52 protein-coding genes (2 of these 52 cut by a window edge) are annotated in these 57347 nt (G+C 68.3%); 24 read left to right on the forward strand and 28 right to left on the reverse strand.

Annotation, left to right across the window (positions count from 1 at the left end):
• The 6 genes from U9J23_RS00270 to U9J23_RS00295 all read right to left on the reverse strand — a co-directional run.
• A protein-coding gene (locus U9J23_RS00270) for a glycosyltransferase 87 family protein (RefSeq protein WP_059382004.1) crosses the window boundary here: on the reverse strand, window positions 1–623 show its 5' portion. The gene continues 637 nt to the left of window position 1, outside the view; 623 of the gene's 1260 nt are visible here — the first part of the coding sequence; the start codon lies at window positions 621–623; its stop codon lies beyond the left edge, outside the window.
• Window positions 624–690: 67 nt separating this feature from the next.
• Entirely contained in the window at window positions 691–1407 is a 717-nt protein-coding gene (locus U9J23_RS00275) for an SOS response-associated peptidase (RefSeq protein WP_272266314.1), read from the reverse strand.
• Between the two features lie 72 nt (window positions 1408–1479).
• On the reverse strand, window positions 1480–2202 hold the full coding sequence (locus U9J23_RS00280) for an ABC transporter ATP-binding protein (RefSeq protein ID WP_326600850.1): 723 nt from the start codon (window positions 2200–2202) through the stop codon (window positions 1480–1482).
• Window positions 2178–3065 carry an ABC transporter permease gene (locus U9J23_RS00285; protein ID WP_326600851.1) on the reverse strand — a complete coding sequence of 296 codons (888 nt, stop codon included), beginning with the start codon at window positions 3063–3065 and terminating at the stop codon, window positions 2178–2180. Before U9J23_RS00285 ends, U9J23_RS00280 begins: the two co-directional genes overlap by 25 nt.
• 25 nt (window positions 3066–3090) lie before the next feature.
• A complete protein-coding gene (locus tag U9J23_RS00290; protein ID WP_326600852.1) occupies window positions 3091–4440 on the reverse strand; it encodes an LLM class flavin-dependent oxidoreductase in 1350 nt (449 codons plus the stop codon).
• A gap of 21 nt (window positions 4441–4461) precedes the next feature.
• Complete coding sequence (locus U9J23_RS00295; RefSeq protein ID WP_059382182.1) at window positions 4462–5517, reverse strand: ABC transporter substrate-binding protein; 1056 nt, start codon at window positions 5515–5517, stop codon at window positions 4462–4464.
• Between the two features lie 221 nt (window positions 5518–5738).
• Between U9J23_RS00295 and U9J23_RS00300 the strand changes: the two genes are divergently transcribed.
• The 5 genes from U9J23_RS00300 to U9J23_RS00320 all read left to right on the forward strand — a co-directional run bounded on the left by U9J23_RS00300 (window position 5739) and on the right by U9J23_RS00320 (window position 12546).
• On the forward strand, window positions 5739–7160 hold the full coding sequence (locus tag U9J23_RS00300) for a wax ester/triacylglycerol synthase domain-containing protein (protein WP_229579950.1): 1422 nt from the start codon (window positions 5739–5741) through the stop codon (window positions 7158–7160).
• A 49-nt stretch (window positions 7161–7209) separates the two neighbouring features.
• Entirely contained in the window at window positions 7210–7956 is a 747-nt protein-coding gene (locus U9J23_RS00305) for a Clp protease N-terminal domain-containing protein (protein ID WP_229579949.1), read from the forward strand.
• 86 nt (window positions 7957–8042) lie between these two features.
• Window positions 8043–8699 (forward strand): superoxide dismutase family protein, encoded by a 657-nt coding sequence (locus U9J23_RS00310; protein ID WP_085468696.1) that lies wholly within the window; start codon window positions 8043–8045, stop codon window positions 8697–8699.
• Between the two features lie 136 nt (window positions 8700–8835).
• Window positions 8836–10317 (forward strand): carboxylesterase/lipase family protein, encoded by a 1482-nt coding sequence (locus U9J23_RS00315; RefSeq protein ID WP_326600853.1) that lies wholly within the window; start codon window positions 8836–8838, stop codon window positions 10315–10317.
• A gap of 111 nt (window positions 10318–10428) precedes the next feature.
• Window positions 10429–12546 (forward strand): catalase, encoded by a 2118-nt coding sequence (locus U9J23_RS00320; protein WP_326600854.1) that lies wholly within the window; start codon window positions 10429–10431, stop codon window positions 12544–12546.
• A 129-nt stretch (window positions 12547–12675) separates the two neighbouring features.
• Here the strand turns inward: U9J23_RS00320 and U9J23_RS00325 are convergent, their stop codons facing one another.
• On the reverse strand, window positions 12676–13719 hold the full coding sequence (locus U9J23_RS00325; RefSeq protein WP_326600855.1) for an FAD-dependent monooxygenase: 1044 nt from the start codon (window positions 13717–13719) through the stop codon (window positions 12676–12678).
• A 67-nt stretch (window positions 13720–13786) separates the two neighbouring features.
• On the opposite strand from U9J23_RS00325, the gene U9J23_RS00330 reads away from it, so the two are divergent.
• The 3 genes from U9J23_RS00330 (at window position 13787) to U9J23_RS00340 (ending at window position 20727) form a co-directional block, all read left to right on the forward strand.
• Window positions 13787–14386 carry a TetR/AcrR family transcriptional regulator gene (locus tag U9J23_RS00330; protein WP_326600856.1) on the forward strand — a complete coding sequence of 200 codons (600 nt, stop codon included), beginning with the start codon at window positions 13787–13789 and terminating at the stop codon, window positions 14384–14386.
• 301 nt (window positions 14387–14687) lie between these two features.
• The gene (gene gltB / locus U9J23_RS00335) at window positions 14688–19283 is read left to right on the forward strand and encodes a glutamate synthase large subunit (RefSeq protein WP_085468701.1); all 4596 of its coding nucleotides are present in this window, start codon (window positions 14688–14690) and stop codon (window positions 19281–19283) included.
• Window positions 19276–20727 carry a glutamate synthase subunit beta gene (locus tag U9J23_RS00340; RefSeq protein WP_059382016.1) on the forward strand — a complete coding sequence of 484 codons (1452 nt, stop codon included), beginning with the start codon at window positions 19276–19278 and terminating at the stop codon, window positions 20725–20727. Before gltB ends, U9J23_RS00340 begins: the two co-directional genes overlap by 8 nt.
• A 142-nt stretch (window positions 20728–20869) precedes the next feature.
• Here U9J23_RS00340 and U9J23_RS00345 read toward each other — a convergent pair whose 3' ends face one another.
• Window positions 20870–21367 carry a DoxX family protein gene (locus U9J23_RS00345; protein ID WP_095091997.1) on the reverse strand — a complete coding sequence of 166 codons (498 nt, stop codon included), beginning with the start codon at window positions 21365–21367 and terminating at the stop codon, window positions 20870–20872.
• A gap of 189 nt (window positions 21368–21556) precedes the next feature.
• On the opposite strand from U9J23_RS00345, the gene U9J23_RS00350 reads away from it, so the two are divergent.
• Together U9J23_RS00350 and U9J23_RS00355 are read left to right on the forward strand one after the other, a co-directional pair.
• A complete protein-coding gene (locus U9J23_RS00350) occupies window positions 21557–22327 on the forward strand; it encodes a hypothetical protein (protein ID WP_272266328.1) in 771 nt (256 codons plus the stop codon).
• Between the two features lie 199 nt (window positions 22328–22526).
• The gene (locus U9J23_RS00355; protein ID WP_080968217.1) at window positions 22527–23369 is read left to right on the forward strand and encodes a cutinase family protein; all 843 of its coding nucleotides are present in this window, start codon (window positions 22527–22529) and stop codon (window positions 23367–23369) included.
• Window positions 23370–23392: 23 nt separating this feature from the next.
• On the opposite strand, the gene U9J23_RS00360 is transcribed toward U9J23_RS00355, so the two are convergent.
• Entirely contained in the window at window positions 23393–24304 is a 912-nt protein-coding gene (locus U9J23_RS00360; RefSeq protein WP_272266331.1) for an SDR family NAD(P)-dependent oxidoreductase, read from the reverse strand.
• 36 nt (window positions 24305–24340) lie between these two features.
• On the reverse strand, window positions 24341–24982 hold the full coding sequence (locus U9J23_RS00365) for an MSMEG_1061 family FMN-dependent PPOX-type flavoprotein (RefSeq protein WP_059382021.1): 642 nt from the start codon (window positions 24980–24982) through the stop codon (window positions 24341–24343).
• Window positions 24983–25150: 168 nt separating this feature from the next.
• On the opposite strand from U9J23_RS00365, the gene U9J23_RS00370 reads away from it, so the two are divergent.
• On the forward strand, window positions 25151–25633 hold the full coding sequence (locus tag U9J23_RS00370; RefSeq protein ID WP_024102596.1) for a nuclear transport factor 2 family protein: 483 nt from the start codon (window positions 25151–25153) through the stop codon (window positions 25631–25633).
• 33 nt (window positions 25634–25666) lie between these two features.
• Here the strand turns inward: U9J23_RS00370 and U9J23_RS00375 are convergent, their stop codons facing one another.
• The 3 genes from U9J23_RS00375 to U9J23_RS00385 form a co-directional block, all read right to left on the reverse strand.
• Window positions 25667–26266, reverse strand: coding sequence for a histidine phosphatase family protein (locus U9J23_RS00375; protein ID WP_059382022.1), 600 nt, complete (start codon window positions 26264–26266; stop codon window positions 25667–25669).
• Window positions 26267–26310: 44 nt separating this feature from the next.
• Window positions 26311–29643 (reverse strand): bifunctional lysylphosphatidylglycerol synthetase/lysine--tRNA ligase LysX, encoded by a 3333-nt coding sequence (gene lysX, locus U9J23_RS00380; RefSeq protein WP_228525982.1) that lies wholly within the window; start codon window positions 29641–29643, stop codon window positions 26311–26313.
• Window positions 29644–29747: 104 nt separating this feature from the next.
• On the reverse strand, window positions 29748–31862 hold the full coding sequence (locus U9J23_RS00385; protein ID WP_174479607.1) for an MMPL family transporter: 2115 nt from the start codon (window positions 31860–31862) through the stop codon (window positions 29748–29750).
• Between the two features lie 46 nt (window positions 31863–31908).
• Between U9J23_RS00385 and U9J23_RS00390 the strand changes: the two genes are divergently transcribed.
• Together U9J23_RS00390 and U9J23_RS00395 are read left to right on the forward strand one after the other, a co-directional pair.
• Complete coding sequence (locus tag U9J23_RS00390) at window positions 31909–32409, forward strand: MarR family winged helix-turn-helix transcriptional regulator (protein WP_230824173.1); 501 nt, start codon at window positions 31909–31911, stop codon at window positions 32407–32409.
• 60 nt (window positions 32410–32469) lie between these two features.
• The gene (locus U9J23_RS00395; protein ID WP_272266336.1) at window positions 32470–33246 is read left to right on the forward strand and encodes a putative protein N(5)-glutamine methyltransferase; all 777 of its coding nucleotides are present in this window, start codon (window positions 32470–32472) and stop codon (window positions 33244–33246) included.
• A 22-nt stretch (window positions 33247–33268) separates the two neighbouring features.
• Here U9J23_RS00395 and U9J23_RS00400 read toward each other — a convergent pair whose 3' ends face one another.
• From U9J23_RS00400 to U9J23_RS00415, 4 genes are all read right to left on the reverse strand, one after another.
• Entirely contained in the window at window positions 33269–34087 is an 819-nt protein-coding gene (locus U9J23_RS00400; RefSeq protein WP_272266338.1) for an anti-sigma factor, read from the reverse strand.
• Window positions 34080–34652: a sigma-70 family RNA polymerase sigma factor gene (locus U9J23_RS00405; RefSeq protein ID WP_272266340.1), complete on the reverse strand. Its 573-nt coding sequence runs from the start codon at window positions 34650–34652 to the stop codon at window positions 34080–34082. The genes U9J23_RS00400 and U9J23_RS00405 overlap by 8 nt, the downstream gene beginning before the upstream one ends.
• Window positions 34653–34729: 77 nt before the next feature.
• On the reverse strand, window positions 34730–35353 hold the full coding sequence (locus tag U9J23_RS00410) for a DUF1365 family protein (RefSeq protein ID WP_272266342.1): 624 nt from the start codon (window positions 35351–35353) through the stop codon (window positions 34730–34732).
• On the reverse strand, window positions 35343–35978 hold the full coding sequence (locus U9J23_RS00415; protein ID WP_272266344.1) for an alpha/beta hydrolase family protein: 636 nt from the start codon (window positions 35976–35978) through the stop codon (window positions 35343–35345). The genes U9J23_RS00410 and U9J23_RS00415 overlap by 11 nt, the downstream gene beginning before the upstream one ends.
• A gap of 172 nt (window positions 35979–36150) precedes the next feature.
• On the opposite strand from U9J23_RS00415, the gene U9J23_RS00420 reads away from it, so the two are divergent.
• Both U9J23_RS00420 and U9J23_RS00425 read left to right on the forward strand, forming a co-directional pair.
• A complete protein-coding gene (locus tag U9J23_RS00420) occupies window positions 36151–36822 on the forward strand; it encodes a fasciclin domain-containing protein (protein WP_272266346.1) in 672 nt (223 codons plus the stop codon).
• Window positions 36823–36853: 31 nt separating this feature from the next.
• Window positions 36854–37444, forward strand: coding sequence for a lipocalin family protein (locus tag U9J23_RS00425; protein WP_272266348.1), 591 nt, complete (start codon window positions 36854–36856; stop codon window positions 37442–37444).
• A 145-nt stretch (window positions 37445–37589) separates the two neighbouring features.
• On the opposite strand, the gene U9J23_RS00430 is transcribed toward U9J23_RS00425, so the two are convergent.
• From U9J23_RS00430 to U9J23_RS00440, 3 genes are all read right to left on the reverse strand, one after another.
• Window positions 37590–39056, reverse strand: a complete 1467-nt coding sequence (locus tag U9J23_RS00430) for an SDR family oxidoreductase (RefSeq protein WP_230824169.1) — start codon at window positions 39054–39056, stop codon at window positions 37590–37592.
• Window positions 39053–40417 carry a TIGR01777 family oxidoreductase gene (locus U9J23_RS00435; RefSeq protein WP_085468708.1) on the reverse strand — a complete coding sequence of 455 codons (1365 nt, stop codon included), beginning with the start codon at window positions 40415–40417 and terminating at the stop codon, window positions 39053–39055. Before U9J23_RS00435 ends, U9J23_RS00430 begins: the two co-directional genes overlap by 4 nt.
• Window positions 40418–40701: 284 nt before the next feature.
• Window positions 40702–42057: a cryptochrome/photolyase family protein gene (locus tag U9J23_RS00440; RefSeq protein WP_272266364.1), complete on the reverse strand. Its 1356-nt coding sequence runs from the start codon at window positions 42055–42057 to the stop codon at window positions 40702–40704.
• Window positions 42058–42085: 28 nt separating this feature from the next.
• On the opposite strand from U9J23_RS00440, the gene U9J23_RS00445 reads away from it, so the two are divergent.
• The gene (locus tag U9J23_RS00445; RefSeq protein ID WP_006553353.1) at window positions 42086–42307 is read left to right on the forward strand and encodes an RNA-binding S4 domain-containing protein; all 222 of its coding nucleotides are present in this window, start codon (window positions 42086–42088) and stop codon (window positions 42305–42307) included.
• 25 nt (window positions 42308–42332) lie between these two features.
• On the opposite strand, the gene rraA is transcribed toward U9J23_RS00445, so the two are convergent.
• The 3 genes from rraA to U9J23_RS00460 are packed head-to-tail and all read right to left on the reverse strand — an operon-like array spanning window position 42333 to window position 45116.
• Window positions 42333–42821: a ribonuclease E activity regulator RraA gene (rraA, locus tag U9J23_RS00450; protein WP_085468710.1), complete on the reverse strand. Its 489-nt coding sequence runs from the start codon at window positions 42819–42821 to the stop codon at window positions 42333–42335.
• Between the two features lie 48 nt (window positions 42822–42869).
• Window positions 42870–43253: a DUF5313 family protein gene (locus U9J23_RS00455; RefSeq protein ID WP_059382037.1), complete on the reverse strand. Its 384-nt coding sequence runs from the start codon at window positions 43251–43253 to the stop codon at window positions 42870–42872.
• Window positions 43254–43271: 18 nt separating this feature from the next.
• On the reverse strand, window positions 43272–45116 hold the full coding sequence (locus U9J23_RS00460; protein ID WP_272266367.1) for an AMP-dependent synthetase/ligase: 1845 nt from the start codon (window positions 45114–45116) through the stop codon (window positions 43272–43274).
• A gap of 67 nt (window positions 45117–45183) precedes the next feature.
• Here U9J23_RS00460 and U9J23_RS00465 point away from each other — a divergent pair, with 67 nt between their 5' ends.
• A complete protein-coding gene (locus U9J23_RS00465; RefSeq protein WP_059382039.1) occupies window positions 45184–45567 on the forward strand; it encodes an ArsR/SmtB family transcription factor in 384 nt (127 codons plus the stop codon).
• Window positions 45564–46190 carry an SRPBCC family protein gene (locus tag U9J23_RS00470; protein WP_085468712.1) on the forward strand — a complete coding sequence of 209 codons (627 nt, stop codon included), beginning with the start codon at window positions 45564–45566 and terminating at the stop codon, window positions 46188–46190. The genes U9J23_RS00465 and U9J23_RS00470 overlap by 4 nt, the downstream gene beginning before the upstream one ends.
• A gap of 9 nt (window positions 46191–46199) precedes the next feature.
• On the opposite strand, the gene U9J23_RS00475 is transcribed toward U9J23_RS00470, so the two are convergent.
• Both U9J23_RS00475 and U9J23_RS00480 read right to left on the reverse strand, forming a co-directional pair.
• Window positions 46200–47345, reverse strand: coding sequence for an MBL fold metallo-hydrolase (locus U9J23_RS00475; protein ID WP_059382041.1), 1146 nt, complete (start codon window positions 47343–47345; stop codon window positions 46200–46202).
• 222 nt (window positions 47346–47567) lie between these two features.
• A complete protein-coding gene (locus U9J23_RS00480) occupies window positions 47568–49052 on the reverse strand; it encodes an adenylate/guanylate cyclase domain-containing protein (RefSeq protein ID WP_085468714.1) in 1485 nt (494 codons plus the stop codon).
• 142 nt (window positions 49053–49194) lie between these two features.
• Between U9J23_RS00480 and U9J23_RS00485 the strand changes: the two genes are divergently transcribed.
• Together U9J23_RS00485 and U9J23_RS00490 are read left to right on the forward strand one after the other, a co-directional pair.
• The gene (locus tag U9J23_RS00485; protein ID WP_059382043.1) at window positions 49195–49935 is read left to right on the forward strand and encodes a GAF and ANTAR domain-containing protein; all 741 of its coding nucleotides are present in this window, start codon (window positions 49195–49197) and stop codon (window positions 49933–49935) included.
• A gap of 66 nt (window positions 49936–50001) precedes the next feature.
• The gene (locus U9J23_RS00490; protein ID WP_326600857.1) at window positions 50002–51555 is read left to right on the forward strand and encodes a succinic semialdehyde dehydrogenase; all 1554 of its coding nucleotides are present in this window, start codon (window positions 50002–50004) and stop codon (window positions 51553–51555) included.
• On the opposite strand, the gene U9J23_RS00495 is transcribed toward U9J23_RS00490, so the two are convergent.
• Genes U9J23_RS00495 through U9J23_RS00505 form a run of 3 tightly spaced genes read right to left on the reverse strand, consistent with a single transcriptional unit; the run spans window position 51524 to window position 53979 of the window.
• Complete coding sequence (locus U9J23_RS00495; RefSeq protein WP_059382045.1) at window positions 51524–51769, reverse strand: hypothetical protein; 246 nt, start codon at window positions 51767–51769, stop codon at window positions 51524–51526. The two genes, U9J23_RS00490 and U9J23_RS00495, sit on opposite strands and share 32 nt — an antisense overlap.
• A 12-nt stretch (window positions 51770–51781) precedes the next feature.
• Window positions 51782–53209, reverse strand: a complete 1428-nt coding sequence (locus tag U9J23_RS00500; protein ID WP_059382046.1) for a DHA2 family efflux MFS transporter permease subunit — start codon at window positions 53207–53209, stop codon at window positions 51782–51784.
• Window positions 53206–53979 carry a DUF427 domain-containing protein gene (locus U9J23_RS00505; protein ID WP_059382047.1) on the reverse strand — a complete coding sequence of 258 codons (774 nt, stop codon included), beginning with the start codon at window positions 53977–53979 and terminating at the stop codon, window positions 53206–53208. Before U9J23_RS00505 ends, U9J23_RS00500 begins: the two co-directional genes overlap by 4 nt.
• A 170-nt stretch (window positions 53980–54149) precedes the next feature.
• Here U9J23_RS00505 and U9J23_RS00510 point away from each other — a divergent pair, with 170 nt between their 5' ends.
• The 4 genes in view from U9J23_RS00510 to idi are tightly spaced (at most 52 nt apart) and all read left to right on the forward strand, a layout consistent with a single transcriptional unit that may run on beyond the window.
• On the forward strand, window positions 54150–54281 hold the full coding sequence (locus U9J23_RS00510; protein ID WP_255247728.1) for a hypothetical protein: 132 nt from the start codon (window positions 54150–54152) through the stop codon (window positions 54279–54281).
• Window positions 54278–55897 carry a phytoene desaturase family protein gene (gene crtI / locus U9J23_RS00515; RefSeq protein ID WP_059382048.1) on the forward strand — a complete coding sequence of 540 codons (1620 nt, stop codon included), beginning with the start codon at window positions 54278–54280 and terminating at the stop codon, window positions 55895–55897. Before U9J23_RS00510 ends, crtI begins: the two co-directional genes overlap by 4 nt.
• Complete coding sequence (locus tag U9J23_RS00520; RefSeq protein WP_085468717.1) at window positions 55890–56861, forward strand: phytoene/squalene synthase family protein; 972 nt, start codon at window positions 55890–55892, stop codon at window positions 56859–56861. Before crtI ends, U9J23_RS00520 begins: the two co-directional genes overlap by 8 nt.
• Before the next feature lie 52 nt (window positions 56862–56913).
• Window positions 56914–57347, forward strand: the 5' portion of a protein-coding gene (gene idi / locus U9J23_RS00525; protein ID WP_059382050.1) for an isopentenyl-diphosphate Delta-isomerase. Its footprint extends 166 nt past the window's final position; the window shows 434 of its 600 coding nt (coding positions 1–434); its start codon is at window positions 56914–56916; the stop codon falls past the right edge of the window.

Raw genomic sequence — 57347 nt, forward strand, 5'->3', positions numbered from 1 at the left:
CGCCGGTCGCGTCGCAGCAGGAACAGCAGCAGGAACGCGATGGGAGTGAGCTTGACGGCGGCGGCCAGTCCGATCAGCATTCCGCGCGGCCACTTCGGGGTCTTCACCAGGACGTCGAGGGCGACGAGCGCCATCAGGACGAGGTTGATCTGCCCGAACGAGATCGTCTCGCGCACGGGTTCGAGCAGCAGCGCTCCGGCGACCGCGACGGCCGTGAGGATCCACGCCGTCCGCGCCTCGAAGTCCGGGCGGAGCCGGTTCAGCACGACCCGCAGGGTGACGACGAGCGCAGCGACCGACACGAGGGTGAAGACGATCTTGCCGAACGTCACGGGGATCAGCGCCAGGGGAGCGAAGAGCATCGCCGACAGCGGCGGGTAGGTGAACGGCAACGCGAAGTCGTCGGTCACCGGAGGCATCTGCCCGTAGATGTCGTCGCCGTCGAGCAGGACCCGGGCGCCCATCCGGTAGACCAGGAAGTCGATGAGTTCGCTCCGGACGAGGATCGCGACGAGCACACCCACGGAGACGAGCGACGCGATCACCGCGACGGCGGTACCGCGCTGTCCGGTGAGGAACGGAGGCGTCGTCGAGCCGATCGGATTCTGCCGTGATTGTCGCACCCGGCAACTTTAGTCAATTCCGATAATCGTTCCGGTCCGACGTGGGCAACACCATACGGACGGAATTTCACGAATCGACAGGTCGCAGCAGGTCGGGGTTGTTGTTCCGAGGTGAATTGACCGCGGTGCTCACCTCGTACAGTTCGAGGGTGGGTTCGGGAATCGAATTCAGCAGGGCGTCGACGTCGTCGCGGTCGTTCAGCCCGGGATCGAGCCACGGATCGACGAAGGTGTCGGGCAGGATCACCGGCGACCGTTCGTGGATGTGCCCGGCGGCGTCGGTCGCGGGACGGGTGAGCACGGTGCACGTCCACAACCAGCGGTCGGGATGGTCCTCCGGCAGCTCCGGGTTCGGCCACAGCTCGTAGAGCCCGGCCATGGAGATCGGTCCGTCCGCGTGGAGGAAGAACGGGATCTTCTTCCCGTCCTCGCCCTTCATCCACTCGTAGTACCCGTCGGCCGGCAGCACGCACCGCCGCTTCGCTGCGGCCGCCTTGAAGGCGGGCTTCTGGGTGATGGTCTCGGAGCGGGCGTTGATCATCCGCGACCCGATCTTCGGGTCCTTCGCCCAGAACGGTACGAGCCCCCACCTGATCTGCGAGGACACGATGCGGATCGGCTCGGCGTCCGGTTCCTCGCGCGGCGCCCGCTCGAGGACGACGTTCACGCGCTGGGTGGGGGCGATGTTGTACGACGGGGGCAGTTCCTCACCCACGGCCTCGACGGCGTCGTAGGCCGCGAGCAGATCCCCGCGGGTACTGGTGCTGGCATAACGTCCACACACGATGCATCTCCCGTCGGCGGCTCCGGAGCGACGATTCGATTCTCTCGCATCGGTCGCTCCGGAGCGGGTCGCTCAGACGGCGACTTCGACTCCCAGTGCCTCGAGCAGGGTGCGGCGGTACTCCGCGATCTCGACAACGTGATCGGCCCGCGGATGCGGCAGGTCGATGGTGAGTTCGACGGCGAACGAGCCGTGGTCGAGCACGAGCACGCGGTCGGCGAGAGCGATGGCCTCGTCGACGTCGTGGGTGACGAGCAGGACCGCGGGCCGGTGCTTGGCGCACAGTTCCTGCAGCAGACCGTGCATCCGGATCTTCGTCAGTGCGTCGAGGGCACCGAACGGCTCGTCGGCGAGCAGCAGTTCGGGTTCGCGTACGAGCGACCGCGCCAGCGACACACGCTGCTGCTCACCGCCGGACAGCTCGGTGGGCCAGGCCTTCTCGCGCCCGGCGAGCCCGACCTCCGCCAGGGCGGTGCGGCCGCGCTCGGCGGCGTCGTCGCCGTCGAGACCGAGGATCACGTTGTCGAGAACCCGAGCCCAGGGCAGCAGTCGCGAGTCCTGGAAGACCACGGCCCGCTTCTTCGGCACCTCGAGGGTGCCCGAGCCGGGCACGCCGTGGTCGAGTTCGGCCAGGGCGCGCAGCAGGGTGCTCTTGCCGGAGCCGCTGCGTCCGAGCAGTGCCACGAACTCACCGGGGGCGATCTCGAGGTCGATGTTGTTCAGTACCGCCCGTCCGTCGAAACCGCGGCTCAGGCCCCGGGTGCGTACGGTCAGCTGCCGATCGTCCTGCGCCATGCCAGCGCCTTCCTCTCTGCCGCACGGACCAGCAGGTCGCTGCCGAATCCGAGGATCGCGTAGACCACCAGTCCGACGATGATGATCTCGGTCATGCCGTAGTTGCGGGCCTGGTACATCAGGTAACCGATGCCGCTCGAGGCGTTGACCTGCTCGACGACCACCAGGGCCAGCCACGAGATGGTCACCGCCAGGCGCAGACCCGTGAAGAAACCGGGCAGCGCCCCCGGCAGGGCGATGCGCCGGACGAACTGGGCGCGGGACAGATCCAGCGTCTCGGCCAGTTCGACGTAGCGGGCGTCGATGCCGCGCAGCGCCGAGTAGGTGTTGATGTAGACGGGGACGAACACCGACAGAGCGATGAGGAGGATCTTCATCTCCTCGCCGATGCCGAACCACAGGATGGCCAGCGGCATCAACGCCAGGGTGGGGATGGAACGCTTGATCTGCACCGGGCCGTCGATCAGCGCCTCACCGATGCGCGAGAGGCCGGCGGCCAGTGCGAGCACCAGACCGAGGACGACACCGATGACCCCGCCGATCAGCGCGCGCTGGACGGAGGTCCACAGGTTCGACTGCAGTCGCCCGTCGCCGATCAGATCCCAGGCGGTGGTGACGACCGTCCACGGCGCCGAGAGGGTCTTCGGATCGAGCACCCCGGTGGCCGAGGTGATGATCCACACCACCAGCAGCAGCATCGGACCGATCGCCAGACCGAACTTGATCGGCTTGCCGGGGGCGAGGCGGCTGCGGGTGGTGCGCGGCGACAGGTCGGCCGTCGCGCCGGGATCGGGCTTCTGGTCGGTGTCGGCGTCACCGGCCAGACCACTGCCGAAACGCCGGGGTTCGACGGAGACGCTCATGGCTCCAGTCCTTTCGTCGGTTCGGTCAGACGCCGGCGGCAGCGAGCTCGCGCGCGTACTGGCTCTCCGGACGCGGCAGGCCGTAGTGGTCGCGCAGCGTGGTGCCGGTGTACTCGGTCCGGAACAGGCCGCGCTCCTGCAGGATCGGCACCACCTGGGAGACGAACGCCTCGAGGCCCTGCGGGTACTGCGGCGGCATGATGTTGAAGCCGTCGGCGGCACCGTTGGTGAACCACTCCTCGATGATGTCGGCGATCTGCACCGGCGTGCCTGCGACGACGTTGTGGCCGCGTGCGCCGGCGAGCTTGTGCAGCAGCTGACGCAGGGTCGGCTGTTCGCGCTCGACGATCTTCGCGAAGACCAGGCGGCGGCTGTTGTTGTTGTCGGTGATGTCGCCTGCGCCGGCGAACAACTCGACGGGCACCTTCTCGTCCAGCTCGAGTCGGGACACGTCGATGCGGCCCATCTTCTGGAGCTGCCCGAGGCCGTATTCGACGATGGTGAGCTCGTTGAACTCGCGACGCAGGTCCTTCGCCTCGGCCTCGGTCGCACCGATGAACGGGCTCAGGCCCGGCAGGATCTTCACGTGATCGGGGTTGCGTCCGAATGCCGCTGCGCGGGTCTTGATGTCGGTGTAGAAGGCCTGGGCGTCCTCGATGCGCTGGTGCGCGGTGAAGATCGCCTCGGCGTAGGTCGATGCGAAATCGCGGCCGTCGTTCGAGGATCCGGCCTGCACGAGCACCGGGCGTCCCTGCGGCGAGCGGGCCGAACCGAACGGGCCGCGCACCTTGACGTATTCGCCCTCGACGTCGATGCGGTGGATCTTGTCCGGATCTGCGTAGACGCCGGCGGCCTTGTCGATGACGAGTGCGTCGTCCTCCCACGAATCCCAGAGCTTGATCGCGGCGTCGACGAATTCGCGTGCGCGGGCGTACCGCTCGTGCACGTCGGGATGTTCGGTGTACCCGAAGTTCGCTGCTGCTGCCTCGGTCGCGGTGGTGACGATGTTCCAGGCGGCGCGGCCACCGGAGATGTGGTCGAGCGAGGAGAACAACCGGGCGAGGTTGTAGGGCTCGTAATAGGTGGTCGACGCCGTGGCGATCAGCCCGAGATGCGTGGTGACCGTGGCCATCGCGACCAGCGTGGTGATCGGTTCGAGGCCGTAGTCCGGACGGTACTTCACCTCGGTGCGCAGGGCCGGGCCGTCGGCGAAGAAGACCGCGTCGAGCTTCGCGCTCTCCGCGAGACGGGCGAGTTCCTGGAAGTAGGTGACGTCGTAGAGACGCTCGGGCACGCTGCCGGAGTGGCGCCACGAGGCCTCGTGGTGGCCGGTCGGGTAGATGAAGGCGTTGAGGTTGAGCTGGCGGTTCGTCATGTCGGATTCCCCTCGGAAAGGTCAGCTGCGGGTGTGGGACGCGCCGGTCTCGGCGACCGCTTCGGTGACGACCTCGTCGAAGCGAAGGTCGAAGGCGTCGGCGGCGTCGACGGGCTTGGGCAGTTCACCGGCGGCATCGATCACGTCGATGGTGTGCTGCTGGGTCGCGATGAGCTCCTCGTCGAGGTGCGGGAAAGTGGTGATCCCGGCGGTGTCGAGGATGCGCTCGCCGTCCGCGGCCGTCAGGCCCTGGCTCTTCACGAAGTAGGTGTCGATGTACGCGTCGCGGTTGTTGTCGGCCCAGTCGACGGACGTGATGTAGGCGGAGACGTAGGCACGGATCGCCGCGGCGGTCGCCGGGTCCGACAGGGCCTTCTTGCTCGAGTAGAGGTACGAGATGCCCTCGCTGAGGTCCTCGATCTCGGGGCGCGGCAGCGACGTCGCGCCCGGCGTCTGCATGTACCGGGAGAAGACCGGCTCGCTCATGGGGGCGGCATCGATCTGGTTGGAGCGCAGCGCGTCCGGGAAGTCCGGCAGCGACATCGACACGAGCTCGACGTCGTCGACCGAGAGGCCGGCCTTGTCGAGGCCACGGAGCACGAAGGCCTGTTGCGAGGTGCCCTCGGCGTAGCCGATGCGCTTGCCCTTCAGATCCGCGAGCGTCTCGATATCCGAAGCGTTCGGGGCAATGCCCATGTTGAGGCTGTTGTCCGTCTGCATGGCCGCGACGACCTGCACGTCGTCGCCGGCGACCAGCGACTGGACGGTCATGATCTCGCCGGCCCATGCGACGTCGACCGCGTCGGCGCGGAACGCCTCGAGGATCGAGGGCGCACCCTGGAAGGTCGCGAACTCGTAGGCGAACGGCAGCTCGTCGAGTTGTCCGGAGCCGGTGAGGAGGGCCAGCTGTCGCTCACCCTGGTCGGCGATGACGAGCTTGGTGCCCGCGGGGATCTCGGTGGGCAGCGCGCTGTCGGAACCGAGGCCGTCGCCCGAGGAACCGGAGCTACATGCCGCGACCGCGGTCAGAAGGAGCGCGATGATGGCCGTCGATCCGGCACGACGTAGACGGGGCATGGACTTCCTCACGGTTCTTGCGACGGGGAGCGATCTTCGACGGCGTCGAAGTCGTCACCGATCCTGTGCGATCCGTCGCCGGGGGACCAGGGTTTGCGTCAGCGTGAGCGAAAGGTCCTCTATTTCGCCCATCGGTGCTGTTCGCGGCCGATATCGCCCGTATCCGCGCATCGCGGCGGTTACCGTGCGAGGAAGAACCGGAGGCCGGGGAGGTGGCGCGCATGAGTGCGGACGATCGGCACATGTCGCAGACGGATCTGATGTCCTGGCGGATGGAGGAGGATCCGGTCCTGCGGTCCACGATCGTCGCGGTGGCACTGCTCGACCGCTCACCCGATCACGAGCGCTTCGTCCGGATGATGGAGCGCGGAACACGTGCGGTGCCGAGCTTCCGCCGCAAGCTCGTCGAATCCCCGTTCGGGCGGACCCCACCGCGATGGGTGGACGACCCGGACTTCGACCTGTCCTGGCATCTTCGGCGCATCGCGCTCCCGCATCCCGGGGGACTGGGCGCCGTCCTCCCACTCGTGCGCGCCGCGGCGATGTCGGCCTTCGACAAGGACCGTCCCCTGTGGGAGGCGACGATCGTCGACGGCCTCGACGACGGTCGCGCCACGATCGTCCTCAAGGTGCATCATTCGCTCACCGACGGCATCGGCGGTATCCAGATCGCGAACGAGATGGTCGACTTCGAACGCGACGGTACCGACCGCGGGCCACTGCCCGACGATCCACCGGACCGGACTCCGGCATCGGACATCGCCGACTCCGTGGGCTGGTACTTCTCGGCGGCCGGCGATGTGGTGGGCCGGGGTGTGCCGTGGCTCGTGCGCTCCGGGCTGAGGTCGGTGACGAATCCTGTGGGGGCACTGCGCAGTGTGGTGGACACGGCCGGGTCTGCGGCCCGGTTCGTGCAGCCGGTGTTCACGACACTGTCCCCGGTGATGGTCGGCCGCAGTACGGTTCGGGAGGTCGCGGCGCTCGATCTGCCGCTCGACGCTCTGCGGCGGGCCGGACGGGCAGCGGACTCCTCGCTCAACGACGCCTTCCTGGCCGGAATCCTGCTGGGACTGAGGAACTATCATGCTCGGCACGGTGCGCAGGTCGCTGAACTGAGGACGACTCTGCCGATCAGTCTCCGGCGCGAGGACGATGCGATCGGAGGCAACCGGATCACTCTGGCGCGCTTCGCACTTCCCCTCGACATCGCCGATCCGGTTGCGTTGATGCATCGGGTGGACCGGATCGTCCGGTCGTGGCGGGACGAACCGGCCGTGCCGCTCTCGTCCGCCATTGCGGGTGTGCTGAACGTGCTCCCGGCCGGTGTGCTGGGTGGAATCCTCAAGCACATCGACTTTCTCGCGTCGAACGTCCCGGGCTCGCCGATCCCGCTGTACATGGCCGGGGCGGAGGTGCTGAGGTACTACCCGTTCGCTCCCACCGTCGGCTCGGCCGTCAACATCACCCTGATGTCGCACACGAGCCACTGCTGCATCGGAATCAACGCCGACTCCGCCGCCGTCCCCGAGCTGCCTGTCCTCGTCGAGTCGCTGGTGGAGGGCTTCAGTGAGGTGCTCGCGGTGGGAGGCGAGCGCACGCGCATCGAGGTCACGCTCTCCGCTACGACGACCGCGCAAACCTGATCGTCAACCCAAGGTTGACGGAAACCACGCGTCAACTTAGAGTTGACGCATGGAACCCATTCGTCCTTCCCATCCCATCCGGCTCGACGACCTCATCGATGCGATCAAGAAGGTCCACGACGATCCACTCGAACAGCTCTCCGATGCCGTCATCGCGGCCGACCACCTCGGTGAGGTCGCCGATCACCTGGTCGGACACTTCGTCGACCAGGCCCGACGGTCCGGAAAGTCGTGGTCGGAGATCGGCCAGAGCATGGGCGTGTCCAAGCAGGCAGCCCAGAAACGGTTCGTATCGAAGAACGACAACGACCTCGACCCCGAGCAAGGGTTCTCGCGGTTCACCCCGCGTGCACAGAACACCGTGATGGCGTCGATGAACGAGGCGCGTGCCACGGGAAGCCCCGAAATCACGCCCGTCCACCTGGTCCTCGGTCTGCTCGTCGACACCGACTCGCTCGCCGCCCGTGCCCTCACGGCCCAGGGCGTCGACTTCGCGGCGCTGCGCTCGGCCGCCGTGGCGACGCTCCCCGAACCGTCGAGCGACGTCCCCGAACTCGTCCCGTACGACGCGGGTGCCCGCAAGGCCCTCGAGCTGACCTTCCGCGAAGCCCTGCGACTCGGGCACAACTACATCGGCACCGAGCACATCCTCCTCGCGCTCCTCGAACTCGAGAACGGCGACGGCGTGCTCTCGGCGGCCGGCGTGAACAAGAGCGCCGTGGAGAAGAAGGTCGCGGAGGATCTCGCCGCGATCGTCGAGGACCAGCAGGCCGAGGACGGCAAGACCGGGTCGTAGAGCCGGGCGGGACCTGCGCGCCCGTGGCGCGGGCACGTTCCCTGCGGCCAGGTTCGCCGACGGCCCCCTCGGGGTACGTCGAAGTCATGAACACACGCCACGCATGTCTCGTCGCGGGCTTCTCCGTCGCCACGCTCGTGGCCGCCGGGTGCAGCAGCGACGACTCGTCCACCGACACCGAGACCACCGTCGAGACCCCACCCACTTCGCTCACGACCACCACCACCGATTCCATGCCCACGCCGCTGCCCGGAATGAGTGGCGACGCCTTCGGACTCCCGAACGAGGGAGGCGACGACGACAACGCCTTCACCTACGACGAAGCGGCCGTGCCGGTCGGTGCGACGTTCGACGTCGAATCCGAAGAGGAGAACGGCCGGACCACCGTCACTCTCAGGGTCATGGGTCTGCAACCCGATCGGGACTTCGGGGCGCACGTCCACACGCAGCGGTGCGGGCCGAACCCGCCCGATTCGGGGCCGCACTACCAGAACCAGGTCGACCCGGCGGCGAACCCGGACTCGCCGTCCACCGATCCTGCCTACGCCAATCCGCAGAACGAGATCTGGCTCGACATCACCACCGACGCGCAGGGCAACGCCGAGGCGTCCACGACCGTCGACTGGGAGTTCCGCGACGACGAGGCCAACTCGGTGGTGCTCCACGCCCAGCACACCATGACCGCACCGGGTGAGGCAGGACAGGCCGGCGACCGGCTTGCCTGCATCGACGAGGACTTCTGACCCGGACGACGCAGTGACGACCCGACGGTCCGGTGGGTGAGCGCCACCCGCCGGACCGTTCTCGTGCCGTGAATCGGGCTCGGGCGAACGACTTCCGTGCCATGCTGACGCCGGAACCGGTGAAGGAGGAGCGTGGATGGAACCCGTCGTCGACACCACCGGCGGACGAGTACGCGGTACGACTGTCGGCGGCACGGCCGTCTTCAAGGGCATCCCGTACGCCGCCGCGCCTTTCGGTGAGCTGAGATTCGCAGCGCCCGGACCTGTTCCCCGATGGGACGGCGTGCGCCCCGCGACCGAGTTCGGTCCCACCGCCCCGAAGGCGCCGTACGCCCCACCGATCGATCAGCTCCTGCACGAACCGTCGATCCCGGGTGAGGACGTCCTCGGGCTCAACGTGTGGAGTCCCGACCTCTCCGGCTCGCTGCCCGTGATCGTGTGGATCCACGGTGGCGCGTTCGTGCACGGCAGCAGCGCGGTGGCGCTGTACGACGGCGCGAACTTCGCGCGCGATGGTGTCGTCTTCGTCAGCATCAACTACCGACTCGGCGCAGAGGGATTCGCGCTCCTCGACGACGCGCCGGCGAACCGCGGTCTCCTCGATCAGGTCGCCGCCCTCGCATGGGTCCGCGACAACATCGCGGCCTTCGGCGGTGATCCGGATCGCGTGACGATCGCCGGTGAATCCGCGGGGGCGATGAGTGTGGTCTCGCTGCTGGCGATGCCCGCCGCACGCGGGCTGTTCCGTCGCGCGATCGCCCAGAGCGGCGCCGGCCATTCGGTGATGTCGGCCGGCACCGCGCGGACGGTCGCCGGCGCCCTGAGCGCCATGCTCGGCGTCGCCCCGACCCGCGCGGCCTTCGCCGGGATCGAGCCGAAGGTGCTCGTCGACGCGCAGGAACGTCTCACGGCCCGGATCCGCAGTGAGCGCGACCCGGCGACATGGGGTGAGATCGCCACCGACTCGATGGCCTTCGAACCGTGCGTGGACGGGACCGTGCTCCCGGGCCGGCCGATCGACCTCGTGGGGAAGGGCGCGGGATCCGACGTCGATGTGCTCATCGGCCACAACGACGACGAGATGACGCTGTTCTTCGTGCCTCTCGGGGTCGACGGACTGCTCGACGAGGCCGCTGCGCGCGGACTCGCCGCCGCCTACGGCCTCACCGAGCCGGAGGCGTTCGACGCCTACCGTCGCGCCCGGCCCGATGCTCGTCCCGGTGAGGTGGCCATGCACATCGTGCGCGACTGGATGTACCGCATCCCGGTGCTCCGCGTCGCCGAGGCGCGTACCGTGCACGACGCCGAAACCCATGTCTACCGGTTCGATTGGAAGTCGCCGCTGTTCGACGGCCGGCTCGGTGCGACCCACGCGCTCGACATCGGTTTCGTGTTCGACAATCTCCATCTCCCTCAGGCCGCGGCGCTCGCGGGATCCGCGCCTCCGCAGGAACTGGCGACACGGATGCATCGGGCGTGGGTGGACTTCGCGACCACGGGTTCGCCGGGATGGCCGCCGTACGGCGACGAACGCACCGAGATGCTCTTCGGCGACACGTGCGGGACCGTCGACGACGCCGAAGCCGAACTGCGGACGCTGTGGGACGGAATTCGCTGACCGCGTTTGATCTCCGTTCCCTCGGGTAGCCGTGGGGAAGACGTGTCCGGCCACGGATACCCACTCGACAGACGATATCCACTCGACGACAGCACACGAATCGGAGTCCCTATGTCCGCCGACACCCCGAAGATCCCAGGTGTTCCCTCGTCCACCGTGCCGCCCGTGGAGGAACCCACGACGCCCACGACTCCGCCCGAACCCAAGCCCGATCAGGCGGAGCCCGAGGTCAGGACGGCCACCGGCACTCCCGCGGATCTGCCGCGCGGTCGTGCCCAGCAGGGGGAGTACCTGACGACGGCTCAGGGTGCGCGGCTGACGGATACCGACCACTCCCTCAAGGCGGGCCGGCGTGGTCCGATCCTGTTGCAGGATCATCACTTCCGCGAGAAGATCACCCACTTCGACCACGAACGCATCCCGGAGCGGGTGGTGCACGCCCGCGGCGCCGGCGCCCACGGTGTCTTCCGCGCGACGGGCGCCGCGAGCTCGATCACGCGTGCCCAGTTCCTCCAGAAGGACGTGGAGACACCGGTGTTCGTGCGGTTCTCGACGGTGCTCGGTTCCCGTGGCTCGGCCGACGCGGTGCGCGACACCCGCGGTTTCGCGACGAAGTTCTACACCGAGGAAGGCACGTTCGACCTCGTCGGCAACAACATCCCGGTGTTCTTCATCCAGGACGCCATCAAGTTCCCGGACGTGATCCATGCGGGCAAGCCGCACCCGGATCGTGAGATCCCGCAGGCGCAGAGCGCCCACGACACCTTCTGGGACTTCGTCTCGCTCCACACCGAGGCCACGGCCCACACGATGTGGAACATGTCCGACCGCGGCATCCCGCGCTCCTACCGCATGATGGAGGGCTTCGGCGTCCACACCTTCCGCGTGGTCAACGCCGAGGGCGACACCGCGCTGGTGAAGTTCCACTGGAAGCCGCGCCTCGGCGTGCACTCGCTGGTGTGGGAGGAAGCCCAGCTCATCAACGGTTTCGACCCGGACTTCCACCGCCGCGACCTCGCCGACGCGATCGAGGCCGGTGCCTACCCCGAGTGGGATCTCGGTGTACAGGTCTTCCCGGACACCCCGGAACAGACCTTCGAAGGGATCGATCTGCTCGATCCCACCAAGATCGTCCCCGAGGAACTGGCTCCCGTGCAGATCATCGGCACGATGGTCCTCAACGCCAACCCCACCAACTTCTTCGCCGAGACCGAACAGGTCGCCTTCCACCCGGGCCACCTCGTCCCCGGCATCGACGTCACCGACGATCCGCTGCTGCAGGGCCGCCTGTTCTCGTACCTCGACACCCAGCTGACGCGACTCGGCGGACCGAACTTCGGGCAGATCCCGATCAACCGCCCGCACGCTCCCGTCAACGACATGTTCCGCGACGGCTTCCATCAGCACGCCGTCCACACGGGTGTCGCGCCGTACAAGCCGAACTCGCTCGACGCGGGATGTCCGTTCATGGCCGGCGTCGCCGACGGTGCCTTCGTCGACCTGCCGGTCGAGGTGCCGGCGGCGAAGAAGGAGCGCGAGATCTCCCGGTCGTTCGACGACCACTACACGCAGGCCCGCCAGTTCTACCTGAGCCTGTCGGAGATCGAGCAGGATCACGTGGCGTACGCCTACACCTTCGAGCTGGGCAAGTGCTACGAGCAGACCATCAAGGAACGGCAGCTGCAGATCCTGGCGAACATCGATACCGGGCTGTGCGAGAAGGTGGCGGCCGGTCTCGGTCTGCCGGCGCCGAAGCCGACCGTCGAGGTCTCCGATCTCCCGCAGAGCCCCGCGCTGGCGCAGGTCGGCAAGACGTGGCCCGTCCAGGGTCGTCTGATCGGCATCGTCGCCGACGACACCACCGACGTCGATCAGGTGCTCGCGGCCGTGCAGGCCGTGGACGCGGCAGACTGCGTCCCGCTGGTCGTGGCCCCGCACGGCGGGATGCTCGGTGGAGTCGTGCCGATCTCGCGTACCTTCCTCACGGCCCGCTCGATCGAGTTCGACGCCGTGATCATGGCGACGACCGTCCCCGACACGCGGGTCCGGATCCTCGTCGACGAGATGTTCCGGCACCACAAGGCGCTGGCCGCGTGGGGCGCCGGTGCGGCGGCACTGGAAGAGCTGAAGGCACCGGGTGTCGAGATCGTGGACGGACCGGAGACGGCCGTCGCACAGGTGCTGGAGCTGCTGGGTACCCACCGAGTGTGGGATCGAGACGCCGTGTGACAGACCTCACCTGAGCTCACCTTCCGAAGTTCGGGTGCCCCAAGTTATTCTTTCGTTACCTCTGGCCGCAGCTGATTCTCATCGCTGCGGCCAGTTGTTATTTACGCCCAGGTCAGGGCACGAATCGGGTCATCGGGCGAACTTCGCCGCAGCACCCACCAGGGGATCACGCAGGGTCGTGAACCGGCGTGCGGTCGCCACGCGGGCGAGAGTGCGGGATGCGCGCACGAGTCGCTGGGTGCGGCGCCGCCGGACCCGGTCGTATCGCTCCAGCGCCTCGGCCACCGGATGCTCCGCCAACAGGACCGCGAGCGTCGCGCCGTCGATCATCGCCTCGCACGCACCGCGCCCGAGATTCGGTGCCATCGCGTGGGCGGCGTCACCGAGCAGCGCGACGTTGCCGTGGACGAAGGACGGCAGCGGCGGCGACTCGTACAGATCGTGGTGCAGCACGTCGGCGGGGTCGATCCGGTCGAGCACGTCGCGCACGGCCGGGTGCCAGTCGCGGTAGCGCTCGCGCAGTTCGTCGATGTTCCCCGTTCCGCCGGCCGGGGCGCGCACGGCGGCGAACCAGTTGGTCAGATCCCCGTCGCGTGGAGTGATGCCGAACAGTGCGCCCGGTCCCCACGACTCGCTCGTCGTCGACGCCGTGCCCGGCACCCAGCCGCGCCAGGCCGAGTACCCGGTGTACACGGGACGGAAGGCGGGGCCGAACAGCCGGTCGCGCGTCGCGCTGTTGATGCCGTCCGCTGCGATCACGACGTCGTAGGCGGCGAGATCGGGCAACCCGGGTGCCGGCGCTCCGAACCGGACGGCATCGGACGGAAGCCCCTCGGCCAGGATCGTGAGCAGTTTCGGCCGGGAGAGCAGGACGACCGGTCGCGTCATGCTGCGGATGCGTCCGATCACCCGCCCGTCCCACCGGAGAAAGGCGGCGCCGTCCTGCAGCACCCCGAGCTTCTCCACTTGCCCACCGAGGCCGGAGCCGCAACCGGCGGTCGTCAGGGCATCGAGGGCTTCGGCCCACATGCCGAGCGCGGTGCCGGTGTCCGGGAGAGAGGGTGAGCGTTCGAAGACGTCGACATGCCAGCCGCGCCGGACGAGCGCGTTGGCGACGGTGAGCCCGCCGATCCCTCCGCCGAGGATCGCTGCCTTGCCGTGTCGTGTGGTCATGGCCCGAACGTACTACGAATGTAGTGCCGTGTCACTACTCCTGTAGTGAAGCTCGTAGGATCGAGTCGTGACCGACGAACGACCTCGGCCGGCAACCGACAAACGAACCGCCGACAAACGCACCGCGGCTCTCGACGCCGCGATCCATCTCGTGGGGACCGAAGGGCTGCGCGCCCTCACCCACCGCCGCGTCGATGCCATCGCCGGTGTGCCCGCCGGCTCCACGTCCAACTACTTCCGCACCCGCCAGGCTCTCGTCGAAGGGGTGCTCGACAGGCTTCTCGAGCAGGACCGGGTCCAGCTCGCGGCGATCGGCTCCGCGATGCCGGGCGACGCATGTGAGCTCGAAGAGCTGATGCACGGTTATGTGATGTTCGTGACGGGGGACGACCTCGTGCGAACCCGCGCTCGCTTCGCGATGTTCGTCGAGGCGATGGCGACGCCCGACCTCCGTGCCGGGGTCGAGACCCGCCGCAGCGAACTGCGCGGATGGATCGGGACCGTGCTCGCGGGCCTCGGAGTCGACGATTCCGCCACCGCCGCGCGGGTTCTCATCGACTACCTGGACGGCCTGATCCTGCATCGCTGCACCTCGCACGACGACGGACCGGACCCGCGCGACGGCGTGGCCCGGATGGTGCGGATGCTTCTCCCCACAGCCGGGTGACGCCCGCGATTCCGGTGCGTTACAGCTGCGTTTCCGCAGGTGGGCGGGAGAATAGGGCAGGCTTGCTTGCATTACCCCCCGCCACCTGGCATATCGTTCGTTTCGAAGACGGTGGGACCACGACGTCCCACCGGTCGCCGGGTCCACGCTCGTGCTGCCGAAAAAGGCACCCGCACCGTCGCGGATGAGCGGATACTGGCGATGTCGAAGGTATCGGGCACCCGGCCGATACCCGTCTACGGCAGTAGATGGCCATCAGCGCTGCTGGTCGTCGGTGCTATCGCATCAACGAAGGCTAGGTATGACTCATCTCCCCGGGCCTCGAGGGCTCTACCACCCGGCGAACGAGCACGACTCCTGTGGCGTCGCGTTCGTCGTCGACATGCACGGTCGTCGCAGTCGCGACATCGTGGAGAAGGCGATCACCGCTCTGGTGAATCTCGAACACCGCGGTGCAGCGGGAGCGGAACAGAACACCGGCGACGGCGCCGGCATCCTGATCCAGGTCCCCGACGCCTACTTCCGTGAGGTCGTCGACTTCGATCTTCCCGCCGAAGGTGCATACGCGACCGGTATCGCGTTCCTGCCCAAGGACACGGCCAAGGCCGACGCCGCGGCCGCCGAGGTCGATCGCATCGTCGCCGAAGAGGGCCTCGAGGTCCTCGGCTGGCGCGAGGTCCCGATCGACGACTCCGAGCTGGGCTCCATGGCCAAGGACGCCATGCCCACCTTCCGGCAGATCTTCGTCGCCTCCGGCGCCCGCGCGCTCACCGGCCTCGAGCTCGAGCGCCGCGCGTACGTCGTGCGCAAGCGCACCGAGCACGAGCTCGGCCACCACGGCGCGGGCGAGGACGGTCCCGGCAGCGAGACCGTCTACTTCCCGAGCCTGTCGGCGTCGACCTTCGTCTACAAGGGCATGCTCACCACGCCCCAGATGAAGGGCTTCTACCGCGACCTGCAGGACGAGCGTGTCGTCTCGGCCCTCGGCCTCGTGCACTCGCGGTTCTCCACCAACACGTTCCCGTCGTGGCCGCTCGCGCATCCCTTCCGTCGCGTGGCGCACAACGGCGAGATCAACACCGTCACGGGCAACGCCAACTGGATGCGTGCCCGCGAGGCGCTCATCGACACCGAGGTCTTCGGCGGTCGCGACAAGCTCGAGAAGATCTTCCCGGTCTGCACGCCGGGCGCGTCCGACACCGCGCGTTTCGACGAGGTGCTCGAACTGCTGCACCTCGGCGGCCGCAGCCTGCCGCACGCCGTGCTCATGATGATCCCCGAGGCGTGGGAGCGCCACGACTCGATGGATCCGGCCCGTCGCGCGTTCTACGAGTACCACTCGGCCCTCATGGAGCCGTGGGACGGACCGGCCTCGGTGTGCTTCACCGACGGCACCGTCATCGGCGCCGTGCTCGACCGCAACGGCCTGCGCCCCTCGCGTGCCTGGGTCACCGACGACGGCCTCGTCGTCATGGCCTCCGAGGTGGGTGTGCTCGACATCCCCACCGAGAAGATCGTCAGCAAGCGTCGCCTGCAGCCGGGCCGCATGTTCCTCGTCGACACGGCCAAGGGCCGCATCGTCGAGGACGAGGAGATCAAGCGCGAGCTCGCCTCCGAGCATCCCTACGAGGAGTGGGTCGCCAACGGCGTCACCCGCCTCGAGGACCTGCCCGAGAGCAAGTACACCTACATGTCGCACGAGCGCGTCGTGCTGCGTCAGCAGGTCTTCGGCTACACCCGCGAAGAGGTCGACCTCCTCGTCAAGCCGATGGCGGCCTCCGGCGCCGAGGCGCTCGGCTCGATGGGCACCGACACGCCGATCGCCGTGCTGTCGTCGCGTCCGCGTCAGCTGTTCGACTTCTTCTCGCAGCTGTTCGCGCAGGTCACCAACCCGCCGCTCGACGCGATCCGCGAAGAGATCGTCACCAGCATGGGCGGCATGCTCGGCCCCGAGGGCGACCTGCTGAACCCGACCGAGGCGTCGTGCCGGCAGATCCTCATCGGCGCGCCGGTCATCGACAACGACGACCTGCAGAAGCTCATCCACGTCAACGACGAGAAGCAGTTCCCCGGTTTCAACAGCGTCATCATCCGCGGCCTGTACCCGGTCGCGGAGGGCGGCGAGGGTCTGCGTCGCGCACTCGCCTCGATCCGCGAGCAGGTCTCGCAGGCCATCGAGAAGGGCGCACGTCTGATCGTGCTGTCCGACCGCGAGTCCGACGAGAAGCTGGCGCCGATCCCGTCGCTGCTGCTCACCTCCGCCGTGCACCACCACCTCGTCCGCGAGAAGACCCGCACCAAGGTCGGTCTGCTCGTCGAGGCCGGCGACGCCCGCGAGGTCCACCACATCGCCGCCCTGTGCGGTTTCGGTGCGGCCGTGGTCAACCCGTACATGGCGTTCGAGAGCATCGACGAGCTGCTGCAGAACGGCGACCTGCCCGAGGGCATGACCCTCGAGAAGGCCATCGCCAACTACATCAAGGCGGCCTCGAAGGGCGTGCTCAAGGTGATGTCCAAGATGGGCATCTCCACGCTCGCCTCCTACACCGGTGCGCAGCTGTTCCAGGTCATCGGCCTGTCGCAGGAACTCGTCGACGAGTACTTCACCGGCCTGCAGTCGCAGCTCGGCGGCGTCGGTCTCGACGAGATCGCCGCGGACGTCGCGGCACGTCACCACACGGCCTTCCTCGACCGTCAGTCCGAGCGCGCGCACCGCGAGCTCGAGGTGGGCGGCGAGTACCAGTGGCGTCGTGAGGGCGAGTACCACCTGTTCAACCCGGACACGGTGTTCAAGCTCCAGCACGCGACCCGCACCGGCCAGTACTCGATCTTCAAGGAGTACACGAAGCTCGTCGACGACCAGTCGGAGCGACTCGCGTCGCTGCGCGGTCTGTTCGAGTTCAAGAAGGGCGTGCGTCAGCCGGTGCCGATCGACGAGGTCGAGCCGGCGAGCGAGATCGTCAAGCGCTTCTCGACCGGCGCGATGAGCTACGGCTCCATCTCGGCCGAGGCGCACGAGACCCTCGCGATCGCGATGAACCGTCTCGGTGGCCGCTCGAACTCCGGTGAGGGCGGCGAGCACCCGAGCCGTTTCACCCCGGACGAGAACGGCGACTGGCGGCGCTCGGCGATCAAGCAGGTCGCCTCGGGTCGCTTCGGTGTGACCGCGCACTACCTGAGCAACTGCACCGACATCCAGATCAAGATGGCGCAGGGCGCGAAGCCCGGCGAGGGCGGCCAGCTGCCGCCGCACAAGGTGTACCCGTGGGTCGCCGAGGTCCGTGGTTCGACGCCGGGCGTCGGCCTGATCTCGCCGCCGCCGCACCACGACATCTACTCGATCGAGGATCTCGCGCAGCTGATCCACGACCTGAAGAACGCCAACCCGAAGGCCCGCATCCACGTGAAGCTGGTCTCCGAGCTCGGCGTCGGCACGGTCGCCGCGGGTGTGTCGAAGGCACACGCCGACGTCGTGCTCATCTCGGGTCACGACGGTGGCACCGGTGCGTCGCCGCTGACCTCCCTCAAGCACGCGGGTGCTCCCTGGGAGATCGGCCTCGCCGAGACCCAGCAGACGCTGATGCTCAACGGTCTGCGCGACCGCATCGTCGTGCAGGTCGACGGCCAGATGAAGACCGGCCGCGACGTCGTCGTCGCCGCCCTCCTCGGCGCCGAGGAGTACGGTTTCGCGACCGCGCCGCTCGTGGTCTCGGGCTGCATCATGATGCGCGTGTGCCACCTCGACACCTGCCCCGTGGGTGTCGCGACGCAGAACCCGGTCCTGCGCAAGCGGTTCACCGGCAAGCCGGAGTTCGTCGAGAACTTCATGCTGTACATCGCCGAAGAGGTGCGCGAGTACCTCGCCGAGCTCGGTTTCCGCAGCCTCGACGAGGCCATCGGCCAGGTGGACGTCCTCGACACCCGCAAGGCCGTCGAGCACTACCGCGCGTCGAAGCTCGACCTGTCGCCGCTGCTCGAGAAGGTCACCTCCCCGATCTTCGGGGACCAGGACCTGCACTGCACCAAGGAGCAGTACCACGCTCTCGACAAGGCACTCGACAACGAGCTGATCGCGAAGGCGCAGCCTGCTCTCGAGTCGGGTACGCCGGTCTCGTTCGAGACCCCGATCACCAACGTCAACCGCACCGTCGGCACGATGCTCGGCCACGAGCTCACCAAGAAGTACGGTGCGGAAGGGTTGCCGGACAACACGATCGACATCACCTTCACGGGTTCCGCCGGCAACAGCTTCGGTGCGTTCGTCCCGCGCGGCATCACGATGCGGCTCCACGGCGACGCGAACGACTTCGTCGGCAAGGGTCTGTCGGGTGGTCGCATCATCGTGCGCCCGCCGCACAATGCGGCCGAGGGCTTCGTGCCCGAGGACAACATCATCGCCGGCAACGTCATCCTGTTCGGTGCCACCGGCGGTGAGGCCCTCATCCGTGGCATCGCAGGTGAGCGTTTCGCGGTCCGCAACTCCGGAGCCACGGCCGTCGTCGAAGGCGTCGGCGACCACGGCTGCGAGTACATGACGGGTGGCAAGGTCGTCATCCTCGGCAAGACCGGCCGCAACTTCGGTGCGGGTATGTCCGGTGGCGTCGCGTTCGTGTACAACCCGGACAAGGACTTCGAGAACAACCTGAACACCGAGCTGGTCGACCTCGAGGACCTCGAGGGCGAGGACTTCGTGTGGCTCAAGGGAGCCGTCGAGCGGCATCGTGACGAAACGGGCTCCGAGGTCGCAGCCCGCATCCTGGCCGACTGGTCACAACAGGTCAGCCACTTCGCGAAGGTCATGCCTCGCGATTACAAGAAGGTACTCATGGCTATCAAGGACGCCACCATCCGTGGTGCGAACGTGGACGAGGCGATCATGGAGGCTGCTCGTGGCTGATCCCACCGGTTTCCTCAAGCACGGTTCCCGCGAGACCCCGGTCCGCCGGCCGGTCCCGCTGCGACTCCTCGACTGGAAGGAGGTCTACGAGCCGTTCCCGCTCGAGACCCTCCAGACCCAGGCCAGCCGTTGCATGGACTGCGGTATCCCCTTCTGCCACAACGGTTGCCCGCTCGGGAATCTCATCCCCGAGTGGAACGACCTTGCCTACAAGGGCAAGTGGGAGGACGGGATCGAGCGTCTCCACGCCACGAACAACTTCCCCGAGTTCACCGGCCGGCTCTGCCCGGCGCCCTGCGAGGCGTCGTGCGTGCTCGGCATCAACCAGGACCCGGTGACGATCAAGCAGGTCGAGGTCGAGCTGATCGAGAAGGCCTTCGACGACGGCCGCGTCAAGCCGGTCCCGCCGTCGAAGCTCACCGGCCGCAAGGTCGCGGTCGTCGGCTCCGGCCCCGCGGGTCTCGCTGCGGCGCAGCAGCTCACGCGTGCCGGTCACTCGGTGACGGTGTTCGAGCGGGCCGACCGTATCGGTGGTCTGCTCCGCTACGGCATCCCCGAGTTCAAGATGGAGAAGCGCTTCATCGACCGCCGTCTCGCGCAGATGGAGGCCGAGGGCACCGTCTTCAAGCCGGGCGTCAACGTGGGTGTCGACATCACCGCCGACGAGCTGCGCGAGCAGTTCGACGCCGTGGTGCTCGCCGGCGGCGCGACCGTCGCCCGCGACCTGCAGATCCCCGGACGCGAGCTCGACGGCATCCACCAGGCGATGGAGTTCCTGCCGATCGCCAACCGCGTGCAGCTCGGCGACCTGCCGGCCCCGACCATCACGGCCGAGGGCAAGAAGGTCGTCATCATCGGCGGTGGCGACACCGGCGCCGACTGCCTGGGCACCTCGCACCGTCAGGGTGCGGAGAGCGTCCACCAGTTCGAGATCATGCCGCGGCCGCCGGAGCAGCGCGCCGAGTCCACCCCGTGGCCGACCTACCCCCTCATGTACCGCGTCTCGTCGGCACACGAGGAGGGCGGCGAGCGCGTCTTCTCCGTCAACACCGAGGAATTCATCGGTAAGGACGGCAAGGTCACCGCGCTCAAGGCACACGAGGTGCAGATGGTCGACGGCCGCTTCGAGAAGGTCGAAGGCAGCGACTTCGAACTCGAGGCCGATCTGGTGCTGCTCGCGATGGGCTTCACCGGTGCTGAGAAGCCCGGTCTGCTCACCGATCTCGGTGTCGACTTCGACCAGCGCGGCAACGTCGCCCGCTCGTCGGAGTGGGCCACCAATGTCGACGGTGTCTTCGTCGCCGGCGACATGGGTCGCGGACAGTCGCTCATCGTCTGGGCGATCGCCGAGGGTCGCGCGTGCGCCGCTGCGGTGGACCGCTTCCTCGAGGGTGAGACGGCACTGCCGGCGCCGATCGCGACCACCACGATGCCGCAGCGCTGAGCGCGGAATCTGCCGGCGTCCGAGTGGCGCCGGAGAGTTGAGCGCTCCAGCGTCGCAGCGCTGAACGAGGTACGACCACTGGGCCGCACACCGGAAGGTGTGCGGCCCAGTGGCATTCGTGGAGTGGCGTTCGTGAGTGGGGTCAGGCGTCGACGAGCGACGCGGGATCGGTGTCGGATGCGGTGGCCGGTGCCGGTTCGGCCGGCGCCGGTTCGGGTGTGGCCACCTCGCGTCGCCGCGCGAGGAGGCGGTCGACGGCCAACGATCCGGAGCCGAGGAAGATCAGGACGAACATCGCCCAGCAGAACAGTGCGGCGGATTCACCGTCGTTCTGGATGGGCAGTGCGCCGTCGGCCTGATGGCCCCAGAAGTAGGCGTACGCCATCGATCCGGAGCCGAGGAAGGCCGCGAGCCGGGTACCGAGACCGAGGATCAGGGCGGCGCCGCACACGACCTGGATGATCGCGCCCCACCAGCCGGGCCATGCGCCGAGCTGTGCGGTGGCTCCGCCGTAGGGTTCCGCAGGCCACGCCCACAGGCTCGTGGTGCCGTGGCAGACGAACAGGAAACCGACGACGATGCGGAAGGCGGCGACGGCGTGGTCGCCGAAACGGTCCGGCCAGTGGCGCACAGAGTTCATCACGTGCGGAAGTAAAGCATGCCTACCCTTACATACAGGCTGCTTGGTCATCGTTCCTCCGGTTTCTGTGGATCTGCCCCCGCTTCCCGGGGGTGAATCCACAGAAATCGGTTCAACAGCAACCGCCGGACGCGCTGCGCTTGTGACATTTCCGTGTCGCCGGGCGTCGCACCCGTTATGGTTCTGCGCATGACGGCTACGAGACGGGCACTGGCGAGGGTCGTGATGGGTGCGGGTGCCGTCGTGGCCGCCGTCGCGGCGGCTCCCGCCGCGGCCGCGGACCCTGCGGACGCGTGCATCCGCAACGGTGGTGGGCTCGTGACGATCGACGGCGCCGAGCCCGTCCCACCGGTTTTCGGATTCGACGGTCCCCGCCTGCTCGGACTCCAGGGCGGGGTCGGCAACGCGTGCATCACCAACGTGGGGCCCGGAGCCGTGACCGTCACGCACCCCGAGGGACGCGTCCCGGGACGCACCGAGGTGTCCACCGCGCTCGTGGAGATGCGGGTCGACGGCGGGCTCGGTAACGTCGCCGTCACCAACGTCGGTACCGGCGCGGTCACGGTGCACCGGACGGAGGTCACGCCCGAGCCGGTCGCGGCACCAGCGCAGGCCCCGATCCCCGGGATGCCGGAGCTGATCCTCGACGCGGGAACCGACGGCGTCTTCGTCACGAACGTCGGTACGGGCGGAGTCACGGTCGTCGACCGTGGCGTCGCGCCGACGGACCTCCCGGCCCCGCCGCCCCCTCCGCCGGGTGCGGTGATCACAGATCCGTTCAGCGGAAACATCTATGTGACAAACCTCTTCGGACCCGACATCGTCGTCGCGGAACCCACCTCGACCGCCGAAGGAAGCGTCGTCGAGCGGCCGGTCCCGGGAACGGCGATCGACTACGGGACGGGCAACGTCTTCGTGACGAACATCGGCGGGGGACAGGTGACGGTCGTCCGCGGCTGATCCGCGGCCCCGTGATTTCCCGACAACGTTCCGGACTCGGATACATCACATCCGGTTCACGAATATGTCATCCTTCTACTCGATACTGCCGGGGAGGAACGCGGCACCAGGACAGTAGCGGGGCGGGGACATGGCTATGAGAAGAGTGTGGGCGGCAACGGTGGCCGCAGTGGCGGCCTGTGCAGCAGTATTCGTCGCAATGCCTGCAGCGCAAGCGAATCCGCCCGGATGCCCGACTCTGAACGTGGTTGCAGTGCCCGGCACGTGGGAGACCTCGAACACCCCCGACCCCGGCCGCGGGAACGGCATGCTCGCCCAGGTCACGTCCGGTCTTCCGGCAAGCTCCCGCGTCGACTACGTCGCGTATCCCGCGACCGCCTTCCCGTGGGAGGGCGACGTGTACGCGGCATCGCGCAACCGCGCCGTCGACAACGCGCGCGGCATCATCGCGGCCACCGCCGAGCGGTGCCCCCTCACGAACTTCGCCCTCGTCGGTTACAGCCAGGGCGCCGACGCCGCAGGCGATCTCGCCGCCGAGATCGGCACCGGGCTGGGAGTGATCGGTCCGCACCGCCTCGTCGCGGTGGGTCTGCTGTCCGACCCGCGTCGCTCCGAACTCGACCCGTTCGTCGGTCCGCCCGTCGCCGGCACCGGCGCGGGAGGTGCCCGCGCGGGAGGCTTCGGATTCGTAACACCCAACGTGCGCACCATCTGCGCTGTGGGCGACCTCTACTGCTCGACGCCGCCGGAGGATTTCGTCACGCGACTGGCCGGCTTCCTCGCCATCTCGGCGGGCAGCCCGTTCGAGCAGCTCGAGAACTACCGCGACGAGGCGACCGCCCTCTACAACGACATCATGACCGCCGGGGGCATCCCGACGCTGCAACTGCAGCTCACGCCCGAGGCGAACGAACTGCGCGAGCGGAAGATCCGCACCTTCTACGAATCGCAGATCCACCAGGACTACTCGAACTACGTGGTCGACGGTCGCGGAACGACGGCCACGCGGTGGTTGCACGACTGGATCGCCTCGAAGGCCTGACCGGCCGGATCGGGCGGTGCCGGTCAATCGATGTCGAATCGTGCGCCCACACGCATGACGCGGGGTGCGAAGCGCATCAACCACTTGCGGACCTTCGCGCCCGGAGCGACCGTCACCACGGGCCGGTTGTGACGGACCGCCCCGACGATCTCCTTGGCCACCTTCTCCGGCGCGATGTGCAGGCGCCGGTACATCGCCAGAGTGCGGGTGCGTCGCGCCGCTCGTACTTCCTTGTTCGGCGCCACGTACGCCGTCGCCCGGGTGAGGTTGGTGTCCACCAGGTCGGGGCACACCACCGTCACGCCGATCCCGTGTTCGAGCAGTTCGGCGCGTAGGCATTCCGACAGCATGAACACCCCGGCCTTGCTCGTCGAGTAGGCGGCGAGGTTGCGTTGCGGCATGAACGCCGCGGCCGAGGAGGCATTGACGATCTGCCCGCCCGTGCCTGCGTCGATCATCTGCTCCGTGAAGGCGCGGCAGCCGTAGACCACTCCCCAGAAGTTCACGTCCATCACGTTCTCGAAGACGCTCTGAGGGGTGTCGGCGAAGGCACCGATGACACCGATACCCGCGTTGTTGACGAGCACGTCGGCGACGCCGTGCCGCTCCCGGACGGTCTGTGCGAACTCCCGGACCTGCTGTTCGTCGGAGACGTCGAGTTCGTAGGCGTGAGCGGCACCGCCGAAGACGGCCTCGGAACCTCCGGCGCCCGGTGCGGGGACGTTCACGAGCGCCACCGTCTCGCGGGCGCTGTCGAGATCCTTGTCGGCGACGACGACGATGGCGCCTTCGGCAGCGAAGGCGATCGCCGAGGCCCGGCCGATCCCGCTACCGCCACCGGTGATGACGACGAGGGCGCCGGTCAGGTCGCGCAGACGGCTGCGTAGTGCAGCACCGGCGCGCCAGCGGCGTATCTGGGCGATCCGAGAGGTCACCCCACCATCGTGACGTACTCGCGCCGTGCGGTCAGTTCAGTACAGGATCTCGCGGTAGAGCTCGCCCTTGCCCGGCTCGGCGTCGGCGGGGATCTCGATCGCGTGGAGCTCGGCGTGCATGTCGCGCATCGACGGAACCTCCGTGCGCTCGGGATAGGTCGACGGATCCCACAGCTTGGCGCGGAGGATCGCCCGTGCGCAGTGCGTGAAGACCTCGTCGATCTGCACGATCACGGCCAGCTGCGCCGGCTTGTTCTGCAGCGCCAGCTTCCGGAGCAGGTCGGGGTCGGTCGACAGGGTGGCGCGGCCGTTGATCCGCAGCACCTCCTCGTCGCCGGGGACGAAGAACAGCAGCCCGACGTGAGGATTCTCGAGGATGTTCCGGTACGAGTCGGCGCGGCGGTTGCCGGGCCGGTCGGGCAGCACGATCGTGTGGTCGTCGAGGACGAGCACCGTCGACTCGATGTCGCCGCGCGGCGAGCAGTCGCAGTTCCCGACGGCATCGGTGGTGGCGATCGTGAAGAACCGCGCCAACGACAGGAAATGCCTGATGAGCGGTGTCAGATGTGGTCGTGCCTTGTCGACGATCGCCGGGTGCGGAATGCCCAGGACGGCCTCGAGCTCACCCTGTGTCCGTATCCCGCCCTGCACGAGCTCGTCGATCCTGTCCGCATCCATCCGGTGCACCTCCGGCGGTGACCGTACCAATCCTGCGCGGGAAGATCACGTCGGCACCTGGGTCGTGCCCTGGTCAGGGCCGCGCTTCCGGTCACCGGGACGACCCGGGAGGCAAGGCTCCCGATCCCGGTAGAACGAGTGGCGACGCCCCCGTCCGGAAGGATCGAGATGACCGACTCCGCCCTGCTGGCCTCCCTCCTCGAACGTGTACAGCTCCTCGAGGACAAGGCTGCGATCCACGAGGTCCTCACGGCCTACGGCCCGGCCGTCGATGCCGGTGACGCCGAGGCGGTGGGGGAACTGTGGGCGGAGGACGCCGTCTACGACGTCGACATCCGCCTGATGGAGGGACGCGACGCCATCATGAAGATGGTGCGTACCCGGCCGCACCAGGACTACATCGAGGAGGGCTGCGGTCATCTGCTCGACCCGGTGCACATCCGGGTCGACGGCGACACCGCCGTCGCGACCTGCCACTCGCTGCTGCTGCGCCGCAATGCCGATTCGGATTCGTTCCGGGTGTGGCGGGTGAGCGCCAATCGTTTCGAACTCGCCCGGATCGACGGCAGTTGGAAGATCGTGCGCCGCACGTCGCGGTTGCTCGACGGCAGCACCGCCGCCCGCGACCTCCTCGCGAGCGCACGGCGCTGAACCGACCACTCGCGGCCGGCGCCGCGAGAGAACTCAGACGCGCAGGGTGTCGCGCACGTGTCCGGTCTCGTTGAGCGACGCGACGCGGCGCGCACCGCTGCGTGAGACGAGGATGCGCGTCACCGACGCGTACTCGATGGGGAACATCAGCGGCCGGGGCAGTTCGAGCAGGTGCTGCAGCACGATGTTCACGACCCCGCCGTGGACGAACAGCGCCACGGTCTCGGCGTGGTCGCATGTCTCCACCACGTGGTCGATCCCTCGCAGCACCCGCGTGCGGAAGGCGTCTCCGTCGACGAAATCGGGCAGGTGACCTGCCAGGATGCGCTTGTAGGCAGCCGGTGCGACGTCCTTCGCGGCGTCGATCGTGAAGTAGTGGTCGTGGCCGTAGTCGTACTCGGCGATGTCCTCCAGCTTCTCCACGTCGAGGCCGCGTCGTTCCGCGACCGGCTCGGCCGTCTGCAGGGCCCGCAACTGCGGGCTCGAGAACAGGCGGGTGATGTTGTACGGGGACAGCGCGTCCGGCAACCGCGACGCCTGGAGACGACCGGCCTCCGTGAGCGGCGGGTCGGCGACCCCGGTCTCGGCGCGGGCGTTGTTCGGCTCGGCATGGCGGATCAGGAGTAGCTGCACGACCTCACGATGCCAGGTGGAGCGGTTTCACGTGAAACCACCCGTCAGGAGCGTCGCGGCTTCGTGAACGGGAACGCCAGCGACTCGCGGATGCTGCCTCCGAGCACGAGCATCACGATCCGGTCGACACCCATGCCGAGGCCGCCGGTGGGAGGCATCGCGTATTCGAGGGCTTCGAGGAACTCCTCGTCGAGTTCCATCGCCTCCTCGTCACCGCCCGCGGCGAGCAGCGACTGCTCGGTGAGACGGGCGCGCTGGTCGAGCGGATCGGTGAGCTCGCTGTAGGCGGTCCCCAACTCGACTCCCCACGCCACCAGGTCCCACTTCGCCGCGACACCCGGCTTGCGGGGATGCGGCCGGGTCAGCGGCGACACCGAGGTCGGGAAGTCGGTGTAGAAGGTGGGGAATTCCGTCTTCGATTCGACGAGGTGCTCGTACATCTCCTGCGCGGTGGCGCCGGCGTCCCAGGCCGGGTTGTAGGGGATCTCGTGTTCGTCGCACAGGCGTCGAAGGACGTCGACGGGGGTCTGCGCGTCGACGAACGTCCCGAGCGCCTCGGAGATCGCGTCGTGGAAGGACTTGACGGGCCATTCACCGGAGATGTCGATCTCGACCGGGGTGCCGTCGGGTCCGGGCCGCAGGATGATCTCGCGTCCGTGTGCCGCGCGGGCTGCCGCCTGGATCAACTCGCGCGCGACGACCCGCATCTTCTCGTAGTCGCTGTGCGCCTCGTACGCCTCGAGGATCGTGAACTCCGGGTTGTGCTTGAAATCCGCACCCTCGTTGCGGAACACCCGGCCGATCTCGAAGACCTTCGCCATGCCCGCGACGCACAACCGCTTCAGGTACAGCTCGGGAGCGATCCGCAGGTACAGATCGGCATCGTAGGCGTTGATGTGCGTGATGAACGGTGCGGCGTTCGCGCCGCCGTGCACCGCCTGCAGGATCGGGGTCTCCACCTCGAGATAACCGCGTGCCTGCAGTTCGTCGCGCAACGACCGCACCACCGCGCTGCGCGCCGCGAGGTGCTCGCGTGCGCCGCGGTCGATCGCGAGATGCAGATAGCGTTGCCGCACGCGAGCTTCAGGGTCGACGAGACCGTGATACTTGTCGGGCAGCGGGTGCAGGCACTTGCCGTCGATGCGCCACGAATCGGCGAGCACCGAGATCTCGCCCGTGCGGCTGCGTCCCATCTCGCCGGACACCTCGACGAGGTCGCCGAGATCGAACAGGAAACGTTGTCCGGCCACCCGTTGCCGATCGACGAGGATCTGGATGTCGCCCGACCAGTCGCGCAGTACCGCGAACAGCACACCGCCGAAGTTACGGATGCGCAGCAGGCGCCCTGCCACGGTCACCGGGGTGCCGGACTTCATGGTCCGGGCCTCGGCGGCGGTGTGTGTCGGGGGATGCGCGACCGGGTAGGGGTCGACACCGTGCTCGACGATCCGTTGCAGGGTGTTCATCCGCACCTGGACCTGCTCGGGGCGGCGACGTCCGTGCGAGACGGCCGGCGTGCCGTCGGCGAGTTCGACGTCGGGTGCGCTGCCGTCGTCGTGCAGTTCCGCCGCGACCACCTGGTCCTCGGGGAAGGCCGAGTGTGTTCCCGTGTGCTGCTGGGTGTTCCGGCGACCGAAGGTCGGGAGGGTGAGGAAGCCCTCGGCGATCGCCGACGCGAGCGCGACCCGCGGGATGAGCCGGTTGTCGCGGAAACACAGGAAGCGGGGCACCCACTCGGGGTGATACTTGACGTTGGACCGGTACAACGCCTCGAGCTGCCACCACCGCGAGAAGAACAACAGGATCGACCGCCACAACCGCAGGATCGGGCCGGCGCCGATCCGCGCGCCCTCCTCGAACACCGATCGGAAGACGGCAAAGTTCAACGAGATCCGCTCGATGTCGAACTCGGCGCCGCGTGAGGCCAGTTCGGACACCATGAGTTCGACGACCCCGTTGGGGGCCTGCGGGTCGCGGCGCATGAGGTCGAGTGACACGCCGTCCGCTCCCCACGGCACGAGCGAGAGCATCGCGACGACCTTGCCGTCCGCGACCGCTTCGACGAACAGGCAGTCGCCGTCGAGCGGATCACCGAGCCGGCCGAGGGCCATCGAGAAACCGCGCTCGTTCTCGGTGTCGCGCCAGGCCTCGGCGCGCTGGATCGCCGCCGACAGCTCGATGGGTGACAGTTCGCGGTGACGCATGATCCGCGCGGTCACACCGTGTTTGCGGGCGCGGTTGACGGCCTGCCGCACCGGTCGCATGTCGCGTCCGGCGAGACTGAAGTCGCGGGTGAGCAGGACGGCCTCGTCGCCGAGCTGCAGCGCGTTCAGACCCGCACGGTGGTAGGCCGTCGCACCGTCCTCGCTCGCCCCCATCACTGCGGGTGTCCACCCGTAGGCGCGGGCGAGATCGAGCCATTCGTCGATGGCGTGCGGCCACGCCTCGGGGTTGCCGATCGGATCACCGCTCGCGAGGCACACGCCGAGTTCGACGCGGTAGGTCACCGCGGCCTTGCCACTGGGGGCGAACACCACAGCCTTGTCGCGGCGGGTCGCGAAGTAGCCGAGCGAATCGTCGCTCTGGGCGAGCAGGCCGCGGATGGCCGATTCGTCACTGCCGGTGAGCGCGTTGCTCGCTCGCTGCGACCGGAACAGCACCACGACGGCCGCGAGCACGGCGAGGGCGCCGAGCAGGCCGAGGATCGTGTTGACCAGCCCGTTCGGGCGGCCACCGAACTGGTCGTTATCGATGAACGTCAGCGCGGTGACGCGGTTGAGCGCCCACAGGAACCGGTCGGTAGCGGGCAGGGTGCCGGGGAACAGTTCCACCAGACCCCAGCCGATCAGCGTCCCGACGACCAGGCCACCCACGAGCACACCGAGTGCGGCCCAGGCGTTTCCGCGCCGCACGCGCGTGTAGAACTCGGGATAGGACAGCAGCAGCACCGCGACGATCAGCAGGTGGACGACCAACGCGACGAGGTGGTTCGGGTCGCGCTCGACGATGCTCATCACGAGATTGGTGATGGTGAATCCGCCGAGGTAGATCGTCAGGATCCACCACGCGATGCGCTTGCGCCCGGCGATCGCACCGGCGAGCAGACCGAGGACGAGAGCGAACGACAGGCTCGTGTCGGGGGCGTCGAAGTAGTACTCGTCGAGATATTCACGCGGGGCGTGGATCCAGTAGCGCAGGGTCGGAGAGATCGACCACAGCGCGACCACGACCGCGTAGATGCCCAGGATCAGGCCGAAGATGTGCGGTACGGCGGACAGACGTCCACCGACACGGTCGGTCAGCGACGGCCGGGTGGGCGGTCGGGCGTCCTCCACCGGACGCGGGCGCTCGGCAGGAGCGGTGGAATCCGCAGACATGGAATAGAACGGTAACGGGCAAACGCGGCAGCCGTGGGACGAACGGCCGCGGGACCGGATCACATTCCCGGTCCCGCGGCCGTTCTCATCCGCTCAGGAGTCTGTCAGGAGCGGGGTGCTCCGGCGGTCGCGACGTCCTCGGTGGCGTCCGGCTCGGACGGTTCGGTCCGTGCGAGCCTGCTCGGCCACCAGATCTTCTTCCCGATGTCGATCGTCAGGGCCGGCACCACCAGCGACCGCACGAGCAGTGCGTCGAGGAGGACACCGAAGGCGACGATGAACGCGATCTGCGCCAGGAACAGCAGCGGGATCACGGCCAGTGCGGAGAAGGTGGCAGCGAGAACGATTCCTGCGGAGGTGATGACGCCGCCGGTCACGGTCAGGGCCCGCAGGGTTCCGTCGCGGGTGCCCACTCTCTTCGTCTCCTCCCGGACGCGGGTCATGAGGAAGATGTTGTAGTCGATGCCCAGCGCCACGAGGAAGACGAACCCGAACAGCGGCACCACCGGGTCGGCGCCCGGGAACCCGAACAGGTGGTTGAACACCAGCGACGAGATGCCGAGGGTCGCCGCGAACGAGACGATCACGGTGAGCATCAGCAGGACCGGCGCGACGACCGCCCGCAGCAGTGCGATGAGCACCAGCAGGACCACGATCGTGACCACCGGGATGATGACGGTGCGGTCGCGGGTCGCGGTGTCCTTCGTGTCGAGGTCGACGGCCGTGGGTCCGCCGACGAGTGCTTCGGCGTCGGGCACGGAGCCCACCGCCTCGCGGATGCGTTCGACGGTCTCCTCGGCGGCGAGGGAGTCGGCGGGATCCGACAGTGTCGCCTGCACCGCGACGAGTCCGTCGACCACGCGCGGCGCGCCGTCGGGGCCGGGGACGGGCTGGACGGTCGTCACACCCTCGACGCCCTCGGTGGCGCTGACGACACCCTCGAGCGCACCTTCGCGGGCGACGACGATGCTGGGCGAACCGGTTCCGGCGTCGAAGTGCTCACCGAGCACCTCCTGGCCGGACTTCGAATCGGTCTGCAGGAGGAACAGATCCGACGAGGCCACGCCGCTCGCCTTGAACTGCGGGGCGAGCAGGGCGAATGCGACGAGCACGAGGCTGCACACGATCCAGATGGGGCGCGGCTTCGATCCGACGAAGCCGGCGACGCGGCCCCAGAACTTGTGGGAGCTCTGTAGATCGCTGCGATCGGTGTCCGGCTCGAAGCGGGGCCGGCTGGGCCAGAACGCGGCGCGACCGAGCAGGACGAGGGCGGCGGGCAGGAAGGTGAGCGACGCGAGGAACGACGTCGCGATGCCGATGGCGGCGACCGGGCCGAGACCGCGGTTGGAGTTCAGGTCCGACAGCAGCAGGCACAACACACCGAGGATCACCGTGCCGGCCGAGGCCGCGATCGGTTCGATCGCACCGCGCAGCGCGGCACGCATCGCCGTGTACTTGTCCTGTTCGATACGCAGTTCTTCCCGGAACCGGGAGACCAGCAACAGGGCGTAGTCGGTGGCGGCGCCGAAGACCAGGATGAACATGATGCCCTGGCTCTGGCCGTTGAGGGCGATGGCTCCGGCGTCGGCGAGCAGATAGACGATCAGGCTGGCCAGTGCGAGTGCGAACACCGCCGAGATGATGACCACGAACGGCAGGATCGGGCTGCGGTAGACCACGATGAGGATGACGAGGACGACACCGCCCGCGACGAGCAGCAGCAGTCCGTCGATACCGGCGAATGCCGACGACAGGTCGGCGGCCTGCCCTGCGGGGCCGGTGACGTAGACGGTCAGGCCGTCCGGTGCGCCTTCGAAGGCCGTCCGGAGTTCCTCGACGGCCTCCTGGACCTCCCCGGAGGCGTCGAGCGGCACGATCATCTGCGCGGCTTCACCGTCCTCGGAGGGGATCGGGGGCGGTCCGGCCGATTCGGTGGCCAGGAAGGCGAGGTCCTCGTCGGTGATCCCGCCGTCGCGTTCGGCGACGACGATCGCGGGGATGAACTCGCTCTCGTTGAACTGCGCGTACAGCTCGTCGGCGCGGGTGGATTCGGCGGATGCCGGGAGGAAGGTGCTCGCGTCGTTGGAGGCGACCTCGCTGAGCTTGCCCGCGAACGGGCCGCCGCCACCGGCGGCCACGAGCCACGCGATGAGCAACAGGGCGGGTAGGAGCCACCGCCATCGGCTGGTTCTGCGTGGGGGCTCGGTAGCAGTGCTCAAGATTCCTCCTGGCGTGAGCGAATGTGTCGGAACTAGATTATTCAGCGTGCTGAACGATGGGGGTGGAGACGATCTCGACGAGTGGCCCACCGGTCGTCTGCTGTCCACCGCGGCACGGCTCGTCGAGCAGGCCTGGGAGCAGTCCTTGCGACGACGAGGGCTCACCCACGCGGGGGTGATCGCACTGCACGCGGTGGCCCATGCCCCGCTGTCGCAACGGGAGATGGCGCGCGCGTGCCGGGTGACCGACCAGACCATGAGCCGGACAGTCGACCATCTCGTCCGCGGCGGTTTCGTCACGCGCGCGGTCGACCCGGAGGACGAGCGGAGGATGCGGGTGGAGATCACGCCGTCGGGCGTGGACGCCTACCGGCGGGTGATCGAACTCGAACGCGACGACGCGCCCGGCGGCGATTCTCCGGTCGCGGTCTCGGACCCGGCGACCCTGCGCCGGCTCCTGCTCGAAATCGTTCGTTCCCACAGCACTCCTCGTGACAGCCCGGGGGGTACCCGCGATCGGGTGATCCCACCCCTCCACGGAATATGAGCTGCCACCCTCTCCGGAAAACGAGGAGATCCGTCCGAAGCGTGCGCGGTAGGGTGCCGCATGGTCTCCGCACCCCGGACCCACGCCGACGTCGTCTCCGCACTGCGAGCAGCCGGGTGCGTGTTCGCCGAGGAGGAAGCGCAGCTGCTCGTCGAAGCCGCTCCTACACCCGCGGATCTGGAGCGGTTCATCGCGCGGCGGGTCGGCGGCGAACCGCTCGAACACGTACTGGGACAGGTCTTCTTCCACGGCAGGCGCATCTCGGTGCGAGAGGGGGTGTTCGTCCCGCGTCGCCGCACCGAGTACCTGGTGGACTGCGCGATCGACCTCGCGCGACCCGGCGCCGTGATCGTCGACATGTGTTGCGGGTGCGGTGCCGTCGGTGCCGCGCTCGCCACCGCCGTCGAGGCCTGCGAGATCTACGCGGCCGACATCGATCCCGTCGCCACCGCGTGTGCCCGGCTGAACCTGCCGCCCCACCGGGTCTTCGACGGCGATCTGTTCGACGCACTGCCGAGCGCGCTGCGCGGTCGCGTCGACGTGCTCGTCGCCAACGCGCCCTACGTGCCGTCGGGGTCGATCGGGTCGATGCCGCGAGAGGCGCGCTGCAGCGAACCGCGACACGCACTGGACGGCGGACCCGACGGACTGGACGTCCATCGCCGGCTCGTCGCCGATGCGGGCCGGTGGCTCACCGACGGTGGATCGCTGCTCGTCGAGTCGGCCGCATCGCAGGCGCCCGTCGTGCGCGACCTCATGACCCGGGCCGGACTCGACGCCGACACGCGGGGTTCCGAGGAGGCCGACGCGACGGTCGTCATCGGCACCCGCCGATGACGTGCTCGCTGCCGCGAACATGTCAGTCGAGCGGCAGCTGAGCGAAGATCGCGGTCGGCTGGGTCGATCCGCCCGTCGGCTCGACGCTGAAGGCGAGCGCGGTGGCACCCGAGATGTCCTCGAGCACCGCGGTCGTCGACGGCGCGACGTCGTCGGGTGTCATCGTGCCCGCGGGTTCCATCCCCTCGGGGCCGACCAGCCACATCTGGTAGACGCTGCCCTCGGCCGGCGGGGCGACGTTGTTCATCACCAGCACGCCCGCGTCCTCCTCCTTGGAGAACACCACGGTCGCGGTGCCGCCACCGTCGAGCTCGCCCGACGAGGTCCGTACGTCCTCGGCGGCGAAGACCCGCTCGCTCGTGCCCGGCTCGGACGTGGTCTGCCACTGACCGGCCACCACGACGCCGCCGATCGCGACGATTACGGCCGCTGCCGCGGCGAGCAGGAAGTTCCGCCGCCGGGCCTGCCGGCGCTCGTCGAGGGAGACGGGTGCGGGCAGGTGATCGTCCTCCACCCGAGGTGCCTCGGTCGTCTCCGGCTCACCTTCTTCTTCCGTGTGCGTCTTCTCGGCGGGCGTCTCCGCGGTGAGTTCGGCGTGGACCAGATCGAGCAGTCGCACCCGGAGTTCGGGCGGCGGCTCGGTCGCGGTACCGGCCGACATCGCTGCGAGGGTCTCGTGGACCTCGCGGACCTCGGCGTCGAACCGTTCGGACACCTCCGGGTCTGCTTCCGCGAGCCGCTCGGCGATCTTCCGACGCTCGTCGGGTGTGACGGCATCCAATGCGAAGACGGGTGCCATGTCGAGCAGGTCGCGCGAGGAATCGTTCGCCTCGTCAGCCATCCACAGTCACCCCCAGACAATTCTTCAGTCGTTTCAGGCCGTCCCGGATGCGCGACTTGACCGTCGGCAACGGGGACGAGAGTTCTTCTGCCACTTCGGTGTATGTAAAGCCTCTGTAGTAGGCGAGCTCGACCGAGCGTCGCTGCAGTTCGGTGAGAGAACCCAGACACTCGTTCACCCGGCGGCGGTCGTCGCGCTGCGCGACCTCCTCGCTGACCGAGTCGAAGGCCGCGTCGACGTTCGTCGAACCGTAGTGCGACTCGCGGTCGGCTCCGGACTGCTCGCTGCGGACCCGGTCGACGGCGCGCCGATGGGCGAGCGTGATGATCCACGACAGAGCGGAACCCTGGCGCGGGTCGTACTTGTCGGCCGACCTCCACACCTGGAGGTAGACCTCCTGGGTGGTCTCCTCGCTGTAGCCGGGATCCCGCAGGACCCGGAGCACCATGCCGAAGACTCGGGAACGCGTCGCGTCGTACAGTTCGGCGAACGCCGTGGGGTCTTGCCGGGCCACCCGCCCGAGCAGTTCGCCGAGGGTATCGGTGTGGCCTCCGACGCCGGTCATCGGCTCAGTCCGCTCATCGGGGGAAAGCCTAGCCGGGACATTCCCTCCACTCAAGGCAACCGTGTCGACCACGAGCGTCACCCCATCCACATCCGAGCACGCAGGACCGTCGCGAGATCGACCGGCAGTCGTTCGCCGCTGACGGTCGCGGTGAACACCGGAACACCGGGCCGCCGCAGGGCGACCGAGACCGCGAACATGTCTCCGGCCCGGGTGATGATGTCGATCTCGTCCGAGCGCAGCGTGTAGCAGTGCCGTCCGTTCCGGCGCGTATGGATCTCCGCGACCACGCACGCGAGCGAGTCGCTCGGATCGTGGCACCAGAACAGGTTCAGCGGATCCGATCCGAGACCGAGGCGCCGGATGTTCAGCAGCGCTGTGATCCGCCCGCCCGGAACCCGCATCCCGTCGGCCACGAGCTGGTCCTCGACCCGGCCGCGGAAGGTGTCGGAATCGCTCGCGACGAAGTGGTCCCACGGCTCGAATCGCATCAGCGTGCGCAGCCACCAGGGCGAGGGCGTCGACTCGTCGACGTCCATGACCCAGCTGAAGCCGCGGTACTCGAGCGAGGGGCGCTCGGCCGAGCCCTGCGCGTGGCGGACGAAGGTCCGGTAGATCGCCGGCACGACCGCCTCCCGGCCACCCGGGAACTCGACGTCGTCGCCGATCATCGCGACTGCGCGGGGAAGGTCAGGATGCATGGTCGTCTCCGGGGCACGTGGTCGGTTTCCCCGATAGTGTGCACGTGAGGAAATCGGCTGTGGTGTCGGCCCACCAGCGCGGGTCGGTGAGGAGGAAGTGCCCGGCTCCGGGCAGGGGACGCCAGCGCGTGTTCACGCCCCGGTCTCCCGCCGCCATCGTCTGGCTCTGCGCCATCCGCGGGTCGGTCCGGGTGTCCTCCGTACCGTGCGCGACCAGCAGGTGCCGGCCCGCCGGGATCAGGTCGGCGTCGTCGGCCGGCCACCACGGTGCCAGAGCGACGAGCGACTCGACCCCGTGCTGGGCCGCGAGATGCGCGATCGCCCGCGCACCCATCGCGTGCCCGACCAACCCGAGCCGGACGTCCCCACGACGCCGGGTCACCGATTCGATCGCTCGCAGACCGTCGCGGACCGGGCTCATGTGGTCGTCGTTCCACCCGCAGTACCGGTAGTCGACGAGGTCGACCGCGATGTCGTACTTGTTCAGCCGCAGGCGCAGGGCATCGGTGAACAGACGCATGCGCAGCTGCGACAGATGCCACGCACGCGGCGGTGTGGTGCCGACCGGACGCCCACCGGGCAGCACGAGTACGTGAGCCGGTCGGAGATCCTCGACATTGTCCATGACCTGCATTCGGAGCCGACCGCGATACGGATGGGTCGAACACCGGATACCGATCCGAAAAAAATTCTTTCGATCCGACCCATCCGCACCGCCCCGGGGATCGAATGCTCAGTGACACACCTGGTCGACGTGGCCGCTTCTCCGGTCACGGCATACGAAGGGAACCACGATCATGAACATCACTGCGCGCAAGAGCCTGGCCGCCGTCGGAATCGGTGCGATGTCCCTCCTGGGTGTCGCTGCATGTTCCGACGATTCGGGAAGCGACACGAACGAGACCACGATGGAGGAAACCGTCGAGGAGACCATCGTCGAGGAAACCACCACTGCTGCAACGGGAACCGCTGCTCCGGCCTCCGGCCCCGTCGGCCCGGGCTGCGCCGACTACGTCGCCGCGAACCCGACCGGCCCGTCGTCCGTCGAGGAACTCGCGAACCAGCCCGTCGCCGAGGCCGCCGGAAATGTGCCGATCCTGACCACTCTCACGCAGGCCCTGTCCGGCCAGCTCAACCCCGACGTCAACCTGGTCGAGACGCTCAACGGTGGCGAGTTCACCGTCTTCGCGCCGGTCGACGACGCGTTCGCCGCCCTGCCGCCGGAGACCGTCCAGACGCTGCAGACGGATTCGGCTCTGCTCACCGACATTCTCACCTACCACGTGGTTCCCGGTGAGCTGACCACCGCCGACATCGCCGGCACACAGACCACCGTCCAGGGCGGCACCGTCGAGGTCGCCGGTGAGGGTGACATGTGGACCGTCAACGACGCCAACGTCATCTGCGGTGGCATCGAGACCGAGAACGCCACCGTGTACCTGATCGACGGTGTCCTCCAGCCCCAGTAATCACCACCCGGTCGACGGAAAGGTAGAAGACATGCGTTGGTCCCGACACGGCGTTCGGGGGCTTGCGGCGGCGATCGGCGCCGCCGCAGGCGCGCTCCTGTTCGCCACGCCCGCCGCCGCAGCGCCGCTCACCCCGGTTCCCCAGCTCGACGTGAACCGGTATGTGGGGCAGTGGTATCAGCTCGCCGCCAATCCGGCTCCCTACAACATCGACTGCGCTCGCGACACGACGGCGTTCTACACGCTGCTCGACGAACGCAACGTGCGCGTGGAGAACTCGTGCACCACGTTCACCGGTGATCGTCGCGGGATCACCGGGAACGCCCGCGTGAACGACACTGCTGCACTGCACGTGTCGTTCCCGGGGGTGCCGTTCCAGGATTCGCTCGACGGACCGAGCAACTACATCGTCACGCACCTCGCGGACGATTACTCGTGGGCATTCGTCGGTGACCCGTCGCGTATCTCCGGATTCGTGCTGTCGCGTTCGCCCGTCGTCGGCGATGACGCGTGGCGCGAGATCCGGAACGTCGTCGAGGCGAGCGGGTACAACTCGTGCCTCATGCTCACCTCGCCCACCACCGAGGGACTGCAGGAGATCAAACCGCTCTGCACCGTGTAACTCTCGGGGCGACCGGGGTGGTGTGCGGATCCCGAGGAAGATCCGCACACCACCCCGATTCGTCGTGCCGGGGACATCCGCTCACGAATTCGCCATCCGCTACAGCAATTGCTGCAGCGGATGGCGAAGAACGTAGCGGATCGCTCTAGCGGCGGCCGGCCGTGCCCGCGATGTTCTCGAGCATCCCCCGGAAGATGATGCCGTGGAACGGGACGAGCACGTACCAGTAGAGGCGGCCGGCGATCCCGCGCGGGAAGAAGATCGCCCGTTGGTGCACACGCGACCGGCCCGACTCCAGCGGTTCGACCCTCCATTCGAGCCACGCCCCACCGGGTGCCCGCATCTCCGCGCGCAGACGCAGCAGAGTTGGGCGTTCGATCAGTTCGACGCGCCAGAAGTCCAGGGCATCGCCGGTGTGCAGGGTCTTCGGATCGCGGCGACCCCGGTCGAGACCGACGCCGCCGACGAAACGGTCGAGCCAGCCCCGGATCGTCCACGCCAACGGGAAGGAGTACCACCCGTTCTCGCCACCGATGCTCTCGACGACGGCGAAGACCTTCTCCGGAGACGAATCCGACTCGAGCGACCGCTCGTCGGTGAAGACGACCTCCCCCGCCCAGTCCGGGTCGGACGGAAGCGGATCGGCGGGTGCGCCGACCGGGGACGCGTTCGTCCACGTCGTCTCGACCTCTCCCCGCTCGATGCGGCCGAGGGCGAGCCGGACGGCGTCGCGATAGCCGGTGAGACCGGATTCCGGTGGAGGGATGATCGAGTCGATGTCGTGGTTGCGCATCACCGCGTCGGTCGACAGCGACTCGAGGAGCGCGCGACCGAGAGGCGGAGGAATCGGTGTCACCAGGCCGATCCACAGGCCCGCGAGCTTCGGGGTGAGGACGGGCAGGACGAGGATCCGGCGTTTCGTCAGACCGGCGACCTCCGAGTACTGCTGCATCATCTCGCCGTACCGCAGGACGTCGGGTCCACCGATGTCGTAGGTGCCGCTGCGGGGGAGGGATGCATCGGCGGCGGCGAGCAGGTAGTGCAGGACGTCGCGTACCGCGATGGGCTGGATCCGGTTGTTCACCCAGCGCGGGGTGGTCATGACGGGGAGCCGGTTGCTCAGGTGCCGGATCATCTCGAACGACGCCGAACCCGAACCGATCACGACGCCGGCCTGCAGCACGAGCGTCGGTACACCGGAATCCATCAGGATGCGTCCGACCTGGGCGCGTGAATACAGGTGCGGCGAGAGATCACCCGACTCCGGGTGCAGCCCGCCGAGGTACACGATGCGGGAGACACCGTTGTCCCGTGCCGCGTCGGCGACGTTCTGCGCCGCCCGCTTCTCCGCGTCGACGAATTCGTCGCGGCCACCCATCGAATGCACCAGGTAGTACACGACGTCGATGTCGCGACACGCCTCGTGCAGCGATTCCGCGTCGTCGAGGTCGCCGCGGACGATCTCGACGTCGTCCGCCCACGGCACGTCGCGCAGCTTGTCGGGGCTGCGCGCGAGCACCCGTACCCGGTAACCCGCCTCGAGCAGGCGCGGAGCGAGCCGGCCACCGATGTAGCCGGTCGCTCCGGTGACCAGGACACGCTTTCCGCTCACGACTCCTCCAGGATGTGGCCGAGTTGATGACGCAGCGACGCTTCGAGATCGGGACGCCGGAAGCGGTGCCCGGCGTCGATCAACGCCTTCGGGACGACGAACTGGTCGGCCTGGGCCACCTCGCGCGCGCCCTCGTCGCCGAGCAGCAATCGCGGGCCGAAACCGGGGACGGGCAGCAGTGCGGGACGGTGCAGCACCGACGCCAGTACCCGGGTGTATTCCTCGTTTCGGACCGGTTGTGGTGCAACGGCGTTCACCGGTCCGGTCAGAGCGGGATCGGTGAGGGCGCGGTGGTAGACCTCGAGGAGGTCGTCGATGTCGATCCAGGAGAACCACTGCCGACCGTCACCGAGCCGGCCCCCGAGACCGCTCGCGAACAGCGGCCGCATCAACTGCAGTGTTCCGCCGCGGGGTGTCTGGACGATGCCGGTGCGCACGTGCACGACCCGCAGGCCCCTCTTCTCCGCGGGATGTGCTGCGGCCTCCCAGTCGGCGACGACGTCGGCGAGGAAACCCGTTCCACGGGATGCGTTCTCGTCGAGTGGTGTGTCACCCCGGTCGTAGCCGTAGAGACCGATCGCGGATGCGGAGACGAAGGTCGCGGGACCGTTGGGTGTGCTCGCGGCGAGTTCGGCGAGTCGGCGTGTCGGTTCGATGCGGCTGTCGCGGATCGCGGCCTTGTGGGAGTCGGTGAACCGTCCCGCGATCGACGCGCCCGCCAGGTGGACGACGGCGTCGACGCCTTCGAGCAGGTCGGGCGCCGGATCCTGCGGGTCCCAGCGTCGTTCGTCGGGCCCTTGCGGTTGCCGGCGCACCAGGCGGACGACCTGGTAGCCGCCCGTGGACAGGAAGGCTGTCAGGGCGGTACCGACGAGTCCGCTCGATCCGGTCACCGCGACCGTCGCCGGCCGGATGCCCTGCGCGTGCGACCAGCGGTGGCTCGCGAGATCGTCGGCGAGCTGGCGGTGCCGGTAGCGGAAGGTCTGGGTGAGGAAACGACCCGGTACCGGTGTGTCGACGCGATCGGTGACGCGGGTACGAAATTCGTCGACGACGTCGAAACGATGCTCGTGGCGCCACGAGCCGATGACGGTGGCGGGGCGCGACAACAGGCCGTCGTGCGAGAGTTCGTCGACGAAACGTGCTGGTGGATCGTAGTCCTCGGGGCTGTGCCGGGAGATCCAGCGCAGGCCACCGGGGAGACCGAGGACGGCCGTGCCGGATTCGAGGGAGTCGGCCTCGGCGACGACGTTCATCGGTTGCCAGGGTGGGATCAGGCGGAGGATGGCGCCGGGCCGGGAGTGCCAGTCGAACACCTCGTCGCGCGGTGCGTCGACGACGCTCGAGAATTCGATGCCCATGCCCTACCTCCCGTTTGCAGTGATGCTCACCCGGTGGTCACGGCGCCGGGGCGCCCGGTGGTCACGGCGCCGGAGCGGACTCCGGCGCCGTATCCACTCAAGCAGGAAGGACGCTGATCAGGAAGGTGTATGCGTCGACGAGCGGGTTGTGGATGGCCATGAAAGCTGCCTCGACGAGAGCGCGCACTGCGGTGTCCTTTCGTTGGGTGTACGGCGAACAGGTTGTCCGTCCAGAAGTTGTTCGGAGCACCACCACGACCGGATGGGTCGTGTCGCCGACTTTTTCATCGGGGTGAGCGAATCCGCTCGTATCTGTCCAGAGCGACGCGACGTTCGTGTGCGTGATCGACGACCGGCTCCGGATATCCGTCCGGAGGGCCGTCGGGCAGGCTGTGCACACGAGCGCCGTCGATGCTCCGCAGTTCGGGTACCCACCTGCGCACGTATTCACCCGTCGGATCGAACTTCTCGCCCTGCCGGGTCGGATTGAACACCCGGAAGTAGGGAGAGGCGTCGGTGCCACTGCCCGCCGTCCACTGCCAATTGTGTTGGTTGGACGCCAGATCGCCGTCCACCAGATGCTTCATGAAATGCCGTGCCCCACGCCACCACGGCAGGTGCAGGTCCTTCGTCAGGAACGACGCGACGATCATCCGCACCCGGTTGTGCATGACGCCCTCGGCGAGGAGTTGCCGCATCCCGGCGTCCACGATCGGGAATCCCGTCCGGCCCTCGCACCACGCGGCGAACAGGGCGTCGGCGTCGGGTCCGGAATCGTAGGTGATGGCGTCGAAGTCGCTGTTGTAATTGTTTCGGGCGGTCTCGGGCCGATGGAACAGGACGTCGGCGTAGAAATCTCGCCACGCCAGTTCGCTGCGGAAGGTGACGGCGCCCTCGTCCGACCGGTTCCTCATGTCGTGCAGCAGGGTCCGCGGATGGATGCAGCCGAACTTCAGATAGGGGGACAGGCCGCTCGTGCCGTCGAAGGCCGGCCGGTCGCGGTCGGTGGCGTACCGCTCGAGCCCGTCGTCGAGGAATTCGTGCCACCGTTCCAGCGCGGCCGCCTCACCGGCGGGCGGTGCGGGTTCGTCACCCACCTCGGGAATCTGCACGCGTACGGAGCAGCCGCTCGGGTCCACCCAGTCGGCGGTATCCGGTCCGGTCGCCGCGGGGGAGTGCCATCCGTGGTCGTTCCAGGCGCGGCGGAAGGCCGAGAACACCTTGTATGCAGAGCCGTCGGGTTTCGTCACGCGGCCCGGCGTGACGGCGTAGGGGGAGCCGGTGGCCACCAACGGGACGTCCCCGAGCGCCTCGGCGACCGCCCGGTCGCGTCGCGTGCCGTAGGGGCCGTGGTCGGAGCTGATGTGAACCGCGGTCGCATCGAACTCGGCGGCGACCTGCGGCACCAGCGTCACCGGGTCTCCCTCGACGACGAGCAGTCGTCCGCCGAGATCCCGGTCGAGAGCTCGCAGGCATCCCATGAGGAAGTCGCGCCGGCGGGCCCCGGACGGACGGAGCAGCGCGTCGTCGAGGACGAACAGGGCAAGGACCTCGTCGGCGGCCTCGGTGGCGGAGAGCAGGGTGGGCAGATCGTTCAGTCGGAGATCACGACGGAACCAGATGATGCTGGGGCGGGCCATGGATCCAGTGTCGGGGACAATGGGTGCCATGTCCGACGCATTCGATGTACCGATCCGCGACGAGTCGATCCGGCTCGGTCAGTTCCTCAAGCTCGCAAGCCTTATCGAATCGGGTGCGGAGGCCAAGGAAGTGATCGCCGACGGGCTGGTGTCGGTCAACGGTGAGGTGGAGGTGCGTCGCGGCCGTCAGCTGAAGGTGGGCGATGTGGTGGAGATCGCCGGGGCGAGCGCGCGGGTCGCGCACGAATAGCGGGTCGACCCGCGCGCTCGGGTGATCAGTTCTCGGCGCGGACGACGACGCCGTCGGAGTCGCTGTAGACGATCTCGCCCGGGTTGAACGTCACGCCCCCGATCTCGACGGGCACGTTCTTCTCGCCGGAGCCGGTCTGGGTGCTCTTGCGCGGGTTGGTGCCGAGGGCCTTGATGCCGATGTCGAGCGTGCGCAGGATCGCGGAGTCGCGGACAGCGCCGTTGACGATGACCCCGGCCCAGCCGTTGTCGACACCGCGACCGGCGATGATGTCGCCGACGAGTGCGGTGTGGATGCTGCCGCCGCCGTCGACGACGAGCACGCCGCCGTTGCCCGGCTCGGAGAGGGTCTGCTTGACGAGCAGGTTGTCCTGGAAGCAGCGGATGGTGGTGATGGGACCGACGAACTCGGCGCGGCCACCGAACTGGATGAACTGCGTGTCGCAGCTGCGGATGTCCGGGCCGATCTCGTCGGCGAGGTCTGCAGTGGCTGTGAAGGCAGGGGCGTCACTCATGGTGCGAGGATAAGCGGGCGCAGTTCCCCGCACGGTGGGGAGGTCCGGTCAGGACGCGCGGCCGAAACGGCGCTCGTAGTCCTCGCGTTCGCGCGCGGCGCGGGCGCGTGCCTTCGCGCTGAGCAGTTCCGGATCGAGCCCGTGCTGCTGGAGGCGGTGCCGTTGCCAGATGGGCATCAGCGCCACCGAGAAGTAGATCCACGGCAGCAGCAGCAACAGCATCATCGCGATCGGGATCCACACCGGCCCAGGGATGAACAGGAACAGCAGGAGCAGCGGGATGATCGGCAGGTTCCATCGCAGCAGGTAGCGGCGTGCTCCGCCGGGGCCGAGGACGTCCTCGCGTACCCACTCCCGCATCTCGGGCGGTAGCGCGCGACCGAACATGTAGCCGATCCGCTGCAGGAAATTCGGTCGTGCACTACTCATCATGAGATCCAGGATAGGCCGTCACTTGTCGTAGAGGCCTGCCAGCCTGTCGGCGAAGTTGTCGACGACGACCTTCCTGCGCAGCTTCATGCTCGGTGTCAGGTCGCCCGACTCGACCGACAGTTCGCGTTCGATGATCGTGAACTTCTTGATCTGCTCCCACCGGTTGAGCTGCAGGTTCAGCTCGTCGATGTATCCGGAGATCAGTTCGTGGGTCTTCTTGTGCCGCGCGATGTCCTCGAACGATCCGCTCAACCCGTTCTTGTTCGCCCATTCGCCGACGGACTCGGGGTCGAGCGCCACCAGCGCCACGCAGTAGGGCTTGCCCTCGCCGTAGACGACGATCTCCGACGCATACGGGCACATGCCCCTGAAGGTCGCTGCCAGCGACGACGGGGCGACGTACTTGCCCTGCGACGTCTTGAACATGTCCTTCTTGCGGTCGGTGATGCGCAGGTAACCCTCGTCGTCGAGGCTGCCGATGTCGCCCGTGTGGAACCATCCGTCGTCGGAGAGCGACTCGGCGGTCGCGTCGGGCCGGTTGTGATAGCCGGTCATCACACCCGGGCCCCGGACGAGCACCTCGCCGTCCTCCGCGATGCGGACCTCCGTGCCCGGGACGGGCCAGCCCACCGTGCCGATGCGGTTGGCGTAGGGACGGTTGACGAACGTCGCGGCCGAGGTCTCCGTGAGGCCGTAACCCTCGAGGACGGGGATGCCGACGGCGTCGAACCACTCGCCGACGTCGGGGTTGAGCGCCGCCGACCCGGAGATGAAGAACCGCAGGCGGCCGCCGAAGCGTTCGCGGATGGTGGAGAAGACCAGCTTGTCGGCGAGGCCGTGCTGCAGGTTGTCGAGCAGTCCGGGCGACCTGCCGGCCTGCTTGGCCCTCGACACGTTCCGGCCCACGCCCACGGCCCAGTCGAAGATCTTCTTCTTGGCGCCGCCTTCCTCCTCCATCATTCCCTCGACGCGTGCGTGGGCCTTCTCGAAGATGCGCGGGGCCGCACCCATGAAGGTCGGGCGGACGACGGCGAGGTTCTCGACGATCTTGTCGACGCGTCCGTCCACAGCGGTGGGGAAGCCGATCTGCAGGGGGAGGGTGAGCAGCACCTTGCCGAAGACGTGGGACAGCGGCAGCCACAGGTACTGCAGGTCGTCGGAGGTGAGCATGTGCAGCGAGTCGATGGCGGCGGCCTCGTAGGTCCACGCCGAGTGCGGCAGGCGCACGCCCTTGGGCTTACCGGTGGTGCCCGAGGTGTAGATGAGGGTGGCCAGGTGCTCGGCCCTGATGCTGTGGATCCGGTTCAGCACCGCGCCGGAGTCCTCGGCGAGCAGGCCGCGGCCCAGTTCGGCGAGTTCGTCGAAGGTGATGACCCAGTCGCCGTCGCCGGTGCCGTCGAGGACCACGACCTTCGCCACGTCGGGTAGATCGCCGCGGTGGCCCACGAGTTTCTCGACCTGCCCGGCGTCCTCGGCGATGACGATCCGGCTGCCGGAGTCGGCGACGATGAACGCGACGTCGCCGGCGTGGGTGGTGGGGTAGACGGTGGTGGTCGCGGCGCCCGCGCACATGACGGCGAGGTCGCCGAGCACCCATTCGTAGCGGGTGGACGACGCGAGGGCCACGCGGTCCTCGGGCTCGATACCCAGAGCGATCAGGCCGGCCGCGAGCAGGCGTACCCGATCACCGGTCTGTTCCCACGTGACCGACGTCCAGCCGTCCTTCCCGTCGGGGAAGCGGAAGGCCTCGGCGTCGGGTGTGGCGGCCACTCGATCGATCAACAGGCGGGCGACCGAGGGAGCCCGGTTGTCGATGACCGCTCGGTCGACCTTTTCCTCGGAGACGCGCGTCGTTGTCGTCATATATCGAAGTCTAGGTAGCGGAACCGTCCTTCTGGTGAATATAAGTTGGAACTTATATAGTGGGGCCATGCACGGGTTCGAGGTCCTCGCAGATCCGGTTCGCCGCCGCATTCTGGAACTGCTCGCGGGCGGTCCGCAGGCGGCCGGGGAGATCGTCGCGGCGATCGGCCGGGAGTTCTCCATATCCCAGCCGGCGGTCTCACAACATCTCAAGATCCTGCGCGACCAGCGGTTCACCGTCGTCCACAAGGACGGCACCCGCCGCTACTACGAACTCGATCCCGCAGTCCTCGTGGAACTCGAGGACTGGCTCGCGGGCCTGCATCCCCCGGTCTTCGCGGCGCTCGACGCGCTGGAGACCGAGATCGCGCGCGGCAAGCGTGAGCGGCGGAACCGCGACGCCGTCCCGCCCGCGCTCCCTGCTTCCGACGAGAGAAGGAAATCCTCATGAAGAATGTGATCACGGGCAACGAGACGAGTCGCCGCACGGTCGGTCGTCGCACCGTCGAGGGCCACGAAGCCAAGGTCGTCACGATCTCGCGCAGCTACCGCACGAGCGCCGAGGACCTGTGGGAGGCATGCACCGACCCGCGACGCATCCCGCGCTGGTTCCTGCCCGTCGAGGGAGACCTCGAGGTCGGTGGCCGGTACCAGCTCCAGGGCAACGCCGGTGGCGAGATCCTTACCTGCGATCCGCCCAGGACGTTCACGGCCACCTGGGAATTCGCGGGCCAGGTGAGCTGGATCGAGGTGTCGGTCCTGCCCGAACCGGGAGACCGTGCGCGCCTCGAACTCTCGCACATCGCCCGCCCCGACGAGCACTGGGAGCAGTACGGCCCGGGCGCGGTCGGTATCGGTTGGGACCAGGCACTTCTCGGACTCGGCCTGCACATCGAATCGGGAGAGGCGGTGGATCCGAAGGAATTCGAATCCTGGTCGATGTCCGAGGAAGGCCTGCAGTTCGTCCGCGACAGCAGCGCGGCCTGGTGCGAGGCCGACATCGCCGCGGGCGAGGACCCCGAACAGGCGCGCGCCGCCGCCGAACGGACGAGTGCGTTCTACACGGGCGGATAGAGAGCCGGATCAGGCAGGGGCGCCGACGCCGACCACGTCGAGATCGTGGCCGATCACCAGGCGCCCGTCGAATCCGGCGCCGCATCCTTCCCAGGTGGAATCGGGTCGATTGCCCGGGACCATGTGTGAGAGTACCAGCGTTCCCACGCCCGCTTCCTGGGCGATCGGACCGAGATCCTCGATGAGGGTGTGTGATTGGACGAGGTGCTGGTATAGCCCTTCCTGGGCATCCGTGCGGGGCTCGGGGAACAACGACTCCGGCCAGGCCGGGTCGATTACCTCGTGTACCAGAACGTCCGCTCCCCGTGCGAGTTTCACAAGATTGGGTGTGGGGCCGGTGTCTCCGGAGAAGACGATCGAACCGTCGTCGCTGTCGAAACGGTAGGCGAGAGCGGGAAAGACGGGAGCGTGGTCGACCATGGTCGCGGACACCCGGACGCGGTCGTCCTCGAAGAAGGTGAACGGTTCCATGTCGGGGCAGGGGTTGCCGTTCGGATCGGCCAGATACTGCGCCGGTACCGGAACGTCGAAGGCCTCCCACAGGGCGTCGGGGGCGGGCTTGCGGTTGTCGAACAGACGATCGTTGAAATCGGTGGCGAACGCCTGGACGATCAGGTCCGTCATCTCCCGGGTACCCGGTGTCGGATTGCCGGGTGCCACGGGTTCCGGTGCGGGGCCCTGCCCGAACAGGGGTGGGAGTACTCCACGATTGCCCGGGCCGTAGACGGGGATCTTCTCCACGTGCTGCAGTCCGTTGTAGATCCCCTCGGTGAGGATGTTGTTGAGGTCGACGACATGATCGGAATGGAGATGGGTCAGGAAGATGCCGCCCAGGGCATCGAGGGGGCCGTCGATATCGGTGTCGAAGTTGGGTCCGAGTTCCGCCCCTCGTAGGCGCCGCATGACACCGTGACCGGCGTCGACGAGGTAGTACCGGTCTCCGACCACGACGGCGGAGGAGATGCCTTCGCGTTCGCTCCCCGGCCAGTAGGGAGGACCGCCCGAGGTGCCGAGCAGAACCAGGCGCGTACGCTGCCCCCGATACGGCTCCGGCGCGAACCGGCGATCGGGCGATGGAGCCGCAACAGCCGTGTCGGTACCGGGACTGCATGCGGTGGCCGCCACAGCCGTGGCGCCGACGGCGAAACTGGCCAACAACTTTCGTCGGGACACTCCGGCCGAGTACAGCCGTCCCAGAACATCACACATGTACACGCTCCCCTCCGGTCGAGTCGCCGCGAACCGTTCCGTGATCCGATGTGACGCAGACCATATTTCCGGGATGAGGGGGGCGTCGATCCGGTGAGCGCGGTCGTGATCCGGTGAGCGCGGCCGGACCACACGATCCGCCCGATGTCGGTGCCCCGCCGCTCGTGTTCAACCGTCCGAGCGTCGCCGCTGCCGGGCGTTCGCGTGTGCGGCAGCCGAACGCAGTACCTGCGGCGTGCGTCGCGCCGCCCGGAGAACGACGCGGTCGAAGGTGTTGAGCGAGACTCGTTTCCGCGGCGCCTGCAGGGACGGCTGTCCGCCGGTCAGGGCGAACAGGTGGACCTTGCCCGGCACGCCGGCGAGCCGATGCGAGCCCCTGTCGGCGAACTGCAGTCCCGATCCACCGGCCAGCTCGCGCACATGGCTCGAGACGAGCACCTCGCCGGGGCCCGCCGCTGCGCCGATGCGTGCCCCCACGTGCACGGTCAGACCGGTGACGTCCGTCCCGGTGGGCTCGACGGTGCCGGCGTGCACCCCGGCGCGCACCTCGAACCCGAGGCGGCGGGCCTCCGCGACGATCCGCGCCGCGCACTGCACGGCGGCCACGGGCCCGTCGAACAGACTGAAGGTGCCGTCCCCGACGATGCTCATCAGCTCTCCACCCGCTTCGGTCACGGCGAACCGCACGTCGCGTTCGTGACGCGCGAGCAGAGCCCGGTAGGACGTGTCGCCGATGCGTGCGAGGAGCCTGGTCGATCCCACGATGTCGGTGAACAGGGTGGCCGCGAACCGCCGGCCGGCGTCGACGGGCGGGACGGACCCGCGGACGAGTTCCTCGACGATCGTCTGGACCTGCGACCACGCTTCGCCGAGAGCGGCGCCGCGCGGTGACGGCCGCGTGATCACGAATTCTCCGTGCGGCACCAGATCGGCCACATGTCTCGCCGCGGCCATCGGCATCGAGCCTCCGGCGAGCAGCACCACCTTCGTCGGGCACTGCACGGAGGCGAGGGCATGCGAATAGTCGATCCGCAGACTCGCCTCGAGGTGGGCGCTCATCGTGCTCGGCGACGCGGAGCACCGTTCGAGCATGGCCATCAGCCGACGGTTGTAAGGGCTGTCGACGTGGAGGTCGGTCAGCGCCATCGTGCGTCCCTCGCCCCAGTGCCGCACGGCGTCGCGCCACAGCGCGACGAACTCGTCGACCTCGGATTCGGTCCACCCGTGCGGGGGCCGGTCGTAATCGAGCAACGGTTCGCAGTACGGCGAGATCAACATCAGTGCGTTGACACGTTCGGGTGCGGTCGCCGCGACCAGCACCTGTGGGCCACATGTGCTGTGGATCCCGACGAGGGTGGCGTGCCGGATCTGCTCGGCGTCCATGAGGGCGACGACGTCCTCGGCCTGTTGTTCGATCGTGGGCACGTGATCGACGGGATCGGAGAGCCCGAAACCGCGACGCTGGAAGTAGACGGCGCGCGAATAGGCGGCGAGGCGTTCGAAGAGCGAGTGCATGTACGGATCGGTCCACAACAGGTCCAGATGCATCTGGACCTCGAAGAACCACACGACGTCGGTCGGGCCCGTTCCGACCACCCCGTAGGCCAGATTGTGACCGTCGCGGGGCAGGTACCGGGTGACCGGCGGATCCACTCGTACAGCCTAGCGAGGTAGAACGGAAGAGGTCGTGTTCCGGAGGTAGGGCTGCCGTGCAGGACTCGTGGAATCGAACGATTTACACTTGATCGCCCGGTTCGTCGGGTAATGAGCTTGTCCGCCGGAGAGGGATGTTCTCATGACACGTTCGTCGGAAGACGGAGATCTCGGTCGTCGTATCGCGCAGCTGGCGCGTGGCTTCTACCGTCCGACCGATCTCGACGAGACTCTGCGCGGTGTGACGGCGGCGGCCGTCGAACTGGTGAAGGGGGCCGCCTGTGCCGACATCCTCATCGTGACCGGACGCAAGCACTTCCGTTCCCTCGCCGCGACCTCGGAGATCGCCGAGCACCTCGACGACGTCCAGGAACAGTTCGGCGAGGGTCCGTGCCTCGATGCGAGCTTCAAGTACCTCGTGGTGCGCGCCGACGACCTTCGGACGGAAACACGCTGGCCACGTTTTGCGAAGGCCGCCGTGGATGCGGGTGTGCTCGGCGCCTTGTCGTTCCAGCTGTATCTCGATCAGGAGAGCATGGGCGCGCTGAACATGTTCTCCTTCGAGGCCGACGCATTCGGTCCTCTCGCGGAGGCGACCGCCGAGGTCCTGGCCGCCCACGCGGCGATGGCGATGAGCGCGGCGCGCAGTCAGGGGCAGTTCGCGTCCGCCCTGGCGACCCGCGACATCATCGGGCAGGCGAAGGGCATGATCATGGAACGTTTCGGTATCGACGCCGTCGCGGCCTTCGAACTGTTACGCAAGCTCTCGCAGGACAGCAACGTCCCCCTCGCCGAGATCGCCCGGCGGATCGTCGAGGCCGGTACCGAGCGCAAGGGCGACGAGCACAAGCACGAGGCGGAGGCCGACCCCACGTCTGTGTGACAGCACACACCCCGCCCGGGTAGGTTTGGTGAAACCGCAAGTACTACTCACCGGTAGGGGTGCATCATGCCAGCTCCGAGCGCTGCGACCTTCCAGCGTCTTGCCGACCTCATCGCGATCCCCGACGCCGCCGAGCGGACCACCCGCCCCGTCGTCGAGGCGTACACCGGACGGGAACTGGCCACCGTGCCGGTCGGCACGGCCGAGGACACGAAGGCCGCGATCGACCGGGCTCGCACCGCGCAGGTCGCGTGGGCGAAGCTCCCCGTCGAGAAGCGTGCCGTGATCATGCACCGCTACCGCGAACTCGTGCTCTCCCGGCGCGAGCAGCTCATGGACATGGCGCAGGCCGAGACCGGCAAGTCCCGGGTCTCCGCGCAGGAAGAGGTGCTCGACATCTCGATGACCGCGCGGTTCTACGCGCGCGTCGCACCGAAGCTGCTGCGCCCCCGCAAGGCCACGGGCATGCTGCCGGGCCTGACGAAGACCACCGTCCTGCACCATCCCAAGGGTGTCGTCGGCGTGATCGCGCCGTGGAACTACCCGATGACGCTGGCGGTCTCGGATGCGATCCCCGCCCTGCTCGCCGGCAACAGCGTGGTGCTCAAGCCCGACAGCCAGACGCCCTACTGCGCGCTCGCCGTCGTCGAACTCCTCTACGAGGCCGGTGTTCCCCGCGACGTCTTCGCCGTGGTCACCGGTCCCGGCACCGTGGTGGGCACCGCGATCGTCGAGAACACCGACTACCTGATGTTCACGGGTTCGTCGGAGACCGGACGTCTGCTCGCCGAGCAGGCCGGCCGGCGCCTCATCGGGTTCTCCGCCGAACTCGGCGGCAAGAACCCCATGATCGTCACCGCCGGGGTGAACCTGCGCGAGGTCACGAACGCCGCGGTGCGGGCGTGCTTCTCGAACTCCGGGCAGCTGTGCATCTCGATCGAGCGGATCTACGTCGAGAAGTCGATCGCCCCCGAGTTCATCCGGATGTTCGGGGCGCGGGTGCGCGAGATGTCGCTCGGTCCCGACTACGACTTCGGCACCGAGATGGGCTGCCTCATCAGCGAGAGCCAGGTCAAGACGGTGACCCGGCACGTCGAGGACGCCGTCGCCAAGGGCGCGACCGTCGTCGCCGGCGGAAAGGCGCGGCCCGACCTCGGCCCGCTGTTCTTCGAACCCACGGTGCTCACGGACGTGCCCGAGGACGCCGAGTGCTACCGGGGAGAGACGTTCGGCCCGGTGGTGTCGATCTACCCGGTGGACGACGTCGAGGAGGCGATCCGCGAGGCCAACGACACCGAGTACGGACTCAACGCGTCGGTGTGGGCGGCGACGAAGGCGCAGGGCGAGGCCATCGCGGCGCGGGTGCGTGCCGGCACGGTGAACGTCGACGAGGGATACGCCCCGGCATGGGGCAGCACCGACGCGCCGATGGGCGGGATGGGCATCTCCGGCATGGGCCGTCGCCACGGCGCGGAGGGCCTGTACAAGTACACCGAGGCGCAGACCATCGCAACGACGCGACTGCTCAATCTCGACGGCCCGCGCGGACTACCGCGGCGGGTGTGGGCGAAGATGCTCGCCCCCTTCGTCAAGTCGATGCAGTGGTTGCCGGGTCGCTAGGCACCGGATCGTTCTTCCGCACGATGGTGGTCGCGAGGGGTTTCTCGACGACGAGACACAGCAGGACCCCCGCGGCCACCACGAGCGGCGCGATGTACAGGTAGATCGGCACGAGCGCATCGTTGTACGCCTCGAGAACCGGGTGCCGGAGCGCGTCGGGCAGTGCCCGGACCGCACCGGGGGTCAGCGAATCGGATCGTCGATGCCGGTTCACAGATCGTTATTCTCACCGACGTTGGCGATCGGTGGCGGGCCGGATCTCGGCCTCGCGGAAACGGGAGACCGCCACCAGCCCCACCACGAGGAAGATCACCGGGAGCAGCACCGCATTGCCCATCGCGGCACCGAACGCAAGCGTCCCCTCGCCCATCTGCATCACCGCGCCGAGGGCGGCCGCACCGAGCACCGCGCCGACCTGCCGGGCGGTGTTGTAGACGCCCGAACCGGCACCGACGAGGTCACCGGGCAGGTCGCGCAGCGAGATCGTCGAGTTCGGGGCCCAGCACAACGAGTTGGCGAAACCGAGCAGCACGATCGGGATCAGGAGCCAGCCGACGGACACCCCGAGGTGCATCGCCACACCGAACGACAGCATCGCCGCGATCATCGCGGAGAAACCGATCCGGGAGATCCGACCCGGCGCGACCCGATCGGTGACGCGTCCGATCACCGGCGCCATGATCACCGAGATCACACCCATCGGCACCAGCATCAGACCCGCGACCTGCGCGGACAGCCCTTGACCGACCTGCAGGTAGAGCATGATCGGCAGGTTCACGGCGTAGACCGTGAAACCCAGCGTCGCCACGGCGGTCACTCCGAGGGCGAAGTTGCGGCGGGTGAACAACCCGAGCGGGGCCAGCGCCTCGGTGCCGCGGGCCGCCGCGGTTCGCTGCAGTCGCACGAACATCCCGAATGCCACGATCCCGATACCGAGGACGACCCAGACCCACACGGTCCAGCCGACCTCGGGGCCCTGCTGCAGGGAGAAGATGACCCCGGTGACCGCCACCAGCGAGACGACGGCACTCAGCACGTCGATGCGACGCGCACCGGTCGGCAGCTTCGGCACGTACCGCGCGACCATCACCAGAGAGATGAGGCCCAGCGGGATGTAGACGAAGAAGACCCACCGCCACCCGCCGGTACCGACGAGCACCCCACCGAGGACGGGGCCGAACAGACCCGCCGAACTCGCCACCGCGCTCCACACACCGGTGGCCGCGCCCCGCCGGTCGTGCGCGAAGATCCGGTGGATGATGCTCAGCGGCTGCGGGTTGATCAGCGACCCGCCGAGCCCCTGCACCGCACGCAGCGCGATCAACCACTCGATCGTCGGCGCCATCGAGCACGCGAGGGCCGCGGCCGTGAAGATCGCCATGCCCACCAGGTAGACGTTGCGCTGACCGAATCGGTCGCCGAGACGACCGGTGACCAGCAGCGGAACCGCGAAGGTCAGCAGATAGGCCGCCGACACCCACACCACCTGGTTGATGCTCGCGTCCAGATCCTCGCGGATGCGCGGCAACGACACCGCCACGAGCGACTGGTCGAGCAGGGTGATGAACAGACCCACGCACAGGGCCGCCAGCGCACGCCAGGCCCGAGGTTCGGGGATCGGGGCAGCGCTGCGTCCCGCAGCCGACGCACTCACTCCTCGACCGTGATCTCCGCAGCGTCGTCGTAGAAGCACACGTATCCCTCGATGAACTCCATGCCGGGGAACGGCTCGGGGTACGACCATGCGACGTTCTCGGCCGGCGGCGTCCCGGAGAACGACCAGTACCGCGCGACACCCTTGTAGGGGCAGCTCGTCCGCCACTCGGATTCCTCGAGCACCGAGAAGTCGACGTCCTCGGGTGGCAGGTAGTAGCGGGTCGGGAGGCCGGTCTCGAACACGAGCACGGGATTGCGGGTCTCGGCGACCACGACGTCGCCGATGGCCACCCGCACGTGCCGGGAGCTGCGCAGGGCGTCGACGCGGTGATAGGGGTCGCGCGGATGGGTGAACACCTCGGTCTCCTCCTCGAACCACCGCTCGCCTTCGTCGACGTCGTCACCCGACCCGGTCTCACCCCACCGGAACCACTGGAAGACGAGACGGTCGTCGAGCCCGTCGACGTCGAGCTGGCAGACCGGTGAATAGGCCCGCTGGTCGCCGACGACGATGTCGTACCACTGCCACACGTCCTGCCGGGAGCGGCTCGGCGACAGGGACGCCGAGATCAGGTCGAGCCGGACGTCCTCGCGGGGGAAGGCATAGAACGGGACGGGCTTGCCGGGCGCCCACACCAGCACGGCCCGGGTGCTGTCGACGACCTTCCTGCCGAACCACTCACCTCGGATCCTGCGATCGACGGGTTCGTAGAGGTAGTCGTCGGTCTCCGGCGGCCGTCGGAGCACAGCGGTCTTGCGGGCGGTCATACCTCGACCGTATCGCGCCCGTCCAGGGACGGGACGAATCCGGAAGCCCGACCCATCCGCGCGGCGACCGGCTCCGAATACGGCAAGAGACGGCGTGAAGGCCGTCACCCGAACCGACCGACACTCCGCACGCCCCTGCGGCTCAGGCGACGACCAGAGGAACACCGATCATGCCCAACTACGAAGCCCGGCAGAACGAGAATCGGCACCCGCACCCGCCCGTGGGTTTCCTCCAGCTGTTCATGGAAGCGCGCACGCGCACGGAGCAGACGACCCCGCGCGTGCAGGGAGCAAAGGCGTGAGGTCCGTCGGCGGCTCCGTCGAATCCGTCGTGGTGGTGGGTGCGGGCCTCGCGGGACTGTCCGCGGCGCTCCACCTCACCGGCGCCGGCAAGCGCGTCACCGTCCTCGAACGCGAGGACACGGTCGGTGGCCGCGTCGGTACGTACCCGGTGTTCGAGGACGGGCAGCATCTCTACGACATCGACAACGGTGCCAGCGTGCTGACGATGCCGAACCTCATCGCCGACGCGCTCACGGCCGTCGGGGAATCCTTCGGCTCGACCACCCCGGCGCTCGACCTCACCCCGCTCGCACCCGGCTACCACGCGCGCTTCGCCGACGGCACCGCCCTGAACGTGTACTCCGATCCGGACGAGATGACCGCCGAGATCGCGCGCGTGTGCGGTCCCGACGAGGCCGGCGGATACCGGCGGCTGCGCCGCTGGCTCGCATCGATCTTCGACGCCGAGTTCGACCGCTACATCGACTCCAACTTCGACTCGCCGCTCGACCTCGTGTCGACACCTGCGGCGCTGCGGGACACCGCCAACCTCGTCCGGCTCGGCGGCTTCGGCCGACTCGGATCGCGCGTCGGATCCTTCATCCGGGACGACCGTCTCCGGCGCATCTTCACCTTCCAGGCCCTGTACGCGGGCACCGCACCGTCGACGGCGCTGGCGGTCTACGGCGCCATTGCCCACATGGACACCTCGCTCGGCGTCTACTTCCCGAAGGGCGGCATGTCCACCATCGCCGCCGCGATGGTCGATGCGCTCGTCCGCAACGGCGGCACCGTGCACACCGGCGTCGAGGTGTCGGAACTCCGCGTCGACGGCGGCCGCGCGAAGAACGTGCGATCCGCGGACGGCCGGGAGTTCGCCGCCGACGCCGTCGTCCTCACCGTGGACCTGCCCGTGGTCGACGATCTGCTGCTGCGCGCCGGGGTCCCGCCGCGCCGCCGCGCCCGCAGCGCCACCGTCGCATCGCCCTCGGCCGTGGTCTTCCACGGCACGGTGCCCACCGACGTGACACAGGCCTGGCCGGATTCCCACCACACCATCGATTTCGGTGCCGAGTGGGCGGAGACCTTCGCGCGGATCACCGCGCCGCGCGGCCGCGGCCGGTTGATGGCCGATCCGTCCCTGCTCATCACGCGACCCGCCGTGACCGATCCGTCCCTGCGGGTCGTGCGGGACGGTATCGAGTGCGAGCCGGTCTCGGTGCTGGCGCCGTGCCCGAATCTCGCTGCCGCACCCCTCGATTGGGAGCGCCTCGGCAGGCCCTACATGCGGGAGATCCAGCAGGTCCTCGAGCAGCGCGGCTACCGGGGACTGGCGGGCTCCATGCGGGTCGACCACCTCGACACCCCGCAGACCTGGGCAGACAAGGGCATGCTCGACGGCAGCCCCTTCTCGGCCGCGCACCTGTTCCGGCAGACCGGACCCTTCCGCCGCCCGAACCTCGTGCACGGCGTCGACAATCTCGTCCTCGCCGGGTCGGGCACCACGCCGGGTGTCGGCGTCCCGACCGTGCTCATCTCCGGGCGTCTTGCCGCAGAACGAATCTCCGGTGGCGCGACCGCCGGTCCCACGACGATGTCGATTCCGATGGAAGCAGGTGCGGTTGCTCATGGGTGAACTCGACGGGATCGATCCCGAGCTGCACGAGGCGTATCAGCTGTGCCGTGAGCTCAACCGGCGACACGGCAAGACCTACTTCCTCGCGACCCGCATCTTCCCGGCGTCCAAGCGGGCCGGGGTGCACGCCCTCTACGGTTTCGCGCGGATGGTCGACGACATCGTCGACGTGAAACCGGTCGACGCGGCACCGGTTCTCGACGCGCTCGAGCGCCGCCTCTCCGATGCGCTCGGGGGCAGGCCGCCGACCTACGACGAATTCGGTCTCGTGCTGCGGGCCCTCGTCGACACCACGCAGCGGTACGACATCCCGCACGAGTACTACTACGCCTTCCTGCGGTCGATGCGGATGGACATCCCCGGCACCGAACTGTTCCGGTCGCGGTACCGCACGATGGACGAACTGTCGGAGTACATGTACGGCTCGGCCGCCGTCATCGGACTGCAGATGCTGCCCATCCTCGGGATCGAGGGCGCACGCGAACGGGCCGAGGCCCCCGCCGCCGCGCTCGGCGAGGCATTCCAGCTCACCAACTTCATCCGCGACATGGGCGAGGACCTCGACCGCGACCGCATCTACCTGCCCACCGACATCCTCGCCGCCTTCGACGTGGACGAGGACCTGCTGTGGCACTGCCGCACGACCGGGCAGCGCGACGTGCGGCTCGAGCGCGCTCTCGCACACCTGATCGCGCACACCCGCTCGATCTACCGCGTGGCCGAACCGGGCATCGACCTGCTCGACCCCAAGGTGCGTCCCGCGATGCGGACCGCCTTCGTCCTGTACGGCGACATCCTGCGGGCGGTGGAGGAGAGCGGATACCGGGTACTCCACCAGCGCGCACGCGTGTCGCGGCGCCGGCGCCTGTCGGTGGCGGCACCGCGGCTGGCCTCGGCCGGTTGGACCACGCTGCGTTCACGGTCGAGACTGGGGACGCCCACCGCGCCGCTGCTCGGCCGGTGACGCCCGTCCGGCCGAACCGGAATCCGGACACGAATACAGAACAGGACATCACATGGAACAGGTCGTGCTGCTCGACGATGCAGGTCGCGCGGTCGGGATCGAACCGAAGGCCACGGTGCACACCACGGACACCCCGCTGCACCTCGCCTTCTCGTCGTACGTCTTCGACCCCCACGGCAACGTTCTGCTCACCCGGCGCGCCCTGGACAAGTCGACCTTCCCCGGTGTCCTGACGAACAGCTGCTGCGGTCATCCGGCGCCGGACGAGCCGCTCACCGAGGCCGTGCGCCGTCGGCTGCATCAGGAACTCGGGCTCGACGTGCACGACATCGAGGTGGTCCTGCCGTCCTTCCGCTACCGGGCGGTCATGGACAACGGCATCGTGGAGAACGAGATCTGCCCCGTCTTCCGCGTGCTCTACGACGGGCCGGCGCCGGTCCCCGAGCCGTCGGAGGTGCACGACACCGAGTGGGTCGACTGGACGGA

The organism is Rhodococcus sp. PD04 (genome assembly GCF_035918275.1).
In the GTDB taxonomy this organism is placed as follows: Bacteria; Actinomycetota; Actinomycetes; order Mycobacteriales; family Mycobacteriaceae; genus Rhodococcus; species Rhodococcus rhodochrous.

Coding starts and splice junctions, on each gene's coding strand:
- U9J23_RS00280 (WP_326600850.1), bottom strand. CDS start 2,202: ATGGCGCAGGACGATCGGCAGCTGACCGTACGCACCCGGGGCCTGAGC.
- U9J23_RS00285 (WP_326600851.1), bottom strand. CDS start 3,065: ATGAGCGTCTCCGTCGAACCCCGGCGTTTCGGCAGTGGTCTGGCCGGT.
- U9J23_RS00290 (WP_326600852.1), bottom strand. CDS start 4,440: ATGACGAACCGCCAGCTCAACCTCAACGCCTTCATCTACCCGACCGGC.
- U9J23_RS00295 (WP_059382182.1), bottom strand. CDS start 5,517: ATGCCCCGTCTACGTCGTGCCGGATCGACGGCCATCATCGCGCTCCTT.
- U9J23_RS00300 (WP_229579950.1), top strand. CDS start 5,739: ATGAGTGCGGACGATCGGCACATGTCGCAGACGGATCTGATGTCCTGG.
- U9J23_RS00305 (WP_229579949.1), top strand. CDS start 7,210: ATGGAACCCATTCGTCCTTCCCATCCCATCCGGCTCGACGACCTCATC.
- U9J23_RS00310 (WP_085468696.1), top strand. CDS start 8,043: ATGAACACACGCCACGCATGTCTCGTCGCGGGCTTCTCCGTCGCCACG.
- U9J23_RS00315 (WP_326600853.1), top strand. CDS start 8,836: ATGGAACCCGTCGTCGACACCACCGGCGGACGAGTACGCGGTACGACT.
- U9J23_RS00320 (WP_326600854.1), top strand. CDS start 10,429: ATGTCCGCCGACACCCCGAAGATCCCAGGTGTTCCCTCGTCCACCGTG.
- U9J23_RS00325 (WP_326600855.1), bottom strand. CDS start 13,719: ATGACCACACGACACGGCAAGGCAGCGATCCTCGGCGGAGGGATCGGC.
- gltB (WP_085468701.1), top strand. CDS start 14,688: ATGACTCATCTCCCCGGGCCTCGAGGGCTCTACCACCCGGCGAACGAG.
- U9J23_RS00345 (WP_095091997.1), bottom strand. CDS start 21,367: ATGAACTCTGTGCGCCACTGGCCGGACCGTTTCGGCGACCACGCCGTC.
- U9J23_RS00350 (WP_272266328.1), top strand. CDS start 21,557: ATGACGGCTACGAGACGGGCACTGGCGAGGGTCGTGATGGGTGCGGGT.
- U9J23_RS00355 (WP_080968217.1), top strand. CDS start 22,527: ATGCCTGCAGCGCAAGCGAATCCGCCCGGATGCCCGACTCTGAACGTG.
- U9J23_RS00365 (WP_059382021.1), bottom strand. CDS start 24,982: ATGGATGCGGACAGGATCGACGAGCTCGTGCAGGGCGGGATACGGACA.
- U9J23_RS00370 (WP_024102596.1), top strand. CDS start 25,151: ATGACCGACTCCGCCCTGCTGGCCTCCCTCCTCGAACGTGTACAGCTC.
- lysX (WP_228525982.1), bottom strand. CDS start 29,643: ATGTCTGCGGATTCCACCGCTCCTGCCGAGCGCCCGCGTCCGGTGGAG.
- U9J23_RS00395 (WP_272266336.1), top strand. CDS start 32,470: ATGGTCTCCGCACCCCGGACCCACGCCGACGTCGTCTCCGCACTGCGA.
- U9J23_RS00400 (WP_272266338.1), bottom strand. CDS start 34,087: ATGGCTGACGAGGCGAACGATTCCTCGCGCGACCTGCTCGACATGGCA.
- U9J23_RS00405 (WP_272266340.1), bottom strand. CDS start 34,652: ATGACCGGCGTCGGAGGCCACACCGATACCCTCGGCGAACTGCTCGGG.
- U9J23_RS00410 (WP_272266342.1), bottom strand. CDS start 35,353: ATGCATCCTGACCTTCCCCGCGCAGTCGCGATGATCGGCGACGACGTC.
- U9J23_RS00415 (WP_272266344.1), bottom strand. CDS start 35,978: ATGGACAATGTCGAGGATCTCCGACCGGCTCACGTACTCGTGCTGCCC.
- U9J23_RS00420 (WP_272266346.1), top strand. CDS start 36,151: ATGAACATCACTGCGCGCAAGAGCCTGGCCGCCGTCGGAATCGGTGCG.
- U9J23_RS00425 (WP_272266348.1), top strand. CDS start 36,854: ATGCGTTGGTCCCGACACGGCGTTCGGGGGCTTGCGGCGGCGATCGGC.
- U9J23_RS00435 (WP_085468708.1), bottom strand. CDS start 40,417: ATGGGCATCGAATTCTCGAGCGTCGTCGACGCACCGCGCGACGAGGTG.
- U9J23_RS00440 (WP_272266364.1), bottom strand. CDS start 42,057: ATGGCCCGCCCCAGCATCATCTGGTTCCGTCGTGATCTCCGACTGAAC.
- U9J23_RS00445 (WP_006553353.1), top strand. CDS start 42,086: ATGTCCGACGCATTCGATGTACCGATCCGCGACGAGTCGATCCGGCTC.
- rraA (WP_085468710.1), bottom strand. CDS start 42,821: ATGAGTGACGCCCCTGCCTTCACAGCCACTGCAGACCTCGCCGACGAG.
- U9J23_RS00455 (WP_059382037.1), bottom strand. CDS start 43,253: ATGATGAGTAGTGCACGACCGAATTTCCTGCAGCGGATCGGCTACATG.
- U9J23_RS00460 (WP_272266367.1), bottom strand. CDS start 45,116: ATGACGACAACGACGCGCGTCTCCGAGGAAAAGGTCGACCGAGCGGTC.
- U9J23_RS00465 (WP_059382039.1), top strand. CDS start 45,184: ATGCACGGGTTCGAGGTCCTCGCAGATCCGGTTCGCCGCCGCATTCTG.
- U9J23_RS00470 (WP_085468712.1), top strand. CDS start 45,564: ATGAAGAATGTGATCACGGGCAACGAGACGAGTCGCCGCACGGTCGGT.
- U9J23_RS00485 (WP_059382043.1), top strand. CDS start 49,195: ATGACACGTTCGTCGGAAGACGGAGATCTCGGTCGTCGTATCGCGCAG.
- U9J23_RS00490 (WP_326600857.1), top strand. CDS start 50,002: ATGCCAGCTCCGAGCGCTGCGACCTTCCAGCGTCTTGCCGACCTCATC.
- U9J23_RS00505 (WP_059382047.1), bottom strand. CDS start 53,979: ATGACCGCCCGCAAGACCGCTGTGCTCCGACGGCCGCCGGAGACCGAC.
- U9J23_RS00510 (WP_255247728.1), top strand. CDS start 54,150: ATGCCCAACTACGAAGCCCGGCAGAACGAGAATCGGCACCCGCACCCG.
- U9J23_RS00520 (WP_085468717.1), top strand. CDS start 55,890: ATGGGTGAACTCGACGGGATCGATCCCGAGCTGCACGAGGCGTATCAG.